At 63.8% G+C, this 57,671-nt stretch carries 50 protein-coding genes and 1 tRNA gene (1 of these 51 running past the window's edge); 12 read left to right on the forward strand and 39 right to left on the reverse strand.

What is annotated here, in order from left to right:
- On the forward strand, positions 1-140 hold a 140-nt coding region (locus tag IWX88_RS09330; protein ID WP_196829644.1), incomplete at its 5' end, for an integrase core domain-containing protein.
- Between the two features lie 30 nt (positions 141-170).
- Here the strand turns inward: IWX88_RS09330 and IWX88_RS09335 are convergent.
- From IWX88_RS09335 to IWX88_RS09350, 4 genes are all read right to left on the reverse strand, one after another.
- Complete coding sequence (locus IWX88_RS09335; protein ID WP_196829646.1) at positions 171-1,967, reverse strand: long-chain-fatty-acid--CoA ligase; 1,797 nt, start codon at positions 1,965-1,967, stop codon at positions 171-173.
- A gap of 83 nt (positions 1,968-2,050) precedes the next feature.
- The gene (locus IWX88_RS09340) at positions 2,051-3,028 is read right to left on the reverse strand and encodes a ribose-phosphate diphosphokinase (RefSeq protein ID WP_196829648.1); all 978 of its coding nucleotides are present in this window, start codon (positions 3,026-3,028) and stop codon (positions 2,051-2,053) included.
- Between the two features lie 40 nt (positions 3,029-3,068).
- Entirely contained in the window at positions 3,069-4,505 is a 1,437-nt protein-coding gene (glmU, locus tag IWX88_RS09345) for a bifunctional UDP-N-acetylglucosamine diphosphorylase/glucosamine-1-phosphate N-acetyltransferase GlmU (protein ID WP_196829650.1), read from the reverse strand.
- Positions 4,506-4,565: 60 nt separating this feature from the next.
- Positions 4,566-4,637, reverse strand: a tRNA-Gln gene (locus IWX88_RS09350).
- Between the two features lie 118 nt (positions 4,638-4,755).
- Here IWX88_RS09350 and IWX88_RS09355 point away from each other — a divergent pair.
- The gene (locus IWX88_RS09355) at positions 4,756-5,247 is read left to right on the forward strand and encodes a MarR family winged helix-turn-helix transcriptional regulator (RefSeq protein ID WP_196829652.1); all 492 of its coding nucleotides are present in this window, start codon (positions 4,756-4,758) and stop codon (positions 5,245-5,247) included.
- Positions 5,248-5,264: 17 nt separating this feature from the next.
- Here the strand turns inward: IWX88_RS09355 and IWX88_RS09360 are convergent, their stop codons facing one another.
- From IWX88_RS09360 to IWX88_RS09430, 15 genes are all read right to left on the reverse strand, one after another.
- A complete protein-coding gene (locus tag IWX88_RS09360; protein WP_231369129.1) occupies positions 5,265-6,062 on the reverse strand; it encodes a lytic transglycosylase domain-containing protein in 798 nt (265 codons plus the stop codon).
- Positions 6,063-6,067: 5 nt separating this feature from the next.
- A complete protein-coding gene (locus IWX88_RS09365) occupies positions 6,068-6,979 on the reverse strand; it encodes a phosphate ABC transporter ATP-binding protein (protein ID WP_196829654.1) in 912 nt (303 codons plus the stop codon).
- Positions 6,980-7,062: 83 nt separating this feature from the next.
- On the reverse strand, positions 7,063-8,043 hold the full coding sequence (locus IWX88_RS09370; RefSeq protein ID WP_370568283.1) for a sortase: 981 nt from the start codon (positions 8,041-8,043) through the stop codon (positions 7,063-7,065).
- On the reverse strand, positions 8,040-8,831 hold the full coding sequence (locus IWX88_RS09375) for a hypothetical protein (protein WP_231369130.1): 792 nt from the start codon (positions 8,829-8,831) through the stop codon (positions 8,040-8,042). Before IWX88_RS09375 ends, IWX88_RS09370 begins: the two co-directional genes overlap by 4 nt.
- 1 nt (position 8,832) lies before the next feature.
- A complete protein-coding gene (locus IWX88_RS09380; RefSeq protein WP_196829658.1) occupies positions 8,833-9,969 on the reverse strand; it encodes a hypothetical protein in 1,137 nt (378 codons plus the stop codon).
- Positions 9,970-10,180: 211 nt separating this feature from the next.
- Positions 10,181-11,248 carry a hypothetical protein gene (locus tag IWX88_RS09385; protein ID WP_196829660.1) on the reverse strand — a complete coding sequence of 356 codons (1,068 nt, stop codon included), beginning with the start codon at positions 11,246-11,248 and terminating at the stop codon, positions 10,181-10,183.
- Between the two features lie 40 nt (positions 11,249-11,288).
- Positions 11,289-12,386, reverse strand: coding sequence for a hypothetical protein (locus IWX88_RS09390; protein ID WP_196829662.1), 1,098 nt, complete (start codon positions 12,384-12,386; stop codon positions 11,289-11,291).
- Positions 12,387-12,500: 114 nt separating this feature from the next.
- Complete coding sequence (locus IWX88_RS09395; RefSeq protein ID WP_196829664.1) at positions 12,501-15,050, reverse strand: hypothetical protein; 2,550 nt, start codon at positions 15,048-15,050, stop codon at positions 12,501-12,503.
- Positions 15,051-15,273: 223 nt separating this feature from the next.
- Positions 15,274-16,860 carry a phosphate ABC transporter substrate-binding protein PstS gene (pstS, locus tag IWX88_RS09400; protein ID WP_196829666.1) on the reverse strand — a complete coding sequence of 529 codons (1,587 nt, stop codon included), beginning with the start codon at positions 16,858-16,860 and terminating at the stop codon, positions 15,274-15,276.
- Positions 16,857-18,239, reverse strand: a complete 1,383-nt coding sequence (gene pstA / locus IWX88_RS09405) for a phosphate ABC transporter permease PstA (protein ID WP_196829668.1) — start codon at positions 18,237-18,239, stop codon at positions 16,857-16,859. The genes pstS and pstA overlap by 4 nt, the downstream gene beginning before the upstream one ends.
- A 3-nt stretch (positions 18,240-18,242) precedes the next feature.
- Positions 18,243-19,232, reverse strand: coding sequence for a phosphate ABC transporter permease subunit PstC (gene pstC, locus IWX88_RS09410; protein ID WP_370568284.1), 990 nt, complete (start codon positions 19,230-19,232; stop codon positions 18,243-18,245).
- Between the two features lie 139 nt (positions 19,233-19,371).
- Positions 19,372-21,126, reverse strand: a complete 1,755-nt coding sequence (locus IWX88_RS14250; RefSeq protein WP_196829672.1) for a protein kinase — start codon at positions 21,124-21,126, stop codon at positions 19,372-19,374.
- 59 nt (positions 21,127-21,185) lie between these two features.
- Positions 21,186-21,674: a hypothetical protein gene (locus tag IWX88_RS09420; RefSeq protein WP_196829674.1), complete on the reverse strand. Its 489-nt coding sequence runs from the start codon at positions 21,672-21,674 to the stop codon at positions 21,186-21,188.
- Between the two features lie 247 nt (positions 21,675-21,921).
- A complete protein-coding gene (locus IWX88_RS09425; RefSeq protein WP_196829676.1) occupies positions 21,922-23,778 on the reverse strand; it encodes an ABC-F family ATP-binding cassette domain-containing protein in 1,857 nt (618 codons plus the stop codon).
- A gap of 137 nt (positions 23,779-23,915) precedes the next feature.
- On the reverse strand, positions 23,916-24,836 hold the full coding sequence (locus IWX88_RS09430; RefSeq protein ID WP_196829678.1) for a hypothetical protein: 921 nt from the start codon (positions 24,834-24,836) through the stop codon (positions 23,916-23,918).
- Between the two features lie 304 nt (positions 24,837-25,140).
- Here IWX88_RS09430 and IWX88_RS09435 point away from each other — a divergent pair, with 304 nt between their 5' ends.
- Together IWX88_RS09435 and IWX88_RS09440 are read left to right on the forward strand one after the other, a co-directional pair.
- Positions 25,141-26,085, forward strand: coding sequence for an MTAP family purine nucleoside phosphorylase (locus IWX88_RS09435; RefSeq protein WP_196829680.1), 945 nt, complete (start codon positions 25,141-25,143; stop codon positions 26,083-26,085).
- Positions 26,082-27,137, forward strand: a complete 1,056-nt coding sequence (locus tag IWX88_RS09440) for an NAD(P)-dependent oxidoreductase (protein ID WP_196829682.1) — start codon at positions 26,082-26,084, stop codon at positions 27,135-27,137. The genes IWX88_RS09435 and IWX88_RS09440 overlap by 4 nt, the downstream gene beginning before the upstream one ends.
- A 16-nt stretch (positions 27,138-27,153) precedes the next feature.
- On the opposite strand, the gene IWX88_RS09445 is transcribed toward IWX88_RS09440, so the two are convergent.
- Genes IWX88_RS09445 through IWX88_RS09455 form a run of 3 tightly spaced genes read right to left on the reverse strand, consistent with a single transcriptional unit; the run spans position 27,154 to position 30,634 of the window.
- Positions 27,154-28,755, reverse strand: coding sequence for a molybdopterin-dependent oxidoreductase (locus IWX88_RS09445; RefSeq protein ID WP_196829684.1), 1,602 nt, complete (start codon positions 28,753-28,755; stop codon positions 27,154-27,156).
- Positions 28,752-29,927 carry a cell wall metabolism sensor histidine kinase WalK gene (locus tag IWX88_RS09450; protein WP_196829686.1) on the reverse strand — a complete coding sequence of 392 codons (1,176 nt, stop codon included), beginning with the start codon at positions 29,925-29,927 and terminating at the stop codon, positions 28,752-28,754. The genes IWX88_RS09445 and IWX88_RS09450 overlap by 4 nt, the downstream gene beginning before the upstream one ends.
- Positions 29,924-30,634 carry a response regulator gene (locus IWX88_RS09455; protein ID WP_370568285.1) on the reverse strand — a complete coding sequence of 237 codons (711 nt, stop codon included), beginning with the start codon at positions 30,632-30,634 and terminating at the stop codon, positions 29,924-29,926. Before IWX88_RS09455 ends, IWX88_RS09450 begins: the two co-directional genes overlap by 4 nt.
- Positions 30,635-30,903: 269 nt before the next feature.
- On the opposite strand from IWX88_RS09455, the gene IWX88_RS09460 reads away from it, so the two are divergent.
- Genes IWX88_RS09460 through IWX88_RS09470 form a run of 3 tightly spaced genes read left to right on the forward strand, consistent with a single transcriptional unit; the run spans position 30,904 to position 32,929 of the window.
- Positions 30,904-31,572 (forward strand): glycosyltransferase family 2 protein, encoded by a 669-nt coding sequence (locus IWX88_RS09460; protein ID WP_196829690.1) that lies wholly within the window; start codon positions 30,904-30,906, stop codon positions 31,570-31,572.
- The gene (locus IWX88_RS09465) at positions 31,569-32,243 is read left to right on the forward strand and encodes a DUF2064 domain-containing protein (RefSeq protein ID WP_196829692.1); all 675 of its coding nucleotides are present in this window, start codon (positions 31,569-31,571) and stop codon (positions 32,241-32,243) included. The genes IWX88_RS09460 and IWX88_RS09465 overlap by 4 nt, the downstream gene beginning before the upstream one ends.
- Positions 32,240-32,929 carry a bifunctional 2-polyprenyl-6-hydroxyphenol methylase/3-demethylubiquinol 3-O-methyltransferase UbiG gene (locus IWX88_RS09470; RefSeq protein WP_196829694.1) on the forward strand — a complete coding sequence of 230 codons (690 nt, stop codon included), beginning with the start codon at positions 32,240-32,242 and terminating at the stop codon, positions 32,927-32,929. Before IWX88_RS09465 ends, IWX88_RS09470 begins: the two co-directional genes overlap by 4 nt.
- Here IWX88_RS09470 and IWX88_RS09475 read toward each other — a convergent pair.
- Together IWX88_RS09475 and IWX88_RS09480 are read right to left on the reverse strand one after the other, a co-directional pair.
- Positions 32,875-33,339, reverse strand: coding sequence for a hypothetical protein (locus IWX88_RS09475; protein ID WP_196829697.1), 465 nt, complete (start codon positions 33,337-33,339; stop codon positions 32,875-32,877). The genes IWX88_RS09470 and IWX88_RS09475 overlap by 55 nt on opposite strands.
- Positions 33,339-34,643, reverse strand: a complete 1,305-nt coding sequence (locus IWX88_RS09480; protein ID WP_196829699.1) for a molybdopterin-dependent oxidoreductase — start codon at positions 34,641-34,643, stop codon at positions 33,339-33,341. The genes IWX88_RS09475 and IWX88_RS09480 overlap by 1 nt, the downstream gene beginning before the upstream one ends.
- 148 nt (positions 34,644-34,791) lie before the next feature.
- Here IWX88_RS09480 and IWX88_RS09485 point away from each other — a divergent pair, with 148 nt between their 5' ends.
- A complete protein-coding gene (locus IWX88_RS09485) occupies positions 34,792-36,243 on the forward strand; it encodes a glycosyltransferase 87 family protein (RefSeq protein WP_231369131.1) in 1,452 nt (483 codons plus the stop codon).
- Positions 36,244-36,575: 332 nt separating this feature from the next.
- Positions 36,576-37,250, forward strand: coding sequence for a hypothetical protein (locus tag IWX88_RS09490; RefSeq protein WP_196829701.1), 675 nt, complete (start codon positions 36,576-36,578; stop codon positions 37,248-37,250).
- Between the two features lie 94 nt (positions 37,251-37,344).
- On the opposite strand, the gene IWX88_RS09495 is transcribed toward IWX88_RS09490, so the two are convergent.
- The 10 genes from IWX88_RS09495 to rsmI all read right to left on the reverse strand — a co-directional run bounded on the left by IWX88_RS09495 (position 37,345) and on the right by rsmI (position 49,309).
- Complete coding sequence (locus tag IWX88_RS09495) at positions 37,345-38,280, reverse strand: 4-(cytidine 5'-diphospho)-2-C-methyl-D-erythritol kinase (protein WP_196829703.1); 936 nt, start codon at positions 38,278-38,280, stop codon at positions 37,345-37,347.
- 33 nt (positions 38,281-38,313) lie between these two features.
- Positions 38,314-39,156, reverse strand: coding sequence for a 16S rRNA (adenine(1518)-N(6)/adenine(1519)-N(6))-dimethyltransferase RsmA (rsmA, locus tag IWX88_RS09500; RefSeq protein ID WP_196829705.1), 843 nt, complete (start codon positions 39,154-39,156; stop codon positions 38,314-38,316).
- Positions 39,153-40,121: a TatD family hydrolase gene (locus IWX88_RS09505; RefSeq protein WP_196829707.1), complete on the reverse strand. Its 969-nt coding sequence runs from the start codon at positions 40,119-40,121 to the stop codon at positions 39,153-39,155. The genes rsmA and IWX88_RS09505 overlap by 4 nt, the downstream gene beginning before the upstream one ends.
- Before the next feature lie 9 nt (positions 40,122-40,130).
- Positions 40,131-41,063 carry an NADP-dependent oxidoreductase gene (locus IWX88_RS09510; protein ID WP_196829709.1) on the reverse strand — a complete coding sequence of 311 codons (933 nt, stop codon included), beginning with the start codon at positions 41,061-41,063 and terminating at the stop codon, positions 40,131-40,133.
- 32 nt (positions 41,064-41,095) lie between these two features.
- Positions 41,096-42,691, reverse strand: coding sequence for a methionine--tRNA ligase (gene metG / locus IWX88_RS09515; protein WP_196829710.1), 1,596 nt, complete (start codon positions 42,689-42,691; stop codon positions 41,096-41,098).
- A gap of 138 nt (positions 42,692-42,829) precedes the next feature.
- Complete coding sequence (locus IWX88_RS09520) at positions 42,830-44,758, reverse strand: protease pro-enzyme activation domain-containing protein (protein ID WP_370568286.1); 1,929 nt, start codon at positions 44,756-44,758, stop codon at positions 42,830-42,832.
- A gap of 481 nt (positions 44,759-45,239) precedes the next feature.
- Positions 45,240-45,902, reverse strand: coding sequence for an MBL fold metallo-hydrolase (locus tag IWX88_RS09525; protein ID WP_196829712.1), 663 nt, complete (start codon positions 45,900-45,902; stop codon positions 45,240-45,242).
- Complete coding sequence (locus IWX88_RS09530; RefSeq protein ID WP_196829714.1) at positions 45,902-46,987, reverse strand: S-(hydroxymethyl)mycothiol dehydrogenase; 1,086 nt, start codon at positions 46,985-46,987, stop codon at positions 45,902-45,904. Before IWX88_RS09530 ends, IWX88_RS09525 begins: the two co-directional genes overlap by 1 nt.
- Positions 46,988-47,066: 79 nt before the next feature.
- Complete coding sequence (locus tag IWX88_RS14255; RefSeq protein ID WP_196829716.1) at positions 47,067-48,467, reverse strand: alpha/beta hydrolase-fold protein; 1,401 nt, start codon at positions 48,465-48,467, stop codon at positions 47,067-47,069.
- Positions 48,468-48,499: 32 nt separating this feature from the next.
- Positions 48,500-49,309 (reverse strand): 16S rRNA (cytidine(1402)-2'-O)-methyltransferase, encoded by an 810-nt coding sequence (gene rsmI / locus IWX88_RS09540; protein ID WP_196829718.1) that lies wholly within the window; start codon positions 49,307-49,309, stop codon positions 48,500-48,502.
- A 40-nt stretch (positions 49,310-49,349) separates the two neighbouring features.
- Between rsmI and IWX88_RS09545 the strand changes: the two genes are divergently transcribed.
- Positions 49,350-51,014 carry a dolichyl-phosphate-mannose--protein mannosyltransferase gene (locus tag IWX88_RS09545; RefSeq protein ID WP_370568287.1) on the forward strand — a complete coding sequence of 555 codons (1,665 nt, stop codon included), beginning with the start codon at positions 49,350-49,352 and terminating at the stop codon, positions 51,012-51,014.
- Here the strand turns inward: IWX88_RS09545 and IWX88_RS14260 are convergent.
- Positions 50,922-51,314, reverse strand: coding sequence for a hypothetical protein (locus tag IWX88_RS14260; RefSeq protein WP_370568288.1), 393 nt, complete (start codon positions 51,312-51,314; stop codon positions 50,922-50,924). The genes IWX88_RS09545 and IWX88_RS14260 overlap by 93 nt on opposite strands.
- Complete coding sequence (locus IWX88_RS13910) at positions 51,247-51,579, reverse strand: ATP-binding cassette domain-containing protein (RefSeq protein WP_231369134.1); 333 nt, start codon at positions 51,577-51,579, stop codon at positions 51,247-51,249. Before IWX88_RS13910 ends, IWX88_RS14260 begins: the two co-directional genes overlap by 68 nt.
- Positions 51,580-51,825: 246 nt before the next feature.
- Here IWX88_RS13910 and IWX88_RS09555 point away from each other — a divergent pair, with 246 nt between their 5' ends.
- Complete coding sequence (locus IWX88_RS09555) at positions 51,826-52,842, forward strand: LacI family DNA-binding transcriptional regulator (protein ID WP_196829722.1); 1,017 nt, start codon at positions 51,826-51,828, stop codon at positions 52,840-52,842.
- Positions 52,843-52,862: 20 nt separating this feature from the next.
- On the opposite strand, the gene IWX88_RS09560 is transcribed toward IWX88_RS09555, so the two are convergent.
- From IWX88_RS09560 to IWX88_RS09570, 3 genes are all read right to left on the reverse strand, one after another.
- Positions 52,863-53,786: a sugar ABC transporter permease gene (locus IWX88_RS09560; RefSeq protein WP_196829724.1), complete on the reverse strand. Its 924-nt coding sequence runs from the start codon at positions 53,784-53,786 to the stop codon at positions 52,863-52,865.
- Position 53,787: 1 nt separating this feature from the next.
- Entirely contained in the window at positions 53,788-55,434 is a 1,647-nt protein-coding gene (locus IWX88_RS09565; RefSeq protein ID WP_196829726.1) for an ABC transporter permease subunit, read from the reverse strand.
- Positions 55,435-55,542: 108 nt separating this feature from the next.
- Positions 55,543-56,799: a maltose ABC transporter substrate-binding protein gene (locus IWX88_RS09570; protein ID WP_196829728.1), complete on the reverse strand. Its 1,257-nt coding sequence runs from the start codon at positions 56,797-56,799 to the stop codon at positions 55,543-55,545.
- Between the two features lie 331 nt (positions 56,800-57,130).
- Between IWX88_RS09570 and IWX88_RS09575 the strand changes: the two genes are divergently transcribed.
- Positions 57,131-57,671, forward strand: the 5' portion of a protein-coding gene (locus IWX88_RS09575) for a hypothetical protein (protein ID WP_196829730.1). The gene runs 149 nt beyond the window's last position; only the first 541 of its 690 coding nucleotides appear in the window; its start codon is at positions 57,131-57,133; its stop codon lies off the right edge, out of view.

Here is a 57,671-nt window from a genome sequence, read left to right on the forward strand (position 1 = left end):
ACCACTACAGCTCCGACGCCGCCCGAGCTGCGACCTACGACGCGTGGGTGCATAGCTACAATCACCACAGACCCCATACCGGCATCGGCGGCAAAACACCCATCGACCGCGTACACAACGTCAATGGGAAGAACACCTAGGTTGGCCCGAAGGCTGGCCCCAGGGCTGGCTCACTGCAGGGCGTGACTCGACGCCTGCAGCACGTCTCGAACTTCGCGCCGAATCACCTTGCCGATGAGTGACCGCGGTAGCTCATCCACGGCAAAGACTCGCTTCGGAATCTTGTACCCGGCGAGGTTCGGGCGCAGGAAGTCGCGCAGCAACTGCTCGTGCAACTCGGCACCTGGCGCGAGCACAACGGCGGCCACCACCTCCTCGCCACTGCGGGTGCTCGGCAAACCGACTACCGCGACATCCGCAACAGACGGATGCGACCGCAGAGCGTCCTCGACCTCGCTCGGCGCCACATTGAACCCCCCGGTGATGATCAGTTCCTTGATGCGGTCGACGATGCTCACGAAGCCGTCGGCGTCGATAGTGGCGATGTCGCCCGTGCGAAACCACGGGCCGGCGTCGTCGCCGTGCACCGCGGGCACAAAGACCGCCGCCGTCTCCTCGGCTTTTCGCCAGTAGCCGGAGAAGACCTGCGGTCCGCGCACGATCAGCTCCCCCTCGTCACCGGCAGCCCGGTCGACCGTGGGGTTCTCCGGGTCGACGATTCGCACTTCGGTGTTGGGTAGCGGCAGCCCGACGGTGCCGGCGCGTCGGCTCTGGCCCACCGGGTTAGCTGTGAGCACCGGACTGGTCTCCGACAGTCCGTAGCCCTCCACGAGGTATCCGCCGGTGCGCTTCTCCCAGGGCTCGACGACGGATGCCGACAGCGGCATGGCTCCGGAGATCGCGATCTCGATACCCTCAAGCGACACTCCCGCTCGAGCGGCCGCAGCGGCGAGACGCTCATAAATCGGGGGAACCGCTGGGAGAAAAGTGGCCGGATGCTTCTTCACGACCGCGAGGACCAAGTCGGGATCGAACTTGGGGAAGAGCACCAGCCGCGATCCCATACTCATCGCAAAAGTGAGACAGAGCGTGAGTCCGTAGGCGTGGAACATGGGTAAAACGGCATAGACCACCGAGGTGCCGCGCTGAACTGTGGGCACCCAGGCCCGGGCCTGGGCGGCGTTACTCACCAGATTGAGGTGGGTGAGGGTGGCTCCCCTCGGCGAGCCCGTCGTGCCACTCGTGTATTGGATCAGCGCGACATCTGCCGTTGTGGGCCGGAAGATATGACCGTCAACGGTGGGATGATCAAGCAATTTATGCCAGTGCACGACGGTACTGTGCACGACGGTACTGTGCTCGGAGGTACTGTGCTCGGAGGTACTGGGCACAGCGCTATTAGACAGCGGCGCAGCGCGCACCATGGTGAGGGCGGCGCGGGCCTCCCGTGCCCTCGTGATCGGAAGCCGGAGAAGAGCCCGGGTGGCGAGAGGCATCGCGCGGGTGATGTCGATGGACACGATCGAGTCGACCGCGACATCCGCTGGAAACTGCTGCACCGTCTCCACGACCTTGTTCCAGAGGATCGCCACCTTTGCTCCGTGGTCCTCGAACTGATGCCGCAGCTCGCGCGGCGTGTAAAGCGGGTTGTGTTCGACGACAATACCCCCGAGACGAAGCACCGCGTAAAACGCGACGACGTGCTGTGGGCAGTTCGGCAGCACCAGAGCGACGGTGTCGCCTTTCTGTACGCCGAGGAGTCGCAGGCCCTCCGCCGCGCGAAGAATCTGCTCGCCGAGCTCGGCGTAGGTGGTGGTCGCACCGAAGAACTCGAGCGCGATGTTGTCGGCGAACTCGCTTACCGACGCCTCGACGAGGTCAAACAGCGACCCGGCAGGCAGGTCGATCTGGGGCGGAACACCCTCGGCATAGTTGGAGATCCACGGCCGCGGGGGAGAAAAAGTCATGCGTTAAGCCTACGAGAGCAGCGCGCGCCCCAGTGTTCAGCAGCGAACCAGTGTGCCGCAGCAGATCAGTGTGCCTCAGCGGATCAGGCGGCGCCGTCGAACATAGAGGTGACCGAACCGTCGCTGAAGACCTCCCGAATTGCGCTTGCAAGCAGCGGGGCGATCGGCAGGACGGTCAAAGTCGGGAACCGCTTCTCCGGCGGGATCGGCAGGGTGTCGGTGACGACCACGGAGTCGATGAAGTCGCTCTGCAGGATCTCACTCGCCGGATGGGAGAAGACAGCGTGGGTCGCAGCGACAACCACGTTGGTCGCTCCGGCCTCCTTGAGCGCCTCGGCGGCCTTCACGATCGTGCCACCGGTGTCGATCATGTCGTCCACGATCAGGCAGGTGCGGCCGTGCACCTCGCCGACGATTTCATGCACGGTGACCTTGTTGTGCACCCGCGGATCGCGACGCTTGTGGATGATGGCCAGCGGCGCACCGAGTTTGTCACTCCAGATATCGGCAACCCGCACGCGCCCCATGTCGGGCGAGACGACGGTGAGCATCGACGGATCGAGACGCTCCTTGAAGTATTTGAGCAGCACCGGCATGGCGAAGAGATGGTCGACCGGGCCATCGAAGAAGCCCTGGATCTGCGCGGCATGGAGGTCGACGCTCATGATGCGATCGGCTCCGGCGGCCTTGAACAGGTCGGCGACGAGGCGGGCAGAGATTGGCTCACGGCCACGCCCCTTCTTGTCCTGGCGCGCATATGGATAGAACGGCGCGACCACGGTGATCCGCTTGGCTGATGCCCGCTTGAGCGCGTCGACCATGATGAGCTGCTCCATGAGCCACTCGTTGATCGGATAGGTGTGGGACTGGATCACGAAGGCGTCGCATCCGCGCACACTCTCGTCGTAGCGGGCGTAGATCTCGCCATTGGCAAAGGTGCGGGCATCGGTATGGACGAGTTCGGTTTCGAGCGCCGACGCAACGTCGATGGCGAGCTGCGGATGAGCGCGACCCGTCACAATAACCAGTCGCTTCTTGCCGCTCGCGGTGATCTCGGCCACGTGTCCTGCTCTCTTGTCGGTGCGGTGTCGGTGCTCGAGTTCAGTCTGTGGTGTGCGCTGTTGTTGCTGCCACTGTTGCCGCTGTTGCCGCGGCGGTCCCGGCCCGGTTCTGCTCGACCCAGCCCTCGACGTTGCGCTGCGGAGCCACGGTCATCACGAGAGCTCCAGCCGGCACATCCTTGCGCACGATCGTTCCCGCGCCGGTCTTGGCTCCGTCACCGATTCTAACCGGGGCCACGAAGACGGTGTGCGAACCGGAATGCACGTGAGATCCGATCTCGGTGTGGTGTTTAGCGATGTCGTCATAGTTTGCGGTGATCGCCCCAGCTCCGAGGTTGGTGCCCTCGCCGATGGTGGCATCACCGATGTAGCTCAGGTGTGGCACCTTCGATCCGCGAGCGATCGTCGAATTCTTGATCTCGACGAAGGTGCCGATCTTGCCGTTCTCACCGAGATAAGTGCCGGGCCGCAGGTAGGCAAACGGGCCGACGGTGGCATACGCGCCGATGACGGCGAGCGTGGCATCCGTGCGCTTCACGACCGCATTATGACCGACCTCGCAGTCGACCAGGGTGGTGTCCGGTCCGATGATCGCCCCTCGTTCGATCGCGGTCGCACCTTTGAGTTGGGTGCCAGGCAGGATCTCGACGTCTTCGCCGATGCTTGTCGCGAGGTCGATCCAGGTGGTCGCCGGATCCTGGATCGTGACTCCGCTCAGCTGCCAGCCGCGCACGATACGAGCGTTCAACTCCGCGGCCGCGGCTCCGAGCTGGGCACGGTCGTTGATACCGGCGACGAGCCAGGTGTCCGTGACCGGCACAGCCTCGATGCGTCCCCCGGTGGCGCGGATACCCGAGGCGGCATCCGTCAGGTATCTCTCGTTTTGCGCGTTATCGGTTCCGACCCGCGCCAGCGCAGCCCGGAGCGCCGAGGCGTCGAAGACATAGACCCCGCTATTCACTTCGGTGATCTCGCGCTGCTCGTCGGTGGCGTCCTTCTGTTCCACGATGGATTCGAATGCACCACCGAGACCGCGCACGATTCGACCGGCGCCGGTGGGGTCGGCGAAATGGGCGCTGAGCAGCGTGAGTGCATTGCCGGCCAGCGCATGGGTCTCGATGAGGGCGCGAACGGTGGCTGCGTCGAGCAGCGGTACATCCGCGCTCAACACGACAACCGAGCCGGTGAAATCGGAGGGAAGTCCAGCGAGACCGAGCTCCACCGCACGGCCGGTGCCTGGGGCGTCATCCTGATCCACGATGATTGCGTGCGGAACATGCTCGGCGATCACGGCCGCAACGGCATCCCGTTCGTGACGCACCACGGCCACGATGTGGGCGGCGCCGATTTTCTCGGCCGTCGCGAGTACGTGCGACACCATGGGAATTCCGGCGAGGGGGTGCAGCACCTTCGGCAGGGCGGACTTCATGCGCGTGCCCTGTCCCGCAGCCAGGATGATGATTGCGATGTCAGACATGCTGAGGCTCCCTTGCTCGGTATCGCCGGCCGGGTAGCGCGCTCGCGCGTATCGACACCGCTCCGCCTCCAGGATTCGAACCTGGACCGAACAGCTCCAAAGGCTGTCGTGCTGCCGTTACACTAAGGCGGAATTCGTCGCCGACCCGCATGAAGGCTCGACCGCAACAATTGTGCCAGATGCTCCGCGGCTTCGTGTCGCCATGCTGCCCCCGCCCGTTCCTGGCGACACCTGCGACGATAATGGGGGAATGCCCACCCACGACGAAGTCGACCGGATCGTCGGCGCGTGGGTGCGTGAGCGTCCCGATCTCGACTTCGCTCCCCTGCAGGTGCTCTCCCGGGTCGGCCGCCTCGCGAGACACCTCGACCGGGCGCGCCGCACGGCCTTCACTGCATCAGGACTGGAGTCCTGGGAATTCGATGTGCTCTCGGCCCTTCGCCGTGCGGGATTCCCGTATCAGTTGAGCCCGAAGGCGCTTCTGCAGCAGACCCTGGTCTCGAGTGGCACCATGACGAATCGAATCGATCGCCTCGTCACACGCTCTCTCGTGGAGCGACACACCGACCCGAACGATGGTCGCGGTATCCTCGTGACGATGTCTGCGGATGGTCGTCAGCGTGTTGACACAGCAATCAGCACGCTGCTGGTGTCAGAGAACGAGCTGCTCGACGGACTCTCCGCGGCCGACCAGGAGCGACTGGCCGGGCTGCTGCGTAAGCTCAGCTTGGATTTCGACTGAGGCTTCAATTAGGAGCGCTACGAGTTGGCCACTTTCGCGACATCGTCCACGTAGCTGTCGAGGTGGTTGTAGGAGAAGACCGCCCGTCGCCAGCCCTCGACACTCGACAGGTCACCCGCGTGGCAGAGGTAGTTCGCGGCGGCGAGAGCAGCATCCTCAATCTGATTGGGGTCCGCTCGGCCGTCACCGCTGCCATCCGCACCCCAGATGCGCCAGGTCTGCGGGATAAACTGCAACGGACCGACCGCGTGATCCCAGACCGGGTCGCCATCCCACTGCCCTCGATCAGAATCACGGATGCCCGCGAACGCGCTGCCATCGAGCGCGGGACCGACGATCGGCGCGCTCGGGTACCCATCCACGCCGAGGACCGCACCGCCGTAACGCCCATCATCCGACTCGATATAGCCGATGGCCGCGAGCGTGTTCCAGCCGAGGTGACACTGCGGTGATTTCTCCGCAAGCACGGATGCCGCACCCGCATAGGCGGCGAGTGCGGTCCGCGGAATGCCGGTGCGAGCCGACATCGCGTCGAGCCAGGCCGGGTCGATTCGTGCGCTGATCGACTGCACGGGCGCAACGGGAAGTGCGGCCTGGGCGGCCGGCTCGGGGGAAACGCCGGGAGCTTTGGCGGGAGCGTCAGCCGACATCTTCACAAAGTCTGCGGCCGTACCTTGAGGCGCGGCCGCTCCCCGCGGCGCTGCCGATGCTGCCCAGGCTGACCAGCCCCACAGCATCAGCCCGATGACCACCACTGCGCAAAGTACGGGAACGACCGCGTGAGTCCGGCGCACCGGTCTGACCGATCCGTCCATTCCTGCTAGCCGAACCGACCGTGCACATAGTCGAAGGTGCGGGCGTCGATCGGCTCCGAGAACATCGCCTCGGTGTCGCCGTGCTCGACGATCGCGCCCGGGGTACCCTGCGCGGCGAGAAAGAATGCGCACCGGGTCGAGACACGCTGAGCCTGCTGCATATTGTGGGTCACAATCACAATTGTCACGTCATTGACAAGCTCGAGCATCGTCTCTTCGATCACACGTGTCGACGTGGGATCGAGCGCCGAGCACGGCTCATCCATCAGGAGAATGCGCGGTGTCACCGCAAGTGATCGGGCGATGCACAATCGCTGCTGCTGTCCACCGGAGAGTCCGCCACCCGGCGCGCGAAGACGATCCCGCACTTCTTTCCAGAGTCCCGCCTTGGTGAGGCAACTCTCCACCAAAAAGTCCCGGCGATCGCGGTCGGCTTTGAGCCCGGTCAGCTTGAGTCCGGCGAGCACGTTGTCGTAAATGGACATCGCCGGAAACGGGTTCGGCTTCTGGAAGACCATTCCGATGCTCTTGCGCGCGTCGACCAGCTTGCGGTCGGCATCGTAGATGTCCCGGTCGTCGATCAGTACCTCGCCGGCGAGGCTTGCTGACGGCACGAGCTCATGCATACGGTTGAGAATGCGGAGGAAGGTGGACTTTCCGCACCCGGACGGCCCGATGAGCGAGGTGATGACGCCAGCCGGCATGGTGAGTGACACCCTGTCGAGCACCTGGTGGTCGCCAAACCAGGCCGAGATATTGCGCGCTTCGAGCGCGGCCAGCGGTTCGGCCGGGAGCAGCGGCAACGGGAATTCTGGAGTGGGAGCCGAGACTGTGCGCTTGTCGAACGGGTTGAATCCGGCGATGCCCCGCTTCAACGCGGGAATCACCTGGGTGAGGTCATTACTTCTGATGGTCATTGTGTCTCTTCGGATAGTGACTCTTCGGATACCTGGCGATAGAGGCAGCGCTGCTGGGGCTGCCGGAGGGATAACTGCCGCAGCTAGAGCAGGTTGGGCAGCAGGATGGTCACCTGGTTAGCGGTGAACAGGACGGCGAGAAGGGTAACCGGCACAAAGACCACCCAGGTCTTCTGGGCTCCTATGCGCCGAAATGCCCACACGCTCGCGATTTCAGCGATGACGAGGAATTGGAGTGCGAATACGAGAGCCCAGATAGTGGATGTGTCGCTGGCCATCGCGAGATCCTGCGGGGGCAGTCCGATGTAGGTGGTCTGCCGCGCGCCCGCCGGCTTGGCCTGCTGCACGAGCTGAGCATCGACATACGCAAGTCCGGAGGGGATGAAAGCGGGACCGCGCGCGGTGACGAGGGTCAGCCGGCTCTGGGTAGGGGTCGGCGACACCAGTGTTGGATCCCCTGCGTAGCGCACTCCGATCACCGTGAAGACTTGCTTGCCCTGACCGGTCCGCACAGAAAACTGGTCACCTGGTGCAAGCTCCTGAATGCGGGCAAACGGTGCTCCGTATGCGGCAGCTCGCCCCATAATCACGCTGATTCCCGCTTGCCCGGGAAGCACTGTATCCCGGCGATGCCCCGGTCCAGACTTGAGCGAGTCAGCAGAGGTACCTTCGACGAAGATCTCCTTGATGCCGAGCGAGGGAATTGAGATCACCCCGAGCGGAGCTCCATCCGGCAGCAGAACATTATTGAAGTCGCCTTCGCTTACCGGGGCCGTGCCCGCTGCGAGCTGTTCACGGTAGGCGTCCGATAACTGTTGCTGAACGACCAAATGCTGAATCTGGCTCAGCACGGTCACGTTGAGCACAAATGCCAGCAACAGCGCCGCGAATACGATCAACACACTCCGCGCGACTATCTGGCCGGTGGTCAGCGCTGCACGCAGTATTGGTGCTCGCGGAGGTCGCCGCGGAGCACGGATGGGCTTAGGAATGCGCACCTTCGTCGTGCGAATTCCCGCCGGCGTGACACGGGCCGCCGCGGGCGGCATCAACTCCGTGGTCACAGGACCCCCCTGGCTCGCGCGGCAAGTCGAAGTGCCACGAGGGATTTCCCGAGGAAGAACGCTCCGACTCCGAAGACACCGATGCCACCGGCCAGCAGCGGTGGGATGAAGACGTACGAGTCGCGGGTAATCGGGGCGAGAGCCACTCCGTCGACCGTTGTCGGGGGCTTGATGGTGGCGTGGGCTTGCAGTACGGTCCATTGACCCAAACCGCCCAGTCTCGCCGTGACGACGCGGGTCTCATTCGGGCGCAACCCGTCGATCCGAAAGTTTGCGATCTCGCTGACGGTGTTTCCGAGGCTGGTGTCGATCCAGAACCGTGCTGTGGAGTCGAAGGTGGATTGTGAGACGTTGCGCAGGGTGATACGAAGTTCGACCACGCTCTCCGCAGGATTGACTGACCACACGTAGTTTGACCTGAGTCCGCTCAGGTAGAGAATCCCGCCAAGATCGGTCTCCCCGGGCTTCGGGGTTGCAGTCGGGGCCGGCGAGGCGCTCGCGGAGGGCGTTGCGTTCCTGGGCAGACCCGGGCCGGAGGACAGCGGTGTTCCCGGTGCGGGATTGGACCCGGTCGCGGGCTCGGATACGCCACCGGGAATCGAGACGCATCCCGAGCCCGGCTCATTCGTCGGAGTGTTCGCGTCGGGTGACCCGACGGTAATCGTGAGCACCGTTGAACTGCACCCCTCTGCCGAGGCCGGGGATGCACAGGCGACGCCACCGGCAACGCCCAGCGCAGTGAGCAGCATCAGCGAGGCGGCGACACGCCCTCTATCCCAGTGCATCACGCTAGCGCTTCGTGTCCGTAGACGGGGCAGGTGACGCATCGCTTGCGGTCACCGCGCCAGCACCGACGAGATCCTGCTCCGTGGTGCCGTACTTCAGCTTCGCCTCCGCCTCCATCTGCGCGATCCAGGCTGCGGCATTCGTGTCGTCACGTCGGCGCCTCAACACCAGGAACAGCCACACGGACGCAGCGATCAGGATGAGACCTATCAGCCACCACGGCGGAACAATCAGGGTGGTGTCACGATCGATCTGTCGAAACTGCCCCGGGTTGAGAGCATCCTTGTCGACGGTGGGGATGAGGTGGACGTAGGGGTTCAGGTAGCCGAGTTGAGCCACGCCGGAGACGGTCATTGTCACGACGCGAGTAGCTCCCGGCAGAAGCTCTTCGATCGAGGTGTGTTGGGGTTCGGTCACGCCGATACCCAGGAAGGTGTTCACTCCGACCACTGCGTTTGCGGCGAGGGCGACGTTGCCGCTGTTTTTCACCGTGAAGACCAGAGACGTAGTGCCGGCGAACGGATTCAACTGGCTCTGGTAGCTCGCCGCGATGTTTCCAATGGTGAGCGCGGCCTGTATCGCTCCGGAGACCCGAACGTACACCCGGGTTGCGACGCGCCGATCGACGATCACCTGGCCACTTGGCGACTTGACCGAGATGACGATGCCAGCGGCATGGTCCCCGGGAGATGCATCCGCCGGAACATTCACCGTGAAGCGGATGATCTGAGTCGCTCCGGCCGCAAGCGGCAGTGAGAGTTGCTTTGCACCGGCGGCAAATGACACCCACGAGCCTCCCCCGGTCGGGGCGACACCGGTGTCGAGAAGGCCGTAACCCCCGTCGGGCGTGTTGAAAGCATCGGTGGCGAAAACAGTCATAACCTGGGCGCTCGTGCCGGTATTGCGCACCTCGTATTCGTCGACCACCTGTTGGCCTGGCGCCACCTGGTAGCTGAATCGAGACCGCCCATCGGCGCCGGTCTCACTCGCGGGCCCCCCAGAAATCCCGTCGGTATCAGCGGCGTGGGCAGCGGAGACTGCCGCTCCGGTGGCAAGGAACACAGTGGCGAGTGCCAGTGCGAGCGCGCGAGAGAAGGGGCGGGAGACTTTCAGATGTTCGAACACACTGTAGTTAGCCAAACCGAGTTTGCGCAGAGGCTGCGTGTAGTTGAACGCCAACTTAACGGAATGCAGGCAATTGGATTTGACACGGCCACCCGATGGGACCCTACGATCTGACCACTGCGCCGCGACCGGTGTCGAACGAGAGGGTATTAACCTCAAAAAGAGGGAGGGATCGCACCTGAGTGCGATCCCTCCCTCTGTGCTTTTTACTGTTGTAGCTGCAGTGTTACTTCGACGCCAGGGTGATCGTGAGCGTCGAGGTGTAGGTGCCAACCGCGGCAGACGCCGGAGCGACGAATGTCAGGTCGGCGCCAAGCACGGTTGTTCCGACGGTCGCGTAGTTGACAGCGGATGCGAACGTCGATGGGTAGGTTGCCGAACCAGCGACCTGGGTTGTTCCCACGACCGCGCCAGCCCCGTTACCCGTAACGACCTTCGGGACCATTCCCAACTGAGCCTTGCTGATGGTGTTGCTACCGCTGACGAAGTCGGCAACGGTGCTGGTGAGGGTCCAGCCCGGGTGGGACACAATGCGGTCATCCTGCACCGAGAAGTTACCGAGCGTCGCAGTTGAAGTCGACAGCTTGGTCACGGAGTTGAGCACAGCGGTACCGAAGGTGGTGGTTGCGCTCGATGGCGAGACCAGGTTGAGCGCACCATCAACGGCCTGAGCCGTCGTCACCGACATGCCCTGGTTGAACGAGCCACTCGGGGGAGCAGGAGCGACATAGGGCGTCGGAGTAACGAAGGTCCAGTCTCCCGTTGAGGCGGTGACGCGGATCTGCGTGAAGCTCGTGTAGCCCGCGATGATGGTCACACCCGCGTTCTTCGTGAATGCGATGCCCAAGCTGTAGTCGCCGCCAGCGTTCTTCACGCCGGTGATGTTCCCGCTGATTTGGGCGTTCAAGGACATTGACGGGAGCCAGGTGTTCTTGGTTCCAGAAACAAAGCCGGTCTGGTTGTAGGCCGACCAGCTGCTCTTCGTGTTTTCCGATCCGAGCGGCGCTACGAACGTGAATACGCCCGTCGCGTCGGAGGGTCCGATGAAGAGCTCGTTTGTCCCGGTGACCGAACCGGATGAGCCCGCTGGGTTGGGTGATGCGACTACGGAGGTTGCGAAGTTCAGGGTGGACCCCGCAGTTTTGACACTGTTGTCATCGGGGTTCACGAGGTAAACAGGCTGGTTGCCACCGTTGGTCTCGGTTGCCGAGGCACCCGTCAGAGTTGCTCCGACGATCGTTGCGGCGAGGGCGCCGACGAGGCCGACGTACACCAACTTATTGATTTTCATCATTACTTGAGCCTTTCAGTCGTTACAGAAAGCTAGGGGTGATTTAGAGGGTCGCGTACGCGCGCTGCGCGACGTTCGTGGAGGGGGCGAGGAAGCCGAACTTCTTCTTCACCGCTCCCGACGTGGCCGCCCCAGAGCCGAAGCTGGTCAAGCTGGTCGCCCCGGAGCCGGTCGGATTGACCAACGCGGCCAAGACCGCGTCATAGGCTGGGTTGGTGGAGTCGACGCGGTTGTATTCGACGACGAGGTAGGTGTCCCGACCGAACGTGGTGTCAGAGTAGAAAGCAGAGTTCGGAACGAGTGACGGTGCAGTGCCCGTGAACGGGACCGTACCGGTGATGGGAGTTCCGAGCGCGGCAGTTGCACTGGTGGTGGTGTTCACCGCGGTCACGCCATTCGCCTGAGCAACCCAATTCGCAGCGGAGAACGGGATGATATCGCCAGCTACAAGCTGCGTTGCATCGTTCTCGGGGGTGACATTTCCCACGTCAGAAACGGCCGGAGCGGAAGTGCCACCACCCACGCCAATCGCAGTCAGGAAGAATTTGCGGGTTCCCGAAGCGGTCTGGGGCAGGCGCGGGCGGACCGCGACTCCGTCGATCGTCGTGAGCGTTCCGTTGTAGATCTGCGTGAGCTGGGCAGCGGTGATGTTCGCCCAAGCTGCGGTTCCGCCCTTGTAGGCGTAGGAAACAGCATCGCGAGCGTAAGGAACGTACACGAGCTTGCCAGCGGCGTCGGCGCTGGTGCCCGGTCCGCTGGACGAGCGGGCGATATCCACCTGGTCGCTGATGTTCACGCCACTAAGGAGGTTGCCGGTGATCGAGGCGCGAAGCGCGGTGACCCCCGCGCCAGAACCGGACGGACGGGTGAAGAATGGTCCACCCGTCTTCGTCTGAATCACTGCCGAGCCAAAAGCATCGAACGAACCGATGGTCGCGGCGCCACTGGTGACAACCCGCACGGTCGATGCCGTGACGCCTGTGCCGTTGAGAAGAGCGTTGGAAGAGTCCTGCAGTGTGTCGGAACCAACCAACACATAGCTGTTTGAAACGGGCTCGGCGGACGCCGGGCTTATGAATGCGATGCCAGCGATGGCAACGCCGATGACCGTGCTCAGAGCGACGACCTTCTTCATCTTCATTGTGATTCATTCCTTTTTTGGTGGGGGTTATCGGGTGGTTGCAGATGCGACCGCTCGGCTTGGCGCCAGCGCGTCAGAGACAAAACGCGCGGGCATGATCCAAGAATGTGGGCGTCACAGGCGTCGCCTGATCCGCGAGATTATCGGGACGAGAAGGGCACTCAGAATGCCAGCGAACAGGCTGAGCGGGATCGTCGAGCCGAGGCTGCCGATCCGAGGATCAGCAGGGGTAGCGTTGCCGGCGAGCGCCGCAACCGGATTCCCGGCGGCCTTCGGATCTACCGCAGCGCCGGGAGGGGTCACAGTAGAGCCGCTTCCGGCTGACGAGGTAACCCCAGCTGAGGTCGCGGCGGAACCAGCCAGTGGCTCGGGCGATTTCACGCCATCGGAAATTACGGGCACTCCCGCCTGGATCTTCTCCGCGGCCGCAAGCGCCTGCTCGCGCCATCCGGTCGGCAGCGGAGCGTAGCCGTCCGGGAGCTGCCCGATTTCGGCGCCTGGTACCTGACCGACCGACGCCGCGTATCGGATGAAGTCGGCGTAGCTCGTTCTGAGTGTCGCATCACCCATCGCGGGACTCACCGCCGCATAAATCGGCATGGTGAGGGGATACGCCGTTGGCGCGCCCTTCGCCGCCGAAGACGTCGGGTCGAACCCATAAACGCTGCTCGCAGTTTTCGACACCGTCATCGCTGCAGCCCCGGCACTGAGGGTCGCGGTGGACGGCGCAATGTATGCGCCCGTGGGGTTGAGTAACGATGCGGTGACGACCTGGTATCGGGCGGCGGACGCGGTGTCGGTCAGCCCGAGCACCCGCTGCAGCCCGGGAAGACTCCGAGTGGTCTTGGTGTACTTCGCCGGCACTGCGAGCGAATCCCACCCGCCGAGCACCTGCCCGTCGCCACGCAATGTTCGGTAGGCACTCGAATCGAGGTCATTGACGAACGGACGCCAGGTCACTGAGCTAATCGGGGCCACCGATCCGTCGGCGGGCTGCTCCACCGGATCCGCCTTCGGGAAGTCCGATCGCGGCACCTCTAGTGCAACTCCGGCCGGGTTAACCGTGGCGTTCGTCGAACTCCACGGGTTGACGATCATGCCCCACTTATCCGGGGTACCCGCGAGCCAGGCTGCCGCGGCAGCGTCGGTCGCGATGTAATTCCATAGTGTTGTTGCCGCGTCTGACCTCCCCTGTGGCACGAGGAGATCGGAGAGCGACGGGCTGACCAACGCCTGGTTAGCCCAGTCGGGGTTGATGGCGAGAAAGTCCGGGTCCAGTGTGATGTTCCGGGGGTTGCGTCCCGGATCCTTCGCGCTGATGTAATTGAGCTTCGACCGGTCGGCTCCGTAGGGAAGCGAATCGATATAGGAGCTGGTCAGCAGTTTTGCGACCAGCCTCGGCGTGAGCTTCATCTCGGTGAATGACGTACGAGCCCGTGCGAGGTCGTCTGCCGAGGCCCCTCCCGCAGCACTGGGCTCCCGGTCAACAGCGAAGCCGATCGCAAGTCCGCTGACTGCAATCGGGGCATAGGCCAGCGAATCGGTGACCCCAGCCGAGACGATCAGAGGCAGCGATGTCAGCGCCATCGGCGCCGCGACAGCCCTGTTCGCATTCATCGCAGCATCCGACTCGCTTCCAGTAAGGATCGAGTAGATCGACCCGCCCTGCGCATTGCAGAGAGTCGGCTGCCAGGAGCCGACGGCGCCCGCTACCAATTCGCTCCCCGCGATCTGGCGCTCGGCGGCTCCGACAGCGCAGCGCAGGCCAATGGGCCGAAAGTCGAGCTTGACTGCGAGGCGATGCTTCCAGGAGTCGAAGAAGAGGCCGGACTGGGTGATCTTCGCGTCACCGCCATCCGCGGTGCCGCGAGGGATGATGACGAGCCAGCATGGAGCACCGGTGACTGTGCCATCCGACGCCGTTACCGGAGCCCCGCAGCCCAGGCCAGGCGATTGCACTGCGGTCTGCATCTCGAACTTCGTCGATCCCGAGCCGGTGGCGCTCGAGCCGGCCCAGCTCACCTCGTTCGACGTGTTTTGGGTGAAAAACTGGTTGGTGTTGACGTTGACGCTCTCCACCTGTTTGTTGTTCACGACGGATGCGACGACCTCGCGCTTTCCGTCATCGCCGACGGTCGCCGAGGTGAATGGAATGGAGGTGTACGGTCCGTTGAACGGGCCGGTCGCAGGGGCGGTGTATTGGGCGTCTTCCGGTGCGACCACCTCGGCAGATGCGCGAGAGCTGTCGCGCTTCGCGCCGGGAGTGAGGAAGGCGCCGTACTGGCAGGTCGTCCGGTCGGGCTGACCGGGGTTTTCTGGGTCGTCCCCGCCACACTGGGCGATCTGCAGAAAGTTCTCGCCACCGGTCTGGCCCGAGGGGGTCGTGGACTTCTTGCCACCGGTCCAACTGACCACGATGCCCTGAGAGATGAGGTTCCTCGTCTGTGAGACCGTCACCGACAGACCGGGAAGAGGGGCGCTGGCGGAATATGCGTCGTGTGCCGCGGTGGTCACGGTCACCGCTGATGACATGTCGGCGCTCGCCGGAGCGGCGAACGCACCACCGACGATGCTCGCGGTTCCCATCAAAACCGCGACGAGGCATCCGGTCACGACGGAGGTCGCCCAGGTGTTTCGCGTTCGAATTCGCGGGGTGGAATGCACTGCAGGCTCCAAGCTGATATCCGGAGATGCCCGGAGGGGATGATCAGAAATTATTGGCCGTTGGTAGCCGGATGGTGAACGGATCGAGTACTACCGTTCCCGCATAAACGTCGCACTGGGGTGAGCGATCGGGGGTGAGCGATCGGGGCTGAGCGATCGGGGCTCAGCGATCGGGGCTCAGCGATCGGGGCTCAGAACGACCGCGCGATGGATTGCCGAACTCTCAGCGCTTGAGGCGCCGGGACAGCAGCGGCGGCAACAGGATCACAAGCACCAGAAGCAGCCCGGCGGCCAGCATGATCGCCTGTGACCCACCGAACTCGGAACTCGCAAGAGTGAACGGCGTCGAGACAGCGTTTGCCCGCGAGGTCGACCCGCCACTCACCAGCGCTCCATTTGCGTCGTAAACCGGGGTGTCACCGGTGGTCGCGGCAGTACCGACTGTCCCCGCCCCCGCGGCATCTGCTCCGGGAGTTTGGGCCGCTCCGGATGCGCTCCCTCCCGTTCCGGACCCGGTGACCGCCGTGCTGACCCCGGCAGCGCCGGCGGTGCCGGTGGTGCACTGGTTCGGGCCCTTCTGGTCACATGCTGCCGGTTGCGGAGCAGAGGATGCGAGCTTGTTGCTCCCCGGGTTTGCCGGATCGAAAGTCGGGTTATTGCACTTGGACAGGTCACCGCTCGTGGCTACGGATCCCGGTATGCGCGCAATCTGCTGGAAACCCGCGGTCACGAGGTTGAGCGGAAGGGGCGAATACCCCAGAGCAGCGGCCTGTTGCTGACCTTCGCACAGCATGTAGCTTGCGAAGGTACTGAGAGTGACGCCCTTCTTCGCCGTAAAGATACCGGCGACAGCGGTCGGCACGATCATGTAGGAGTAGCTCGAGAGTGGATACGTGCGCTTGTCGGGGTTGCTGTAGACACCGTCCAGAATCTGGGTGAGGTCGGTCGGGTTGATCGCCGCCTGCAGCAGCGCCACCGCAACGGACGGAGCCGTCGGTTCGATGTAGTAGCCAGCGGCGTTGAGCACTTTGGCCACCGGAAAGCCCGACTTGAGCGCATAGGAGTACTCGACGTAGGTGATGGCTCCCTCGCCGTAGTTCTGACTCACGTAACCGGCGACCCCGAGGGATCCGCTCTGCGCCTTCGCCGATCCTTTCACCGGGTACTGCGAGGTGAGCCCGGACCGGCCAGAAAAGGCACTCCACAATGCCGGGTACTGCTTTGACATCCACAGGGTGAACTGCGCGGTCGAGCCGGATCCATCGGAGCGCACCACCGGCACGATCGGCTTATTGGGCATCGCGAGGCCCGGGTTGTCGGCCTGAATCAACGGGTCGTTCCAGTTCGTGATCGTGTTGGTGAAGATCTTCGTGATCGTCTCGCCTCCGAGCCGGAGGTTCGACACTTGCTTTCCCCCGATTTTGAGGTTGTACATGAACGAGGTGCCACCGGCCACGATCGGCATATAGGCGTACCCGTTTGCCGGCTTTTCCGGAGCGGATCCGTCCTCTGGGGCGCTCTGAAACGGGATCTCGCTCACGGCAAAGTCGACGGTGCCGCCGATGAAGTCCTTCCGCCCGGCCGACGAACCGGTACCCGAGTAGTTGACCGTCATGCCGTAGTTCGAGGCGACGTTGCGTCGCCACTGGTCGAGCGCGTTCTGCGACCAGGTCGATCCCGTTCCGCTGATCGGGGTGTAGGTCGTGGCGGCCTCGGCCGCCTGGCCGGTACCGGTCGTGGCGGCCCCGGCGAAGATCGTGACCGCGAACAGGATGCTGATGAGACGGATGAGTCGGGTGCGCGGCGTCACGGTGACGTCTCCTCGGGGTGTGGCGGATCAATGGCGGGGAAAAGTTGGGTACCTTCGGGCGGTTCAGAACTCTCACGGTGCTCCGCAGCGTTTTCCGGGGCGGGCGGAGTGGCGATGACAGTGGCGGCAACAGGAGTCGTGACGTTCGTCAATCGCGCCATCCGCTTCAGATCGTCTGCGGACTGGCCAGCAACGCGACGGCGCTGGCGGTCGGTGAGTTGCCCGGGGCCACGCCCGCCGAACACCCGGGCGATCGTGAACAGGGTGAGCACGAGAAGCAGTAGCACCGCCGCCGTGCCGAAGCCACGGGCGATCATGTTCGGTTCTGGCGACTTGACGAAGTCGAACACCTGGAGTGGTAGCGAGATCATCGGGCCAGAGAAGGGGTTGACATTGAGCACCGAGGTGATCCCCGAGGTGAGGAGAACCGGGGAGGTCTCTCCGATCCCCCGCGCGGTGCCGAGAATGACGGCCGTCACGAGTCCGGACCGAGCAGTGGGAAGCACCACATGCCACACCGTGCTCCAGCGAGTTGAACCGAGCGCGTACGACGCCTCCCGCAGGTTTCCGGGCACGAGCCTCAGCACGACATCCGATGCCCGGATCACGATCGGAAGCATCATCACCGTGATCGCCATTGCCGCAGCGAAGCCCGACCGCTGATGGGTGATCAGCTGGATGATGGCCGCGTAGACGAACAGTCCGGCGACAATCGACGGGAGAGCCGTCATTGCGTCCGCGATCGTGCGAACGAACCGGGCGAACCGGCCGCCGATCTCGTTGAGGAAGACCGCTGTCGTGATTCCGAGTGGAATCGTGATGGCCAAAGCGATGCTGATCTGAATCAGTGAGCCGACAATCGCATGAAAGATTCCGCCAACCGACAGCGGGTCGAGCGGGCCGGCGAGCTGCATCGTCTCGGTGAAGAAATTGAGATTCGGCAGCGCATCTTTACCCCGGATGAGCGCAAACGCGACCACGAACACCAGCGCGCTGAACAGGATGATGCCCGCGCTCACCAGCAGGGCGGTCATGATCCGATCCTTCACCTCCTGTGCATCGGAGCGAAGAGAGACGAGCAGGATGTAGAACCCGATAAACGACAGGAAGGCGACGACGACCCATCCGACAATCCCGGTCAGCGGGGTGAACCAGCCGAACAGCAAAGCGGTGAGGGCGATGGATGCGACCGCGGCACCGAACAGATTGAACTTCTCGTCGAGAGTGGCCTTACGCAGGTTGCGTCGGGGGCCGGTCTCGACTCCCTCGACCGAGGGAATGCTCGTCGCGAGACCGCTCAAGTCGTCAGGTTCATCCGGAGCGTCGACCTCGCCCCCCACGCGCGGGTGGAGTGTCGTCTCGTCAGAAATGATCGACATGCGCTACCCGGTCTCGGCGCCGGAGCGCGATCGTGCGACGATTGACGACGCGGTGAAGTTCACGGCCAGGGTGATCAGAAACAGTACGAGGCCCGCCGCCATGAGCGCTGACAGGCCGAAATCGCTCGCTTCTCCATAGCGAAGAGCGATCAGGGCAGAGACCGAATTGGTTCCCGTCTTCAACACCTGCCAGTTGATCGTAAAGATCGGCGAAATGATCATGTACACCGCGATCGTCTCTCCGAGCGCACGACCAAGGCCGAGCATGGTGCCACCGATGATCCCGCCCTTCCCGAACGGGATGACCACTGTGCGGATCATTCCCCACCGGGTAGAGCCGAGCGCAAGAGCACCTTCGCGCTCTCCAATCGGTGCCTGTGAAAACGCTTCTTGCATCACGGAGGTCTGGGTCGGCACAACCATCAGCCCGACGACGATGCCGGCGATGAACGCGGATGAGGTGAATGCACTCGCTTCCGAGAGGGGAAGCCCCGCTGCATCCGATACCCGAAGGAACGGGATCCACCCGAAGTAGGTCGAGATCCATTGAGCGACCGGGATGACATTGGCCTGGAGGAAAAACAATCCCCAGAGTCCGTACACCACACTCGGCACCGCAGCCATCAGGTCGACAAGCGAGACCAGCGCCGACCGGAGGCGGCCGGTGACGACCTCGGAGATCAGCAGTGCGGTTCCGAGTGCGAGTGGCACAGCCACGCCCATCGCAACGATCGCAACGTTGAAGGTGCCGAAGAGAATGGCAGCTATCCCGAACACGTGGGTTTCCGGTGACCACTGCTGTTCAACCAGGAAGGAGAATTCAGAGACCTTCAGGGCATCACTTGCCCGAATGGACAGGAATAGACCGACGGCGAGCATGATGCCGACCGTCGTGGCACCTGCGGTGAGGGTCACCGCCGTGAATGCAGAATCGGACCGCGATGGAGCAGACACGAGCGAGCGTCTGACCGGCGGTGCGTCAGTACGGGTCACGTTCGTCCTCCTCTCAGCCCGACACAGCGATTCGCAGCTGCTGTTGCGCTGATCATCAGTCCCCCACATGAACGGAACAAATCTGCCGTGTGAAGTGGATCTGGACGGCGAGTGAGCCGCAACTCTCTAAATTTTTCGGTCATGGGCTGACCGGCCTCGACGTCGGCCCCGTACTGGGTGCCGGACTCGGTGCCGGACCCGGGCTCGGGCTCGCACTCGGGCTCGGCGTGAAAGCACGAGGGGTTGGCGGGAGGATTGAGACGGTGATGATGATGCCGGCCCCAATCGGCAGCGCGGTCGCCTCCGCCGGATCGCTGCCCAGTACCGTGCCGCTCGCGTGATCCGGATCCGGATCCTCCTGATCGTGCCGCACCGCAGAGAAGCCCGCGCTGCGCACCGCGTCGAGGGCGGCTGATGCGCTCAAGCCGACAACGCGAGGCACGATATTCACCCCGGAGGCCACGACCAGGTCGATACGAGCACCAAGAGCCACACCGGCACCCTCTCCATCGGGTACTGAGAGCACCGTCTGTGCTGCCGCGGGCGAATTTATCGAAGAGACCGTGCCGAGAGCCAGCCCCACTCTGCTGAGGGCCGTGCGCGCCTCATCGAGGCTGAGCGCCACGAGCCTCGGCACGGTGATGTTCGGAGCCGCCGCCGGTCGCACAGAACTTATTGCTGTGCTGGAGGGTTGCGGAGACGCGGCGGGGGTCATCGAGGGTGACCCGGCAGTAGATGAACCCGAAGCCCCGCTCGAGGCGAGCAGCACAGCGATGGCGAGCACCGATCCGATCGCCCCGGTGGCGATCAACACCGCTAACCCCCCACGTCGAACTGGCGTGAGGCTGTGCACCACCAACTCACGTTCCGAACGTTGGTTTTCACCGGCACGCTGCGCCCATCGGCGATCTGCGGCTGTCGCGACCCTCCCCGCGTGGTCGGCTCCTGGAACGTCGGCTGTGAGTCGGTCGGCTGTGCTGCGGTGGGCTTCGCGCACGTCGGCCTGCTGGCCGGGGAGCAACCGGGTGTGATCGGTGGCCGCACCCCGGGCGTTGGCACCACGAACGACCCGACGCATCTGCGTGGCAGAACCGTATCGATCGGCCTCAACGGAGCTCATTGCGGTGACGACGATGCGGTCGACCGCGGTCGGTATTCCCTGCGCCACAACGGAGGGCACCGGCGGCGGCGCCTCCAGATGGGCGCGCATCACGGCTTCCGGAGTGCTGCGCTGGTACGGCGCTTGCCCCGTCAGGGCGAAATACAGCGTCGCTCCCGTCTGATAGATGTCTCCCCGAACACCGACCGGCTGTCCCGAAGCCTGCTCAGGTGACATGTAGTTGACGCTGCCGAGCACACCCTTCGCCGCGCTTTCCGTTGTCGTGCTTCGAACGACATCTGACCCTGTGGTGGCCCGGCCGATCAGGTCGGCCAGACCGAAGTCCACCAGACAGACGTCAATCGCGCGTAACGAGCCAGGCCCGGCGGCGTAGTCGACCATGACGTTCGCTGGACTCACATCACGGTGAACCATGCCCTGCGCGTGCGCAGCTTCCAAAGCGGCTAACAGACCATCCGCAACGGTCAGCGCATCCTGCGGTCTCAGCGCACCGTTGAGTCGCACGTGTTCGGCGAGGCTGATGCCCGCTGCGCGTTCGAGTGCGATCCAGGCGACGCTGTCGTCGTCAGTTCCATGTATTCCGTAGCCGAGGACGAGGGCGATGTTGGGGTGTCGCACACTTTCAGCAGCGGATGCCTCCAGAAGAAACCCCTTCTTCATCTCCGCCGACGTGGAGAGGTGCGGGTGCAGGATCTTGAGCGCGATCATCCGCTCGGTCGTGAAGTCGCGCGCCTCGAAGACGGATACGGAACCTCCCGAACCGAGCAGCCTCACGATCTGGAAGCGGCCCGAGATGAGCCGGGGGTCGGCGCTGGGGACAGGCCCGACGTCGGTTATCGGATCGATGACCGCGCCGAGCTGCTGTTTTCCGGCTGCACGATTCTCGTGCCCGGGCGAAGGACCGCGACCGACAGGGATAGCTCCGCGTGCTCGATCGACGATCGGCGATCTCGTTCGGTGACATACCAGCGTGCGCAGGTGAGGGCAACAATCCCTTCGATAGAAGCGTACCACCCGTACAGTCCCCGATACTGATCGAAAACGAGCCTGAACTGCATCTCCCGAGCCACGGACTGGAGCCGCGAGGCGTCATCGATTGCACCGGTGAGAGCGCTATGGACGCGTGATCCCCGTGCCAACATTCGGTTGTTGGCGGAGATGAGATGCCACACATATGCACCGTCGTCTGGCGCGCCAACGACCGGGGCGACGAGGGCACCATCATTGCCGGCGACTCGCTCGAAATGATCAATCCACAGCTGCAGTTTCGGGCTCCGCGCCGTTGCAAAACGCATAAAAACTATGCGAGAACCGACCGTCATGGTTCGGCATCCTTCGTGCTCGGGTAAGCGCCCGAGATGGACACGATCGGAGTCAACTTTTCGTGGTTGAACGCCTGCCTTCAGGAAAGTTACCAAGAACCTTCACGCAGATGAACAACAGAAGCTAAGTCTTTAACACCGTGTACTTCTTCACGCACAAGCCTCGACCGGTCCAGTCTTTCTGCGCGCAGGCACCGTATAGCGGCATCGCCGGGCCCTGCCCGACCCACCACCGATGCCAGAAGCCTCAGGCCTCGAGCACCTCGCTGAGCTCGAGCCAGCGCAACTCGAGATCTACCCTCATTTCGTCCTGCGCTCCCAATTCCTTCTGCAGTGCTGCAAGCCCGGTAAAATCACCCTGATCGTGGCTGGCAAAACGACCATGAATTGAGGCGATCTGGGTGGTGACTTTCTCGAGCTTGCGCGTGACCGATCCGAGTTCTTTCTGAGCGTTCCGCAGCTCAGCGCCGGTCAGCTTCGTGCGGCCCTTCGAGTTGGTTATCGACTTCTTCTCGGGGGTAGCCGAGTCGGCCCTGTGGGTCTCGGTAACGGTGAGTCCCTTGGTGGTCTGCTGCGCCCGCAACTGCAGATACTGGTCTACCCCACCGGGCAGGTGCCGCATGCGCTTGTCGAGGATCGCGTACTGGTTGTCGGTGACGCGTTCGAGCAGGTACCGGTCGTGGCTCACCACGAGCAGCGTGCCAGGCCAGGAGTCGAGCAGATCTTCGATGGCGGCGAGAATATCGGTGTCGAGATCGTTGGTCGGCTCGTCGAGGATCAGCACATTGGGCTCCCCGAGCAGGATGAGCAGCAACTGCAGGCGTCGACGCTGGCCTCCGGAGAGGTCCTTGACCTTGGTGCTCAGCTGGGCTGACATGAATCCCATGCGCTCAAGCAGCTGGCCGGGGGTCAGTTCCTTGCCGCCGGTGACGTAGGAGCTCTTCTGGCGGGCGATGACATCCATCACTCGGTCCTCGAGAATGTCCGCGAGTTCCCCGAGTTGCTGGCTCAGGATGGCGACGCGGATGGTCTTGCCGCGCTTCACCCGGCCACTGGTCGGAAGCAGCGTGCCGGCGATGAGACCGAGCAGTGTGGACTTTCCCGCCCCATTCACCCCGAGGATGCCGGTGCGCTCGCCCGGTGCGACACGCCACTCGATGTCCTTGAGGATTTCGGCGCCGCCGGTGACGTTGCCGTCGGCATCCGCTGTGCCACCGTAGGTGACACCCACGTCGAGCAGGTCGACGACGTCCTTACCGAGACGGGCGGTGGCGAGTTGGCTGAGGGCCACGGTGTCGCGCGGCGGCGGTTCATTCGCAATGAGGTCGTAGGCGGCATCCATCCGGAACTTCGGCTTGGTACTGCGGGCCGGCGCACCGCGGCGCAGCCAGGCGAGCTCCTTGCGGGCCAGGTTCTGGCGCTTCGACTCCATGGTCGCCGCCATCTCGTCGCGCTCGACCCGCTGCAGGATGTAGGCGGCGTACCCGCCCTCGAATGGCTCGATGATCTGGTCGTGCACCTCCCAGGTATCGGTGGATACCTCGTCGAGGAACCACCGATCGTGGGTCACGACGATGAGCCCGCCCTGGGTCGGCGACCAGCGCTTGTTGAGATGGCCGGCAAGCCAGGCAATTCCTTCGACGTCGAGGTGGTTGGTCGGCTCATCGAGGAAGATGACATCCCAGTCGCCGACCAGGAGCTTGGCGAGGGCAACGCGACGGCGCTGGCCGCCCGAAAGCTCTCCGATCGTGGCTTCCCACGGCACATCCAGCAGCAGTCCGTCGATCACATCGCGGATGCGGGCGTCCCCGGCCCATTCGTACTCGTCTTTGTCGCCGACGATGGCGTCCTTGACAACAAGGTCTTCCGGCAGCAGGTCGGCCTGGTCAAGCATCCCGAGCGTGACGCCGTTGCGGCGGGTGACGCGGCCGGCGTCCGGCTCGATGCGCCCGCTCAGCAGGCGGAGGAGGGTCGACTTGCCGTCGCCGTTACGTCCGACTACGCCGATGCGATGGCCCTCGTCGAGGCCGATCGTGAGCCGGTCGAAGATGACACGGGTGGGATATTCGAGGTGAAGGGACTCGGCGCCCAGGAGATGTGCCACTGCTTTACTTTACCGGCTGTCAGTGTGTGCACCCTGCGGTGCCTCAGCCAATCGACTTGGTAGACGTTGCGGGTTCCGCGGCTGCCAGGTCGCAACGTCTACCGAGACGATTGGTGTGCGGCGGATGTCAGGCGGTGTTACGGAAGGGGCGGGAGATTTGCGCGATCCCGCAGAGCTTCGCGGATACGCTCCGCCGTCCAGTGCGGATTTGAAAAGATGTGCTTCGCAATGACGAGGATGACGACCCAACCGGCCCGCTCAAACAGGATTCGGCGCTCGATGTCATCCGCAAAGACAGCGGGATTCGTCCAGTGGTCGCTTCCCTGATACTCGATAGCGATCCGCTCCCGCACGTAAGCGAGGTCCGGCGTGCCGATGAAATCGCCGTTCTCGTCTCGCACCGTATGACCGATGACCGGCTCCGGTAGTTGTGCGCGCACGATCATCAGCCGGGTTCGCGTCTCCATCGGCGAATCCGTCCCCTGGCGTACCTCCGGCAGCGCGAGCCGTGCGGAGCGTGCTCCGCGTGCCGGCCCCATCGAGTTCACCGCCGCTGCCAATTCCTCCAGCGTGCACAGCGGAGCTTTTCGCTTCACCAGGAAGTCACCCGCAATAACGAGATCGTCATGGCTGAGCACTGCGGCAAGCTGCGTGAAGGTTCGTGCCGGCGAAACCATCCGAAATCCGTTGCGCGTTCGGGGGGCGATTGGTACAGACAGACGGTGGCCGGCGATACCGCGCACTCGTGGCGGGAAGGCCGGTTCGTGCACGCTGACATGGACAATCGGCATATTTTCGAGATGGCGCGGCAGCGGAATACCGTAGAGCTTCGCGGCGGTGACGTGGCTGAAGTATTCATCCTCAGCCATGTGAGCGGCATATCTGCCGATCTGCAGCTCGAACGAGTTTTCTGCGGTGCGAGGCTCGCGCACCCCACGGATCGGCACCCGGAGATCGGATGCGCGCAGCCGTGACGCGGAGATTCCGCAGTCTCGCGCGTCAGCTGCAGCAAATGGGATGCCGACAAATTGCGTCGGCAGGGGTTCGCGCTTCGGCATCCTGAATAGTCTCCCATTATGCGAGAGTCGCGCTCGAACAATCCACATGCCAAGCCACCTGCCAACCCGCATACCAATCGACTTGATAGACGTTGCGACTTGACTACCCCTATAAGTACCAACGTCTACCAAGTCGATTCGAGAGAGGTGAGGGGAACAGAGAGCGGAACGGGAGAGGAGAAAGAAGAGAAACTGGAGAGAGAAAGAGAAGAGCTGAGATGAGGAGCAAAAAGTAAGGGGCGAGAAAAGGCCCAGGGCCCAGGGGGCAGGGGGCAGGGGGCAGGGGGCAGGGGAGAATAGAGGAATGGATGCTGCAATCACCATCGCCGTCATCGGGGGTTCCGGCCTCTACTCGCTCTTCGACCCGGCCGAGAGCGAGACTCACCGCATCGAAACCCCCTACGGACCGACGGAGGTCACCGTCGGCCAACTCGGTGGGCGCCGCGCGGCCTTCCTCACCCGACATGGCGTCAGCCATTCGGTCGCCCCGCACCTCATCAACTATCGGGCGAATATCTGGGCGCTCGCGAGCCTCGGGGTGCGCGTCATCCTCTCCTCCTCTGCGGTGGGAGGCGTGACTGCCGAGTATGCGCCAGGCACTTTCGTGCTCACCGACCAGTTCATCGATCGAACGAGCGGTCGCCCAGACACCTTCTTCGACGAGGGTTCGGTGCAGCACCTGGCAGCCGCCGATCCCTTCGCGCCAGAGCTCCACCACATTGCCGCCCGCGCGCTCGCCGACGAGCCGATGTTGGCTGGCGAGACTGTCAAGACCTCGGGAACGGTTGTCGTGATCCAGGGTCCGCGGTTCTCCACCCGCGCAGAGTCGCTGTGGTTTGCCGCCGCGGGGGCACATACCGTGAACATGACGATGTATCCGGAGGTGCCACTCGCCGCCGAGCTCAACATCGACACGGTCAACCTGTCCTACGTCACCGACAGCGACGCGGGACTGGCCCCCCACGCAAGCGACGCGCACCCCAGCGACGAGAGCGCACGCAACGCGAGCCCCACCACACCGCACCCCAGCGACCCGGACCCGGATGCCGTGAGCCACCAGCTCGTGCTGCGACGCCTCGCAGCGGCCCAGCCCCGCATCGTCGCGGCGATCGCGGCCATCATTCGCGCACTGCCCGATGGATACAGCGCCAGTCAGAGCATCGATCCGGCCGAGGTCGAGGCAGTGCTGGCCAGACCGGTACGCGCTGCATTAACAGATCTGACAGGCGTGAAAGGGGTGACGCGATGACCACGGTATTGATTACTGGTGGTGCTGGCTTCATCGGCTCCGCGATCGTCGACGCGGCCCTCGAAAAGGGCTGGCGCGTGCGCGTGATCGACTCCCTTCGCCCGGACGTGCACGGCGGCGATTACCGTGCCGACCCGCGCGTCGAGTTCATCACGGCCGACGTGCGAGATCCGGATGCCCTCGCCGTCGCTCTTTTCGGGGTAGATGTCGTCTGCCACCAAGCCGCCAAGGTAGGCCTCGGGGTGTCATTCGAGGATGCTCCGGACTATGTCGCAAGCAATGACCTCGGCACGGCCGTGTTGCTTGCCGCCATGGCGCGGTCCGATGTCGAACGACTCGTCGCGGCATCCTCGATGGTGGTCTACGGCGAAGGTAACTACCGTGACAGCTCGGGACGCTCGAGGCGGCCAGCGGCCCGACGGGTCGAAGATCTCGACGCCGGACACTTCGATCCGTTGGATTCCGATGGCCGCCCCCTGCAGCCGGAACTCATCACTGAAGACGCCCCGCTCGATCCGCGCAACGTGTACGCCGCCTCGAAGCTCGCGCAGGAGTACCTCGCCGCCGCCTGGGCACGATCCACCGGTGGGCGGGCTATTGCCCTGAGGTACCACAATGTCTACGGACCGGGGATGCCTCAGAACACGCCCTATGCCGGAGTTGCCTCCCTGTTCCGCTCGGCGCTCGAACGCGGGGAGGCACCCCGAGTATTCGAGGACGGTGCGCAGCGGCGGGACTTCGTCCATGTTCGGGACGTTGCATCCGCGAATCTCAGCGCGATCGAGTCGCTAGCGGGGCCGGGCGAAGCGTTTCGTGCCTTCAACGTCGGCAGTGGAATCGTGCACACCATCGGGGATCTCGCGCATGCCCTCAGCCGCAATACCGGCGGGCCCGGGCCGGTGATCACTGGTGAATACCGTCTGGGTGACGTGCGGCACATCACCGCGTCATCCGAACGCCTGAAGTCAGAGCTCGGCTGGAGTCCGCTGGTGAGCTTCGACGCGGGGATGGCCGAGTTCGCGAGCGCCCCGCTGCGGGCGGCGGTCACCTGAGGCGCGGCCAGCGCCGTCAGCTGACGGAGACCGTGATCGAGTGCCAGCCCTCTGAGCCATTGGGGGCCGGCGCCCGGTAGGTCTGGCGCTGGGTTGTGCCCTCGGCATCCGTCGCCCGAACCTGGATCTTATGCGAACCCGGGCTGGCCGGCCAGCGGTAGACCCACTGACGCCAGGTGTCTGCGGAGATCGAGTCGGCGAGCACGGCTTCCACCCACGGACCGTCATCCACCTGCACCTCCACAGCCGTGACTCCCACGTGTTGATCCCAAGCCACGCCGGCGATCGCGATCGTTCCTGCAGCAATGGCATCCCCTGGGCGCGGTGTATCGATGCGGGAGGCAAGCTTGATCGGACCCTTGGCGTCCCAGCCGCGCGGGGTCCAGTAGCCCTGATCTTCCGAGAACTTCGTCACCTTGAGCTCGACCACCCACTTGGTCGCCGAGACGTAGCCGTACAGTCCGGGCACGACCATCCGCACCGGAAAGCCGTGTTCAAGCGGCAGCGCCTCACCATTCATACCGACCGCGAGCATGGCGTTCGTCCCCGCATCCTGCAGAACGGACAGCGGCGTACCCGCGGTGAAGCCGTCGATGCTGGTGGAGAGCACCATGTCCGCTCCCGCCTTCGGTACCGCCTGCGCGAGCAACTCGCGAAGCGGATAGCCCAGCCAGAGCGCATTCCCGATCAGATCGCCACCCACGTCGTTCGACACGCAGGTGAGGGTGGCGAGATGCTCCTCCAGCGGCTTCGCCAGCAGTTCAGCGAAGCTCAGGGAGATCTCGTTCTCCACCATTCCGGTGACCTTCAGCCTCCACTTATCGGGGTCGATCGATGGCACCTGCAGCGCCGTGTCGATTCGGTAGAAGTCCGCGGTCGGTGTGATGAACGGGGTGATCCCTGGCACGTCGAGCATGACGCCCGCGGGCACTGGCTCCGCGGCGACGGCGGCCTTCGGCAGCGCAATCTTCGTGCGGATGGCGGCCACCCGGTTCGACGTCGCGTTCATCAGCCGCGCCCCGGTGCCGACGACGACGGATGCCGCACCCGCGACGACCGCGAAGGTCAGGAAGCCGCGCCGCTCGAGCTGTGGCCCGGCAACGGATGCCACCTGATCCGGAGCATCCCCGATACGCAGAGCCCGACGTTCAGCTGCACGCACCCACAGGCCGAGGCGTTCGATCGCGAGCCGCAGCACCACGACTCCCGCGACGGCTCCGACGACGGTGGCGATCCCGCTGAACCCGGTCGCACCGGCGCGGGTGACCACCGCGATGAGTGCGACGACACCGCCGATGCCGATCACGATCATCCCGAACGGGGGACGCCGCAATTCGAGCACGCCGGCTCCTGCCGAGATCACGACAATGAGCACACCCATCAGCGTGAGAAGCGCCGCCTTATCCCCGGTGCCGAAGAGCGCGATCACGAACTCCTTGACACCGGCCGGCGCCAGGTCGATCACGAGAGATCCGACCGCGAACAGCGGGCTGCCCGCGGCACCGACGAACAGTGATCCGAATTCGGCGACCCCGAGCACGACCGCGGCGGCCATCACCCCGGTGAACGCCGCCCACGCGGCAGCTGTTCGGGGCGCTAGCCCGGTGTCGACGCTCATGCGGTCACCGGCTGAGGCGTTGACAACCCATCCCCCGATCCAATCGGCGGAAGGAACACGTCAAAGCGACATCCGCCCGGCACGTTCTGTACGACGACGCGGCCGCGATGGGCCTGCACGATCCCCTGCACGATCGCAAGCCCGAGACCCGCACCACCGGAGCGGGAGGTCGCCGCCTCGGGGGTGCGCGAGTTGCTCGCGCGCCAGCCGGCCTCGAAGACGCGTCCGAGATCCTTCTCTGGGATCCCGCCCGCAGCATCGATCACTGAGATTACGGCGAGTCCGTCATCACTCTGCCTGGCACTCACCGTAATCGGACTGCCAGCAGGCGAGTGCTGGATCGAGTTCATCACCAGGTTGCCGACGACACGGGAGAGCTCCCTCGGATCGGCGAGGATCATGAGCTCCCGCGCACCGTCCCCAACGAGCGAAATAGATCGGGACTCGGCGAACGGACCGAGCTCGGCCACCACGTCGCTGATGAGGTCGTAGAGCGACACTTTCTGCATCGACAGGCGCAGAGACCCCGAGTGGATGCGGGACAGCTCGTTCAAGTCGTCGACCATTCCACTCATGCGGTCGACCTGGTTACGCATCTTCACGTAGTACCGATTCGGCTCATCGACCATGCCGTCTTCGAGTGCTTCGGCCATGGCACGGATGCCGGCAAGCGGACTGCGCAGGTCGTGCGATATCCATGCCACGAGTTCGCGCCGCGAGTTCTCTGCGAGCGCCTCGCGCGCACGGGACTCGGCGAGCCGAGTGTTGGTCGCGATCAACTCGAGGGCGAGTGCGGCAAACTCGTTGCTCGAGTGCCGCACCTGCTCGACCATCCCCTCGTCGGTGCCGATGAGCCGAGTCGCAGCGATCAGCTGGCGGCTGTTTCGCACGAGCGAACGGCCGAGCACCACGGCGAGCGCGAGCGAGACAATTCCGGCGATCGCCGCAACAGACACCTGCACAAACAGGTCTTCGGCTGTGACGAGCATCGCCGAGGCCGCGAGCCACACACCCCCGGTGATCGAGAGCACCGCGGCGAGCACCACGACGCACAGCTGCAGCACGAGCGAAGTGCGGGTCATGAACCGAAGCACCACGAGCGTGACCGCTCCGACCGCGCCCGCGCAGGCGAGGGCGAGGAGCGACACCGTCAGCAGGTCAGTCGCACTCATCTGCTCACCGCCGGGGCGCTATCAAAGCGATACCCAACGCCCCAGACGGTGCAGATCACGGTCGGATGCGCGGCATCCACCTCGATCTTCTCCCGCAGCCGACGCACGTGAACGGTCACGGTGGAAAGGTCACCGAACTCCCATCCCCAGACAGCACGGAGCAGTTCTTCGCGACCGAATACCTGGTGCGGATGCTTCAGCAGGAAGGCGATCAGGTCGAACTCGCGAATGGTGAGGGCGATCGGCTGCCCCCGGAGTGCCAACTGGCGGGAGGACACGTCCAGGCGGAAGTCACCCACATCGAGGATCGACTCCGGCGAGAACTCTGGCAGGCTGCGGCGCAACACGGACTGCACTCTCAGCACCAGTTCCCGCGGCGAAAAAGGCTTGGCAAGATAGTCGTCAGCGCCAGCCTCAAGGCCGTCGATTCGATCCTCCTCCTCGCGCAACGCCGTCAGCATAATCACCGGCACCGCGCGTTCGGCCCGAATGCGGCGACACACCTCGACCCCGTCGATGCCCGGCAACATCCGATCAAGCACCACCAGATCCGGGCGGATGCGGGCGGCCGTCTCGACGGCGCTGAGGCCGTCGGCCACGCTCTCCACGATGAAGCCGGCCGAGCGCAGATAGCTGCAGACGACCTCGGAGACAGTGACGTCGTCATCCACCACCAGAATGCGGCGATCTCGAAGTTGGTCGGGCACAGGGGTGGTAGCGGGCACAGGGGTGGTAGCGGGCACAGGGGTGGTAGCGGGCACAGGGGTGGTAGCGGGCACAGGGGTGGTAGCGGGCACAGGGGTGGCAGCAGGCACAGGGGCCCTTGTCGGCGCTGCGGTGGATAGCGAGCTCACTTGCTCAGGATAGGCGGGTAACCCGCCGAATCCAGCGCCGGACAGCCTGCACCAGCGATCGGTCAGCATTTCGTAAGAGTTGGAGGTCACTCCAGTGCTCGGCGCCTCATACGCTTAGTCGCGTGACCATCGCGCTCGTCGATATTGTGCTGCCGTGCCTGAACGAGGAGGGCGCACTGCCCTGGGTGCTCGCGCGACTGCCGGACGGGTATCGCGCAATCGTCGTCGATAACGGATCGACAGACCGTTCGGCCCAAATCGCCGAAGCTGCCGGAGCCCTGGTCGTGCGTGAACCGCGACGGGGGTTCGGTGCGGCCGCCCACGCCGGATTACTCGCGGCAACGGCTCCGATCGTCACGTTCTGCGATGCTGATGCCTCGATGGATCCCCAGGATCTGGTGCCGCTCGTCGCACTCGTGGAAAGCGGCACAGCGGACCTCGCCCTCGGCCGCCGTCGGCCCACCACCGGTAAGGCGTGGCCGGTCCACGCCCGATTCGCGAACTTCGCCCTGGCGTGGCTCATGCGCCGGGCGACCGGGGTGCCGCTGCACGACCTCGGACCGATGCGGGCGGCTCACCGGGACGCACTTCTCGCCCTCAACCTCACCGATCGTCGCAGCGGCTATCCGCTCGAAATGGTGCTGAAGGCCTCGCGGGCGGGCTGGACGATCGTCGAGAAAACCACCCCGTACTCTCCCCGCATCGGTCGCTCCAAGGTGACCGGCACCATCCGCGGCACCATCGTGGCCATCACCGACATGTCCCGACTGCTGAGGGCAAAGTCCCAGTGACCACGCTCATCATCATCGCCAAGGAGTGCATTCCCGGGCGGGTGAAAACACGATTGCACCCCCCGCTCACTCTCCAACAGGCGGCCACTCTCGCGTCTGCGAGCCTGTCCGATACCTTCCGCGCGGTGAGCGAGCTTGAGGCTTCCCAACGAATTCTGCTGTTCGATGGCAACCTTTTGCCCCTCGGCTCCGAACGCTATGACGTGATACATCAAGTGAGCGGGGATCTGGATATGCGTCTCGGAGCGATTTTCGACGAGTGTGAGGGGCCGACAGTGCTGATCGGCATGGATACGCCTCAGCTGGATGCCGCGATTCTTGCACCGCTTTTCGTTGAGTGGCCCACCGATATCGACGCGTTTCTCGGCCTCGCAAGCGATGGCGGCTACTGGACGATCGCGATGGCCGAGCCCGACGGTTCGCTCATTCGCGGTGTTCCGATGTCTCGCGATGACACCGGTCAGTTGCAGCTCGCGCGCCTGACCGAGGCGGGACTGCGCGTGCGGATGCTTCCCGAACTGCTCGACGTCGACACCATCGACGATGCTGACCGGGTAGCCGCCCTCGCCCCGCACACCGAGTTCGCCCACACCCTCGCGTCGTTCAGAGCAGACTCTGCCATTGTGGAAATCGCCCCGACAACTGCGGCAGATCCGGAATCGAATCGATGAGCGACGCGATGACCGACCCGGCCTTCGCGACCTTCGGATCCGGCGGCGCTGAACCCTACGCCCGCGCCCTGCGTCGTGACGACCAGATGCTCTACCTGCGCGATGTCGATTCCGATTCGCTCACCCCGTCGCGGGCCATGGATGTCTCGCGCTGGAATGACGAGGCGGATGCGGCGGATCTGGGCCTCCTCGAGGGCATCCACGGTGCCGTGCTGGACATCGGCTGCGGACCGGGGCGAATGGTGCGCGCGGCGATGCACCGCGGACTCACCGCGCTCGGCATCGATGTATCGGAGACGGCAGTGGAGATCGCCCGCGAATCCGGCCTGATGGTGCTCAATCGCTCGGTCTTCGAACGGCTCCCCCGCGAGGGCCTCTGGGGTGCTGCGCTACTGGTCGACGGCAATATCGGCATCGGCGGAGATCCGTCTGTCCTGCTCGAACGCTGCGGCGAACTGATCGCTGTCGATGGCGTGATTGTCGTTGAGGTGCACGCGGAGCCGCTGCGCGACCACATGTATGACGGCACTGTTGTCAACATCAGCGGGCACCAGAGCGACGCCTTTCCGTGGGCGGAAATCGGTGAGACCGCCCTGATTCATCGCGCAATGCGGATCGGGCTGCGGCTCGTTCAGTCCTGGGAAATCGACGGCCGGTTCTTCTGCCGTCTCGCAAGAGCGACATAGCCAACCACGGCGAGAGCCGTGATCACCACGATGACCACCCAGGCCAGCACGAGCGCCGGGCCATAATCGAGCGGCAACACCGTGGGGTTTTTCGTGCCGATCGACTTCTTGTAGACCGCCGGCAGCACGATGATCGCGAGGATCGACATCACTACGAGACCAGCTTGCACAATCGCGAGCACCACGATCGGCACCGTGCGCCCGGCCTTGCGAAGCAAGAACGCCACGCCGAAAGTCACCAGCGCGATGATGCCGTCATGCACAATCAGCGCGAGCACGAACCACAGCGCGATGCCGGCGATCTTGATCGGCTTGACGGTGTCAACCAGAACATAGGCGCCGAGCAGCAGCAGCAGCACGCCAATCACCACCAGAGCGGTACGCCACGCCTTTACTGCGTCGATACGCATCAGATCACCTCGAGTTTCGAGAGCCACTTGGTCTGCAGCACCCCTGGCCGTCCCGGCGCGATCATTCGTGCCGGGAAGCCGTGGTCGATGTCGAGTGGCTTACCGTTGACCTCGAGGGCCACCAGCGTCAGGTCATCCTGCGCATACTCGTGTCCCATTTCGGTGACCCGGTAGCCGCCCGCTGACTCCAGGCTGGTGAGACGAAGGTCTTCGTCCGGATGCGCCCCCACGGCGTCCAGCAGGTCTCGCAGGCGCACGCCGCGCCATGTCGCCATCTGGCTCCAGCCCTCGACGCAAGCGATCGGCAGGTCGACGGTGTGCAGGGTCATCGCCTCGAGGTCGGCGCGAGAGTAGGTCGTGACGACCGCGCCGCGGCTCACGGCGAGCTGCCAATCGGCGTCGGTGAGGGCATCCGTGACTTGCGCCGCCCGAGCGGTGCGGTTGACCGGCAGATCGTTCGGACCGACAAAGTTCTTCCGCGGGCCGAAGACGTTGATCCCGTCGAGCACCCGGAACGACTGGCCCGCCGTGAGCGCGACGACTGCCGCCGCCGACACTCCGATGGTCGCCACGAAGCCACGGCGAGAGACCCGTGCCTGCTTCGGGCTGTCAGTTCGGGGACGTGCGCTGTCGATCCAGTCGAAAAGGCGGCCGGTGAGACCGTCGACGCGGCGAGAGATCGGGCCGACGGGCTCGCGGGTCGTCTCGGCGAGTTCGACAGCGACATCCGCTCTGGTGAGAGGCAGATCTTCGTCATCGAGCAGCAGATTTCCCTCGGCGTCGAAACTGCGGGAGCGTGTCCAATAGCGCGAGATCACCGGCAGTTTGACAGCGATGTGGATGGCGAGCGAGCCGATGATGACGAAGGAGAGCGCCCAGTGCGTCTGCTTGAACGGGAAGGGGAACGGATACCACTGGTAAGTGTTGAGCAGCCCTGTCACGATCTGCACCAGCGATGCCGCCACGAAGATCGCAATCGACGCACGTTCGAGGAACCCGACGAAATTCTTGATCGGTGGCGTCTGGAACAGCCCGGGGTAAACCACGTACAGCTTGCCGAGGATGAGCGGGAAGCAGACGATACCGGTGGTGATGTGGAGGCCCTGGCTCACCTGATAGAGCGTCTGGGGCCGGGTGGGGAAGACCATCCAGGGCAGTGGCTCCTGCAAAAAGTGGCTGTATAGCCCGGTGCCGAAGCAGACCAGGAAGGCGATGCCGAGCAGGCGTCCGAGCACGACGGCCATGCGCGGATGCCGCGACGGAGTCGAAAGCACCCGTCGCGTTTCAAGCAGCAGGCGACGCATGACTCAATCAGAGCACCCGGATGCCCTCCGCCGTGCCGCCGAAATCTTACGATTCAGAAACGCCAGTGGCTGCGCCGATCGCTGCGCCGAGTGCGTCGGGACACCAGACGCGCACTGTTCCGGCGGTATTCCGGCAGTATGAGGACCGATGACACTCCCAGCGCCCCACCGTTCTCCCCTCGACTCGACCGTCGTGCCGACCGTCGTGCCAACCGTCGCGGCCGCGGTGCTTGCCGCAGCCATGGCGGGGCTCACCGCATATTCGGTGATCGCGCTCGGCTATTTCGACCGGGCGCATCCCACCGCCTTCATCGCCTGCACGGTGGGGCTGTGGGCTTTATTCATCCTGGCGATCCTCGCCCTTCGTCGCATGAAGACGCGGCCGGCGATCGCGCTCGTACTCATCGGCTCTGCGCTGATCGGTGGTGCGGCCATGGCTGGTCCACCGAACACGAGCACCGATTCGGCGAGATATGCCTGGGACGGCATCGTTCAAAACGCCGGCATCTCACCCTATAAATACCTGCCGGTGGCCGATGCGCTCGCACCTTTGCGCCCCGACTGGCTATTCGCCGCTCCACTTGCGAATGCGGACGGAAGCTACCGGTGCGCCGATCCACGTGCCGACCCGACCTTCTCCCTACCGAGCCACGAGCCGCTGTGTAGCGCTCTTAACCGCCCGAAGGTCCCCACGATCTATCCGGCAGCTGCAGAGATATTCTTCGCCGGAGTTCGCCTGATCACTGGCCCCTCGGCCGAGTATTGGCCGCTGCAGCTCACCGGCCTACTGATGAGCCTCGCCATCACCGCGATGCTCATTGTGGCGCTGAGGCGTCGCAACCTCGATCCGCGCTGGGCCGCACTCTGGGGGTGGAGCCCGATCGTCGCGACGGAGGCGATCACCAACTCGCACATCGACATCCTCGGCACGCTGCTCGCCCTCGTTGCGACGCTGCTGGTCTCCCGCGGCCTGCGCTTTCGCGGGGGTATTGCGCTTGGTGCAGCGATCGCCGTCAAGCTGGTGCCGGTGATCGCGGCTCCCGCACTCCTGCGTCGACAGCCGTGGAAGGTGATCGTGGCCTCGATCGTCGCCTTCGCGGTGCTCTACGTCCCCTATGTCATCACCACCGGCATCGCCGTGCTCGGCTACCTGCCGGGGTACCTCTCCGAGGAGGGCTACAACGACGGCAGCCGTTTCGCCCTGCTCGCGCTGTTCGTTCCGGCATCGGCCTCACTCGTGGTGGCCGCCGTGTTGCTGCTGATCACGGCGATTCTGGTGTGGTGGAAAACGAATCCGGATGCGCCGTGGCTCGGGCAGCTCGTCATGATCGGCACCACGCTGCTCATCGTGTCGCCGCGCTACCCCTGGTACGCACTGCTGCTCGTGCCGTTCATCGCGCTCAGTGGCCGATGGGAGTGGTTCGCCGTGCCACTCGCCCTCACTGTTCGCCTGTTCACTTCGAACCAGGGCGTGTACCAGGCGGCCATCGCGGCGGCCATCGTTGTGATCATTGCCATGGCGCTGTGGCGTACCGGCCCGGATGGACGCGCGCGACTGCGGCATCCGCTGGCCATGCTGCGCGGGGTGTCGCGCACCTAGTCCCCGCCTGCGGCCCACAGCGGAGTTTCCGGATTCGTTCGGCGTGTCGCCCGCAACACGCCGCTGGCGAGCCGCGGCATCCGCCCTCGGCCCCACAGAGTGACCGGATGCCGCTACCGCGCTGGCCGGCGCGCCACGGCCCGGGCACCTCATCCCTGCGCCACGGTCGGTAAAAAGCCCCGTAATTCCGGCGATTTTTGCTGGATGTTTGCTGGGAAACATAACGGAACGGTAACAGCTCGGGCTAAACCCAAACCGTTTGGCGAGGGAGGCCGAACCAATATCCAGAACCGCTTGTCACCACGGACTGGCGAAAACCTAAGGATCACATCATGCGCAAATTCCACAAGGCAACAGTCGGCATCATCACCGCTGGACTTCTCGTTGCAGGCCTCGCCGCCTGCTCAAGCCCCGCAAGCACCGGCGCCTCCTCCGACACGAAGGCCTCGTCGGCTCCCGCGATGCAGAAGCCGCTTGCCTCCATCCCGGCTCTCACCGGTGTCGACACCGCGGTGCTGCTCGACGCGGGCTTCGCTGCCGCGCTCACCTCCCTCGGCCTCACCCCCGGCACCGTCGGCACCGCAACTCTCACCGACGGCAGCCTGCACTTCCCCATCACCGGTGGAAACGTCGACTACTACGACCCGGCCATGAAGCTCCGCCCGTATGTGCAGGGCACAATCAAGCACGAGGGATCCGGCTTCTCGCTGACCGCCAGTGGAACCAAGGTTGAACTGACCAACTTCACCATCGACCCGGGCAAGTCCATCCTGTACGGTGACGTCTCGGTCAATGGCACCTCCGCCGCCACCCAGGTCGACCTGTTCAACCTGTACGGTGGAACCCTCAAGCCGCTCCAGATGGACGGCAACAACGCCATCCTCGAGGGCACCACCGTGCACATCTCGGCTGATGCTGCCGGCCTCCTCAACAAGACGTTCAAGACCGAAGCCGTCAAGTCGCAGCTGCTCGTCGGTATCGCCAAGATCACGGTCATCGCCAAGTAGTAGCGCTGATTCATCGAAGGGCCCGCTGCGCACTGCGCAGCGGGCCCTTCGCCGTGCGGTGTGCACACTGTGCGCAGGGCGGAACCCCGGCAGCTCAGGAGCCGATGAGCCTCGCGCCGTGCACCGGACCGGTCGCCCGCACTACCGTGAGCCGGGCTGCGCTGAGGGCGATCTGCAACTCGAGGGCGGCATCGGGGTCCGCCGCGAGGAAGGCGACAGTCGGCCCGGAGCCCGAGATGATGCCCGCGAGCGCACCGTTCTCCTCCCCGAGCTCGATCACTGCTCCGAGCCGCGATTCGAGATGCAGAGCGGGAGCCTGCAGGTCGTTGTGCAGCACTTCGGCGAGCATGTGCGGATCCCCCGCGCGCAGGGCCTGAAGCACGCTGGCATCCACCTGCGGCTGCATCGAGGCGGGGAAGATGTCCTGTGCATGCCGGTCACGGTGGCGATCGAGTTCGGTGTAGACACGGGGTGTGCTCATGCCGAAGTCAGCGAGCGCAAGCACCCACTGGAAGCTGCCAGCGGCGAGTGCGGGGCTCAACTGGTCGCCGCGACCCGTGCCGATCGCCGTGCCGCCGGTTAAGGCGAAGGGCACATCGGAGCCGAGCTGGGTCGCGAGATCGAGCAGGTCTTCGCGGCTGAGATCGGTACCCCAGAGGCTGTCGCAGGCGAGAAGAGTGGCCGCGGCATCCGCAGATCCGCCGCCCATGCCTCCCGCTATCGGTACGTGCTTCTCGATCTCCAGATGCACGCCCCGGCGATAGCCCGCGCGGTGCGCCAGCATCGTCGCCGCCTTGATCGCGAGATTCGACCCGTCGGTCGCGAGCGCAGAGGTGTCGATCGATCCGGTGAAGGTCACCGAGAAATCGTGCGCGGCTCTCGCCCAGACGTCTTCGTAGAGCGATACCGCCTGATACGCGGTGGCGACGTCGTGGTAGCCATCTTCGAGCAGTGCGCCGACTTTGAGAAACACGTTGATCTTGCCCGGTGCCCGTGCGTGCACCATCTTCGGGGCGGCCGCGGAGGTCATTAGACCAACCTAGCCGAACCCTCGAAGCCTGTTTTACGCCCCGGAGGGGGCACCGGCACGAGCCACGGCGAGGAAGTCCGCGACCGTCAGTTCTTCCCCACGCGCCGTCGGTGCCACTCCGGCCGCTTCGAGGCGAGCGGATGCCGCGGAGCTGTCCCCGAGCAGCACCGAGAGCGACTGCCGCAGCATTTTGCGTCGCTGCTGGAACGCGGCATCCACGAGCGCGAAGGTCGAGAGCCGCTCGGTCTCGGTGCCCGGCAGTTCTCCCCGATCGAACCGCACGAGAATCGAGTCGACGTTCGGCACCGGCCAGAACACCTGGCGGCTGACCTGCCCGGCGGTGCGCCACTTTCCGTACCAGGCCGCCTTGATGCTCGGGCTGCCATAGATCTTGGAGCCCGGATCCGCCGCGATGCGCTGACCGACCTCGGCCTGCACCATCACCAGAGCAGTCTGCAGGCTCGCAAAGTGTTCGAGAAAGTGCAGAAGTACCGGCACCGAGATGTTGTACGGCAGGTTGGCGACGAGGCTCGTCGGGTCGCCGGGAAGCTCGGTGATTGTCATTGCGTCCTGCGTGATCACCGTGAGCGGTGCGCCAGCCTGGAACAGCTCGACAGTGATGGGAAGCTGCGCCGCGAGGCGGGTATCGATCTCGACCGCGACAACGGATGCCCCGGTCTCGAGCAACCCGAGGGTGAGGGAGCCGAGTCCGGGGCCGACCTCCACCACACTCTGGCCGGAGACGATTCCCGCCGCTTTGACGATGCGGCGCACGGTATTTGCGTCGATGACGAAGTTCTGCCCGAGCTTTTTGGTCGGCTGGATACCGAGCAGGTCGGCGAGGTCGCGGATCTCCGCTGGCCCGAGCAGGCTCATGCGAGGTCGGACGAGTCGATGGCCTCGTCGTAGGGTGAACCGAGTTCCGGGGTCACCGGCTCGGCATCCCAGCTCCCGTAGACCAGCTCTGTATTCGAGGTGATCTGGGCGGCCAGCAGCGCGACATCGGTGCCAAGGTGGTCGGCCATGAATCGCAGGGTGGTGGGGATCAGATACGGTGCGTTCGGGCGACCCCGATACGGCACGGGGGTGAGGAACGGAGCATCCGTCTCAATGAGGATCTGGCTGCGCGGCACAGCGCTCAGCGCCTCGCGCAGTGCACCGGCGTTCGTGAATGTCACGGTGCCGGCGAAGGAGAGATACCACCCGTTATCGGCGCAGAGCCTGGCCATGTCGACGTCGCCAGAGAAGCAGTGGAACACCGTCTTCTCGGGCGCTCCGTTGCGTCGCAGGGTCGAGATCACCTCGGCGTGGGCATCCCGGTCGTGAATCTGCATCGCGAGTTGGTGCTTCTTGGCAATGGCGATATGCGCCTCGAAGGAGCGGTATTGGGCGCCCCACCCGCTCTCATCGGTGCGGAAGAAGTCGAGTCCGGTCTCCCCGACTGCCCGCACTCGCGGGCGTGACGCGAGTTGGTCGATCTCGGCGAGAGCGGCATCGAGCTCTCCGGCTGCCTCGTAGCGCGGAGCCTCGTTCGGATGGATGGCGACGGCCGCGAGCATCCGCGGTTCGCGTGCCGCCATCTCGGCTGACCAGCGGGAGGTCTCGAGGTCGCCACCCACCTGCACAACGCCGCGCACGCCGACGCTCGATGCCCGGTCGAGCTGCTCGCGATAGTCCAGAAAATCATCGCCGTCGCCGATTTCGAGGTGGGTGTGGTTGTCGTAAACCCCCACCGTCAGCGGTGACGGGAGCGGCGGATAGCTCAGGTCGCGGATCTTCCCCTGCTGAGACGAGCTGTCGCGGCGCCGGATCGGACCTTGAGATTTCTCCGGTACGGGCATGCCCAAATTCTATCCGGCAGGCCGAACCTCAAGAACGATCTTGCCGAGCCCGTGCCTCAATCCGAGACGTTCGTAGGCGGCCCGCACCCGATCAAGGGGATAGGTCGCGTAGATCGGGATCTCAAGATCGCCGTTTGCGACCAGCCGGGCGAGCTCGGTGAGCACCTCGCGCGGCTCGACCGTCGACATCCCAGCGCCCTTCACCCGAAATTTATTCTTCGCGGCGTAGTCGGTGATGGTGTTGATCCGGTCTTTCGGCACACCGAGCTCGACCGCGACCTTTACGTTGTCGGCGCCGTGCGTGTCGATGAAGGCATCCACGCCATCCGGGACGATTTTTCGGATGCGCTCGGCCAGGCCCGGGCCATAGGCCACCGGAATGGCACCGAGGCTGCGAAGGTAGGCGTGGTTCTCTTCGCTCGCGGTTGCGACGACGGCGGCTCCCGCGAGCACGGCGAGCTGGGTTGCAATGATACCGACCCCTCCCGCTGCGCCGGCGACCACCACGGTGTCCCCGGGCCGCACGTCGACCGCGATGATGCAGGCGCGTGCGGTGGTTCCCGCAACGAATAGGCAGGCGGCCACGTTCCAGTCGACCGCGTGAGGCTTGGGGATCACCCGGCTTGCGTCGATCGTCACGAATTCCGCCTGCGCGTCTCGACTGTCCGAGAAGCCGATGACCTCATCACCGACGCGGGGAAAGTCGACGCCCTCACCGACCTTGGTGACCACGCCGGCAAAATCACTGCCCTGCCCCTCCGGGAAATGGGCGGGGAACGCGTCGTGAAACTGCCCCTGGCGCACCTGAATCTCCCCCGGGTTGATTGCAACGCTCACCACGGAGACCTGCACTTCACGCCGGCCGGGCTCCCGGGCATCCACCTCGACCACGTCGAGCACCTCACTGCCGCCGTACCTGCTGAATCGAACGGCTTTCGGCATAGTGGATTCCTCCCTGTGCTAGCGGGCTGCGGTTAGGTGGAGGCGACAGCGATGTCCGGCTGTTCGATGCGGGGGAAGAGCGAATTGGCGAGCGGCTCGACCGCCGGCCCACCCGTCCACTCGGGGGCGGCACGCACGTCTTGGTCGGTAACCGCTCCGGTGCCGCCGAGGGCCGTCCATAGCGTGGCCGTCGCATCCGGAATCACCGGAGAGAGCAGCACCGCGAGGGTTCCGAGACCGCGCACAATCGTGAACAGCACGGCATCGAGGCGCCCGGCGTTGGCTGGGTCCTTGGCCAGCGTCCACGGCTCCTGGATGGTGATGTAGCCGTTCAGCTCGTCGACGAGAGTCCAGATCGCGGCGAGGGCCTCATGGATGGCCAGACGCTCGATCGCGGCATCCGCCAGCGCCGTGACGCGCAGTCCGGTCGCGAAGATGGCCTGATCGGGACCGGTGAGTTCGACGTCGGTCGGGATGACGCCCCCGCGGTAGCGCGTGACCATCGCGATCACTCGCGAGGCCAGGTTGCCAAAGCCGTTGGCGAGCTCAGCCTGGTAGCGCGCGGAGAGATCCTCCCAGCTGAAGGAGCCGTCCTGCCCGAAGCTGATGGCGCGCATGAAGTAATAGCGGAAGGCATCCACACCGAAGGTATCCGTGATCTCAGACGGCGCGATGCCGGTGAGCTTTGACTTCGACATCTTCTCGCCGCCGACGAGAAGCCAGCCGTGGCCGAAGACTCGACGCGGCACCGGCAGCCCGGCAGCCATCAGCATCGCCGGCCAGATCACCGCGTGGAAGCGGGCGATGTCTTTACCGACCAGCTGCACGGCCGGCCAGCGCCGTTCGAAGTTCTCGGTGTCGGTGCCATAGCCGATCGCGGAGATGTAGTTGAGCAGCGCGTCGAACCAGACGTAGACCACATGGCTGTGGTCCCACGGGATCTGGATGCCCCAGTCGAAGCTCGAGCGGGAGATGGACAGGTCGTCGAGCCCCTGTTTCACGAACGAGATGATCTCGTTGCGCACGCTGTCCGGCTGGATGAAGTCGGGCTGCGATTCATACAGGTCGAGCAGTTTCTGCTGAAAATCGCTCATGCGGAAGAAGTAGTTCTTCTCCTTGAGGATCTCGACCGGACGCCCGTGGATCTTGCACACCAGCTGTTCGGCGAACTCGCCATCCGCACTCTGGATGAGGTCATCGAGCTGCTTGTACTCCTCGCAGCCCACGCAGTAGTACCCCTCGTACTCGCCAGAGTAGATGTAACCATCGTCGTAGAGCTTCTGCAGGAAGATCGTGACGGCCTTCTCGTGCCGCTCGTCGGTGGTGCGGATGAAGTCGTCATTGGCGATGTTGATCGTCTTCAGAAGTGGCAGCCAGGCGTCGGTGACCAACCTGTCGGCCCACTCCTGCGGTGTGGTGTCATTGGCGACCGCCGTGCGCAGGATCTTCTGGCCGTGCTCATCGGTGCCGGTGAGTAGCCAGCTGTCGTCGCCGGCCTGACGGTGCCAGCGGGCCAGCACGTCGGCAGCGACCTCGGTGTACGCGTGGCCGATGTGCGGCACATCGTTCACGTAGAAGATGGGGGTCGCGATGTAGAAAGAGTCGGCAGAGGGCTTAGCGGCGGGCATTGGATAATCCTAATTGGCAGCGGATGCCGGGCGGGTCAGAGTTAAGCGACGTCGTGACTGTTCCTCTGCGGCTAGTGACGCCCCAGGGCTGCGGCCCCCGGCATGACGCGCGGGGGCCGGAGTCCTGTTCCTCTGCGGCTAGTGACGCCCTGCCGCCAGCAGTGACACCGACCCGAAGGTCACGCCTCCCATGCCGGTCACGGTGTCGTACCCCTTCGTGGTCGTGAGCGACGTGTCCTGGTCGAGGCTGATCAGGTAGCTGTTTCCACTCGTCGCACTCGTGTAGACCAGTGCCCCGGTGGGATGCTGCGGAAGCACATCCCGGAACGCTGATGGCAGGATCCGGTCGATCCCATACAGCGTCGGGTTGGCAAACCCGATCGAGGTATTGGTCGCCTGCTGCACGATCGCGATCTGCGCCGCGGTGAGCGGCGAGGCGAGCGAGGTGCCACCGTAGGTTTCACGCTGGAATGACCCCACCGCGAGTGTTGTGTCATCAATAATCGGGCGGATGCCGACCGAGAATCCGGTGTATGGATCCGCGAGCGCCGCAATATCCGGTGAGACACGGAAGCCGTGGGAGAGCGAGGGCGAAACGACGCCGCGCTGGTATTCCGGAGCGGGGAAGACGGCACTGGTGCCACCACCTGCACCCCCGAAGAATGCTCCGGGCAGCGGCGAGAGATACGCGGTTCCGGTCGGATTAATCTTGTCACCCGCGGTTCCCCATCCGGTCTCGTAGGCAATGTGCCCGGCCTGGGTGATGCCGAGGCTCGTGCCACCCACTGACGTGACATACGGGGAGGATGCCGGGAAGTCGGGCGACGCATAGCCGAGGTTTGCGACCTCGTCACCACTGTCTCCACTGGAAAAATACAGTCCGATACCCTCGCCGGCGGCTTGGATGTGCAGGTTTTGTGCCCCCTTCAGCGAATCAGTGGGGATGGCTTCTCCGAGGTTGCCGTAGCTATTAGTGACGATGTTCGCGAGTTTGTTGTCGAGGATCGTGGAGAGCGCGACATCCAGCCCACCACCGCAGTTGAACCCGCCAACATAGAGGATCTTCGCCCCGGTCGCGATCCCGTGCACTGCTTCGACGTCGAGAGTCTGCTCTCCCTGCCATCCGCTCGGAAAGCCGCACGCCGCCTGGTCGACAAACTTGTCGGGGGCCGGCACGATCTGCGAGTAGTTTGCGGACGTGAGCTTCGGCTCACCGAGTGCCGCCGAATAGGTATTCACGTCGTCCAGAATGGACGGCGAGGCGTAAGCGTCGATGATCGCGACAGTTTGACCCGCACCATTCACACCCGACTTGGCAAGTGCGTCGACCCCGTAGGCAGAGCGCAGCTGTGAGGGGACATAGCCGCAGTTATACGTACCGAAGGTGGTCTGACCGTAGGCAACCGGGACGGTCACGGTGTTCTCTCCGGTATAGGTAGAGCACTTTGCAGCGATAGCCGAGGGTGTCGGAGCCTGGCGGCCGAGCACTTCGGCACCACCCAACTTCCCACCCTGCTTGATGGAGTCGATGTGGGTCAGAAGCTTCGACTGGTCGATGTTGACTCCCGAGACCTTCCCCGCGAGAGGCGCGGGCACAGAGGGAGCGCTTGACGGAGCTGCGAGTACGTGCCCCGAGTAGTTGTAGTCGTGCAGGGTAGTGGCGAAGAGTGATCCAAGCTGGGCGGCCGTACCTCGAAACACCACATATTGGTGACTGTCCGGTACCGCACTGATGGTGAGGCCCTGCGCGGTGAGTGAAGCAACCACAGCGTCGCTGTCCGCTTTCGTCGGTGAAAATCGCTGGATCCATGCCTTCGGCGGGAGAAACTGGCGATATCCGCTGGCACCCGGAGTGGATGCTGCGGTTGCGAACGCCTCAGCTCCTGCTTGGTCCCGAAGCGGGAGATAGATTTCCCCTTCGACTGTCGTATCGGTGGCGGTGGCGCCGACGTCGTTGGAGGCCGTTGCCCAGCGGGGTACCGAGTCGGGAAAGGACTCACGGCCGGCAGCCGACGCAGCCGACGCGCCGGAGAGAGACAGTGCGATTACGGTAGTGGCTGTTGCCACGAACCCCAGTGTCCTGCTAGTAACCAGACTTTTGCGCGAACCGAATATTCCGCGAGAACCTTGCCGTTTGCCCGTGCAATTGTTCACGTTGTGAAACCTTCCCCGATGAAGAATGACCGCGCCAGAAACAGGCACAAATGCGACAGTAACCCCGCTCGGCTACCCGCACTAAAGGGATTTACGTGGAATTTACACACAACGCAAAAATCCTGCGTCTGCAATCATTTTCGAGCGCAGGATCTGGCCGAATCGCACAAAATACCGCAGGATCAACCGCGCTAAATTAGAGCTGTCGCCCACATTCTCGGCGGCAGCAGATCCTCTCGCTGCGCGAACTGCTGTGTGACCCCGGTGCGCTCACTAATTGACGCTGATCGGCCACCACTGAGTAGCCACCACTGATCGGCCACCACTGAGTAGCCACCACTGATCGGCCACCGCTGAGTAGCCCCACTCAGTAGCCACCACTGAGTAGCCCCACTCAGTAGCCGCGCGTAACCCATTCCGCGAGATGGGGTGCCTCGGCGCCGATCGTGGTCGAGTCACCGTGTCCGGTCAGTACCCGCACCTCTGCCGGTAGCGGCAACAGCCGCTCGGTGATGGAGGCGATGATCGTGGGGAAGTCACTAAACGTGCGACCGGTGGCTCCCGGGCCCCCGTTGAACAGGGTGTCACCCGAAAACAGGGTGAGTTCACTCTCGAGGTAGAGGCAGGTGGAGCCCGGAGTGTGACCCGGGGTGTGGATTGCTCGCAGTGATACTCCCGCGACCTCGAACCGGTCGCCATCGTTCAGTTCAGCATCCGGAGCGTCGTTCGGGAACACAGCGTCCCATAGCATCCGGTCGAGAAGGTTCAAAAAGATGCGCGGGGAACCAACCAGAGACGCGAATTCTCGGGATGCGCTGATGTGATCGTTGTGACCGTGAGTGAGCAGCACTGCAACGACTGCGCGGCCCGCTACCGCCTCGGCGACCTGCACAGCGTTGTGGGCGGGGTCGATCACGATCACCTCGCGGTCGTCGCCCAGAATCCAGACGTTGTTCTCGAGCTCCCAGGTGCCGCCGTCGAGCGAGAAGGTGCCCGCTGTAATCAGGTTTTCGATGCGGAAGTGGCCGGTGCCAGAGCCGCTCGCGGTGTCGCCCATCAGAGCACCACCACCGAGCGCAACACCGTGCCGCTGTGCATTTTCTCGAACGCCTGCTCCACATCGCCGAGGCCGATGCGCTCGGTCACGAACGCGTCGAGATCGAGGTTGCCCTGCTTGTAGTGACTCACCAGCATCGGGAAGTCGCGGGATGGAAGACAGTCGCCATACCAGGATGATTTGAGGGCTCCACCGCGGCCGAAGACATCGAGCAGCGGCAGCGTGATCACCATGTCGGGGGTTGGAACGCCGACAAGCACTACCGTTCCGGCCAGGTCGCGGGCGTAAAAGGCCTGAGTAAATGTCTCGGGGCGTCCAACGGCGTCGATCACGACATCCGCTCCATTACCACCTGTGAGGGCACGGATAGCCTCGATCGGATCGTCCTCGCGAGAGTTCACCCCGTGAGTTGCGCCAAGGGTGCGGGCCAGTTCCACTTTACGGGGATCGATGTCAACGGCAATGATCGTGGTCGCACCAGCAAGTTTTGCCCCCTGAATCGCCGCGATACCCACCCCGCCGCAGCCGATCACGGCCACCGAGTCTCCGCGGCCGATGTTTCCGGTGTTGATGGCGGCGCCGATACCGGCCATGATTCCACAGCCGAGCAAGCCGACCGCAGCCGGATCGACATCCTCATCAACCTTCGTGCACTGCCCCGCCGCGACGAGGGTCTTCTCGGCGAAGGCGCCAATGCCGAGCGCGGGCGAGAGCTCCGTGCCGTCTTCGAGCGTCATTTTCTGGGTGGCGTTGAAGGTGTTGAAACAGCACTGCGCCTGACCTCGACGGCAAGCCCGGCAGTCGCCGCAGACGGCCCGCCAGTTGAGGATGACCCGATTCCCCACCACCACGTTGGTGACGTCGGGGCCGATCGCGGCAACGATTCCGGTGGCTTCATGGCCGAGCAGGAATGGATAGCTGTCGCTGATGCCGCCCTGCTGGTAGTGCAGATCGGTGTGGCAGACGCCACAGGTGAGGATGTCGACGAGGGCTTCCCCCGGTCCCGGATCGGGCACGAGAATCGTCTCGAGGGTGAGGGGCGCATTCTGTGCGCGGACAACGACGCCCTTGACACTGTGGATCATGGATCGCCACACTTTCTGAATCGAGTGGTTACGAGTCAAGCAGATTTCTCAGACCGAAACGGCAATCCTCACACCGACGCTATCCCGCTGGCGCCGACAGCTCCCACCGCGGATATAGTTCGGCGAGTCCAACCGGCACCCCGTAGACGATCGCGTCGGAGCGATGCCCGACACCCGGTCCGATGAATCGACGGGTGGTCATCCCCGCAGCTGTCGCGGCAGCCTGTGCCCGGTCGGCCTCTGCGCCGTAATAGTGATCGTTCGCTCCGCTGGTGAAGATCGCCAGCATGTCGGAGTATCGGGTGCGCGCCATGATGTTGAGCGGCTGTTCTGCGTCGAAACGGCTCTGATCACCTCCGAAACCGGATTTCAGGGTGTTCTCCGGTGAACCGAGAGACGGACCGATCTCTCCCGAGACATCGAGAATCGAGCCGAAGGTACCTGGATATTGAGCCCCGAACGACAGCGCACACTCCCCACCGTTTGAGTACCCGCCAATCGCCCAGTTCGTGCGTCCCACAGCCACATGGAGGGAATTGCGCACGTAGTTGAGCACGTCGTTCATTATGTAGGTGTGCACGTTGCCCTGTGCCGAGTCGATGCACAGCGGGTTTTGCGTTGGGCTTCCGATCTGGTCGATTGTGAGCACGATCGCGCCAAGTCCCCGGTTGACCGCAGCCATGGAATTGAGGGTTGGCAAAAACTTGCTGCTGTAGTCCGGGCCACCCGGCTGCCCCATCATCATGATCAGGATGGGCAGAGCGGGAGGATTCGTGACCAGGGCGGCCGGTGGCAAATATAAATAGGCGGGTCTGGCCACGAAGCCCGACGCGGTGTTCGGAATCACAACCGTTCCGAACTTGCCGGTGGCCGGCATGCCAGCCGGGGCAACCCAGCTCTGCCAGAGGGGCTTGGGCGGCGCGGGCGGAGTAGTGCTGGTCGCTATCGGATCCGGAGTTGGAAGCGGAGTTCGGCTCGGTAAAGCGAGCGGATGCCCGGTCTCGATGTTGAGCAGGGACGCCACGGTGGTGTTGAGACCGTAACTCGCGTTGATGCCGAGGGAAGCGGTAACGAGAAAGAGCACTACTGCGACGCTGGCGATGACCTTGCGCCACCATCGTGATTTCCAGATGTTGAAAACCGCGATGCCAGCGGCCGCAAACGCCGCGGTGACCCAGACGTGCGTGTCGAGCTCAATCGGCGTCCCAAACAGGTTGAGCACCACTTCACAGATGACGATTGTCACGATCGCTGCTATCGCGCCACCCAGCGCCGACAGGCCGAGGCCGCCGATCCACCGACGCAACAACGGTTGGTTGCGTGGCACGTCGCCGTCTGGAAGCCGAGGCGGCATTCGACGTGACACCAGGTAGACCAGCATGGCGAGGCTGGCAACGACGAGAACCGTGACGACGGTCCCGTCAACGATGTTTAGCAGAAGTATCGTATTGATGGTGCGGTGGCTTTCCCTCGGCCCCACAATTCGGGCAATCGCAAGATAGCGTATGAAACTCAGCGTGCCTTGAGCGCGCCCTCGTAGAGATCCCGTTTGCCGAGGCCCGTGGCATCCGCCACCTCGGATGAGGCGTCCTTGAGCTTCGCCCCGCCCGCCACCAGTGCCTGCACTTGGGCGATCCCGGAGTCGAGGTCGATCTCCTGTACGGCACCACCCTCGATAACGATGCAGATCTCACCCTTCACCCCCGTTGCCGCCCATTCGGCCAGCTCGGCTGCGGTGCCCCGGCGCACCTCCTCATAGAGCTTGGTCAGTTCGCGGCAGACGGCAACGCGGCGATCGGGCCCGAAAGCCGTCACGATATCGCCGAGAGCATCCGCCAGGCGATTCGGCGACTCGAAGAACACCATGGTTCGCGGTTCCCGTGCCAGTTGGCGCAGCGAAGTGAGTCGACCCTTGCGCGGCAAAAAGCCCTCAAAGCTGAAGCGGTCGGTGGGCAATCCGGAGAGCGCGAGGGCGGTGATCACCGCCGACGGACCGGGAAGCGCCGTCACGGTAACGCCGGCGGCCGCAGCGGCGGTCACGATGGCGAATCCCGGGTCGCTGATCGCCGGCATTCCGGCATCGGTAAGCACGAGTACATCCGTGTCGCGAGCGAGTTCGGCGATCTCCGCCGCCTTCTCCACCTCGTTGTGTTCGTGCAGGGCAATCAGCCGCGGACGGTTCTCGATGCCGAGGGCTCGCATGAGGTGAATGGTGACGCGGGTGTCCTCGGAGGCGATCACTTCGGCATTACCGAGCGCCTCCACGAGTCGTCTGGATGCGTCGCCGAGGTTTCCGATCGGTGTCGCGGCGAGGATAATCACCCGCCAATCATTGCAGCGAACTCTCGTTACCATTGCACCTGTGACCAGACTCGATGCAGACGGTAACGCCGAGGTCGGCACCGCTGTTGGCGTTGCAACCGGCACCCCGACAGCCACGGCGCCATCAGCGAACCGCGTCGAACCGAGCGGCACCCGGCTCGACGCCTGGTGGGGCCGACTCCTCACCATTCCCGGCGCGCAGCGATTTTGGTACTGGGGCGGGCCGATCGCTGTCACTCTGCTGGCCGCGGTGCTCCGACTCGTGCGCCTGGGGGACCCGCGTTCGCTGGTGTTCGATGAAACTTTCTACGTCAAGGATGCCTGGACACTTCTCAACCTCGGCTACGAGGGGTCCTGGCCCGATAACGCCGACCGGGCTTTCAACGCCGGCGACGTCAGCGCCTTCACCACGAGCGGATCGTATGTCGCGCATCCGCCTCTCGGCAAGTGGATGATCGCCCTTGGTCTGCGCGTGTTCGGTGCCCAAGACACGGTCGGCTGGCGGATCAGCACGGCGATCGTCGGCATCCTGGCCGTATTCCTGCTGGTGATTATCGCGCGTGCGCTGTTCCACTCGACACTGCTCGCCACCATCGCCGGCGGGCTATTCGCGATCGATGGACACGCAATCGTTATGTCACGAACTGCGCTGCTCGACAATTTCGTGATGATCTTCACCCTCCTTGGTTTCGGGGCGATTCTGCTCGACCGTTCACAGAGCGCAACACGCCTGTCGCTCTGGCTCGCACGCCGAGCGGACGCCGGCCGCGGCATCGACTGGGGCCCGGCAATCTGGTGGCGGCCCTGGCTGCTCAGCGCGGGCATCCTGTTCGGAGCGGCCAGCGCCGTCAAGTGGAGCGGGCTCTACTTTCTCGCAGCCTTTGCCGTCTACTCGCTGGTCGTGGATGCTTTGGCCAGGCGCGCAGCGGGCATCCCATTCTTCATCACCGGCACGATCGTTAAACAGGGGCCGATCACCTTCCTGCTCACCATCCCCCTCGCGCTTGCCACTTATCTCGCCAGCTGGACCGGGTGGTTTGTCACGAAAGGCGGCTATTTCCGCAACTTTGCAGATACACCGGGCAACGCTGCGACCGGGGTTTTCTCCTGGGTGCCGCACTCGGTGCAGAGCTTTTTCCACTACCAGTCCAGCGTGTACGACTTCAACGTCAACGAAAATAGCGCGCATCCGTACTCGGCCAACCCGTTCGGCTGGCTCTTCCTGCTGCGCCCCACGGCCTTCTACTACGTCGGCCAACCCGAGGGACAGGGTGGATGCAGCTACGCGAGTTGCGCGCAATACGTCACGTCCATCGCCAACCCGATTCTGTGGTGGGCGGCGACCGCAGCCCTGTTCTACCTCGTTTACCGGCTCGTACGCTATCGGGAGTGGCGGGTCGGGCTCATTCTCATGGGGATGGTCGCTGGCTACCTCCCGTGGCTCCTCTACTCCAACCGCACCATTTTCCAGTTTTATGCGATCATTTTCGAGCCGTATCTGATCCTCGGGCTCGTCTTCGTGATCGGGTTGATCCTCGGCAGACCGGATGACTCCACCTACCGCCGAACCCGCGGGATGGCTCTGGTGGCGGTGTTCCTGTTCTTCGTCGTGCTACTCAGCGCCTTCTTCTATCCGGTCTGGACCGGCATGCAAGTGCCGGAGCTCTTCGCTCGACTGCACTACTGGCTGCCCGGCTGGCGGTGACCCCGCTGCGCTGACGGCGTCGGCGAGAGCGAGCAGTTTTTCGAGGGTTCCGGATCGACGATCGCGCAGGGTAGAAATGCTCGTGATCAGGAACATGATGATGAACGGGAACAGGGCGAGCATTGCCGGCCCGACCCAGTTGAAGACCGGGGTGTTCGAAAACAGCCGAGCCATCAGACCGATGAGAAGACTTGGTACCACGAGCAGGAGCACGAAGAAGGCTGCCTCTGCGCTAGTGGTGCCAGTCTTTTCCAGGAGTCCGTCCGGTGTTTCGTCGGCGAGGATCACCCCGCGCCGCATGAGTATGAACCGGTCGCAGCGGGTCGCTTCGTCCGTGATGTGGCTGGAGATCAGAAGGGTAGTTCCTCACAGTGATCGTGCCAGAGGCGACCTTCTGCACACCGACTATCGCCCGCATGAGGGTGCTCTTGCCGCATCCACTTGGTCCGAGTATTCCGATCAGGGCACCGGCGGGAACCGAGAGTGTGACCGAGTTGACCACTTCGCGCGACCCGCGGGTGACATGCAGATCCACGATCCGGATCGCCGCGCCGGGATAAGACATTCCTAGACCGCGGAAATCACCATCTGGGTATGCACTCCATCATGTGATGAACTATCAACCGGCGATTGCCCGCCTGTCAATAGCCCCGACTGTCAAGAGCCCCGAACCAGTGAGATACCGCTGGATAATCGGTCTGATACCTAGGACGGTCTCTTCGATGGGTCCGGGGAATATATAGCCGCCCGCACTATAAGCGGCCTGGTTGGCGGAGCCCCCGACGCGCGCAATGTCCAGTAGCGTAAGTCCATGGTCGGCATTAATGAGGTCGCGCGCCGGGCGGGAGTTTCCGCGGCAACAGTCTCCCGCGCGCTCAGCGGCAACGGAGCGGTTTCGGCTGGCGCGCGCGCGCGGGTCGAGTCTGCAGCCAACGATCTGCGCTATGTCGTGTCGTCCAATGCGTCAAGCCTCGCCTCCGGTCGAACACGCAATGTCGGTGTGGTGGTGCCCCACCTTAACCGGTGGTTCTTCTCCTCAGTCGTCGAGGGGGCCGAGCGCGCGCTTCTGCGCAATGGCTACGACCTCACTCTGTATAACCTCAGTGGAGGTGGTGATGAGCGCCGCAGTGTGTTCGAACACTTCCTTCGTCGTCGGCGAGTGGATGCCGTGATCGCAGTCGCCCTGGAACTCACCGAAGTCGAAATCTCCGGTCTTCTCGCTCTCAACAAGCCGCTGGTGGGTGTTGGAGGGCCGCTGGCCGGGGTGCCATCTCTTGAAATCGACGAGGTGGCAATCGCTCGACTCGCGACTGAACACTTGATCATGCTCGGTCACACCACAATCCTTCACATCGGCGGCTCATCCCAGGAAGACACCAACTTCCATATCGGAAGTCACCGCCGTACTGGCTTCGCGCAGGCGATGACCACCGCGGGGCTCCCCGTGCCCGCACGATCGATGATCTCCTCGAACTTCACCGTCGCCGGTGGCTACGCTCATGCTAAACAGGCGCTGGGTCATCCGCACCATCGTCCCACCGCCATTTTCGCCGCATCCGACGAGATGGCAATCGGAGCCCATCTTGCCGCGCGTGACCTCGGGCTCACCGTGCCGCAGGACCTCTCGATCATTGGGATCGACGATCACGAACTCGCGGAGTTCTTCCAGCTCACCACTGTCGCCCAGTTCCCAAAGGGCCAGGGCGAACTGGCTGCCGAGATTCTCATCGCCCAGCTCGAGCCGTCACGACGTGAGGAACCGGCGTTGCGTGTGACGTTGCCGTTCGAGCTCATCGTGCGGTCGAGTACTGCGCGACCGCGCGACTGACTCGCCAGTTACGCGTATTCCTACTTTACCGAGCCGGAAATCAGCCCGCCGACGATGTATTTCTGTAACAGGAGGAACACGATCATCACGGGAACCGCGGCGAGCACCGCGCCGGCAGCGAAGATGCTCCAGTTGTTGGAGAGGGCCTGCGAGACAAAACTGTAAAGGCCAACCGCGAGCGTCTGCGTGGTCGGGTCGGTGAGCATGATGCTGGCGAGTACGTATTCCCCCGTCGTAGCGATGAATGACAGCAGCCCGACGACCGCGAGTATCGGGGCGACGAGACGCAGGATGATCGTGAAGAAGATTTGCGCGTGACTTGCGCCGTCGATCTTCGCTGCCTCGTCGATCGAGATCGGGACGGTGCTGAAGAACCCGTACATCAGGTACGTGTTCACCCCGAGGGCGCCACCGAGATAGACGAAGATCAGCCCGAGCTGAGTGCCGAGGCCGAGCGCTGGAATCACAGTTCCGATCGACGACAGGAGCAGGAACAGGGCGACCACCGCGAGGAACTGCGGGAACATCTGGATGAGAATGAGCGAGAGCAGTCCGACACGACGCCCGCGGAACCGCATCCGCGAGAAGGCATAGGCAGCCATCGCGCCGAGGAACACCGTCATGCCCGACGTGATGAAGGAGATTGCCAGGCTGTTGAGGAACCAGTATGCATATGGCTGGTCGGGATTGGTGAACAGAGTGATGTAGTTGGAGAAGTCGATGGTGCCGAACAGCTGGTTCGAGCCGGCGAGAGTTCCGGCTGGGTTGAGGGATGCCGAGAGCACATAGAGCAGCGGGAACACGGCGAACACAACGGCGAAAAGCGCGATGAGATGCCGCCAACCGGTGTCACGGGCCCAGCGAGAAAAGGTGAACGGCCGCTTCGTGTGCACGTACACCCGCTCGGGTTTTGCGGCAACGGGCTGCTCTGTTTTGATCGTCATGTCAGTTGATGTCCTCCAGTGCCTTGGTGCGGCGGAATGCGATGATGGAGATGGCCCCGACGAGCAGGAAGATCAGGATGGATAGCGCGCTCGCAAGGCCGTAGTCCCGCGCACCACCCTGACCGAATGCCACTTTGTAGACCATCGTGATGAGCAGGTCAGTCGAACCGATGTCGAACGTGGTGTCGGAAAATCGCGGCCACCCCCGCGTGAGCATGTAAATCACGTTGAAGTTGTTGAAGTTAAACGCGAACGAAGCGATAAGCAATGGCGCGATCGAGACCAGGAGCAGCGGAAGCTTGATCGAGCGGAAGGCCCGCCAGGGCCCCGCTCCGTCCACCCGCGCCGCCTCGTTAAGTTCTTCCGGCAGCGACTGGAGTGCGCCGGTGCAGACCAGGAACATGTAGGGGTAGCCAAGCCAGACGTTCACGAGAATCACGCTGAACTGCGCGAGCAGCGGAGCCGTGAGCCACGGGATCTGCGCCCCACCGAACAGCACTTGGTTCACGAAGCCGAACTCGGGGTTCAGCAGGCCGGCCCAGACCAGTCCGGAAAGATAAACCGGGAAGGCATAGGGAAGGATCACCAGCACGCGATACAACTTCTTGCCGCGCAGCGTCGGATGGTTCAACACCATGGCGAGGAACAGCCCGAGCGCGAAGGTGAGCAGCACCGACATGATAGAAAACACGGAGGTCCAGATGGTCACCCGCAGCAGTGGGCCGCTCAGCTGAGTGTTGGTGAAGGCCTCGGTGAAGTTCTTAAACCCGACCTCGATCTTCCACCCCGGGGTGAGCTGCTGCCCGCCGGATGTCACGAACTCGCCCTTCCCGTCATCGAGGTATACCGCTCCCGAGCCGTCGGTGAAGGTGTCCGTCTTCTGGTCGTAAGCGAGGTCCGACTTGTACAGGTAGGCGCTGCTCGCGTCATCCGTGCGAAGTGAACCGCCGCCCGGGTCGGACGAGACAGGCACGGATATTGCGGTGATCTTCTCCTGGTCGGAAAGAACCTGGGAAAGGGTGAGCGTCTCGTAGCCGGCCAGCCCGGTGCCGGCTCCTGTGTCGTCACGGGTTGGATTCCTCGCCTCCGTCAGAGGCTGGGTGTCCGATCCGATCGAAACGACACCCTTTGGATCGGTGGCGATGAAGTAAAACTGGCCGTCTTTGCGCAGGATGTTGACCGCGTAGGTGGGCGAATCGGGTACGCGCTTCTGTGCGGCGCCCTGGATGGCGGAAATGGCATCCGCCTTAGTGCTGTTGTGGCCGTCGCTGTAGTTAGTGAAGGCGATGTAGCCGCTGAAGAAGATGACGAAGATCTGGAAGATCACGAGGAAGACCACGCCGGGCGTGAGGTACTTACCCGGCAGTCGTTTGCCCTTGCCGAGATAGATCCAGTTGATCAGCCCGGCGATGACCACCGTGACGGCGAGCGGAATCCACATCTGCAGCGCTGACATGGCGAAGACAAGCCAGACTGCGAAGGCGTCGAACAATCCGAGGAGAATAATCTTGATCACGAGGCCGAGGGTCCCCCGGTTGCCCCCGACGAATCCGGCGGCAGTGCGGCGGGATGCGGCGGTGGATGCTCGACCGCTTTGCCGTGGTTTGTCGGGGGTGGGAGGCTTCGGCACTGAAGCTGTTTTCGCCATGGTTTTCGGATACCTCGGTTGTGGGACGGTGCAGTTCAGACGGGGATGAAAAGCTGTGCCGGAGGCCGGAACGCTCGCAAGAGCATCCCGGCCTGCCGTGGAGTGTGCCTAACCGGCGATCTTCGCCTTCACGTTGGCCACTGCGGTCTTCCACACTGTGGCGGGATCACCCTGGCCCTTGATAAGCGCGAGCTCGGCAGATCCCCAGTCCGCCCAAACGGACCCCATCTGCGGGATCGATGGCATCGGAACGCCGTTGAGGCCGACCTTGCCGAACGCCTGGACGTCCGGGTTGGATGCCGAGATCTTCCTGAACGCGCTGGTCAGCGCCGGAGCGCGGTCGCCCACCTCGTAGAGCTTTTCCTGCACTGCATCGGTGCCGAGGTAGTTCACCAGGAACTTGGTCGCGGCAACCTTGTTCTTGCTCTTGGCACTGACGAAGAACGCGTTGATGCCGAGGAACGGTTGTGCAGGCTCTCCTCCGGCGCTAGGCAACGGGTCGATAGCGTACTTGATGCCGGCCTTCTTGATCGCTCCGATATTCCATGGGCCGGTCAGGAGGTAGGGAGCTTCGCCGTTCTCGAACGACGTCGCGGCGATTTCAGCGGTGATATTCGGGTTGAGGATTCCTTCCGCGCCCCAGGTCTTTAGCGCCGCGGCAAACTTCACTCCAGCGGGGTCACCAAGAGTCAGATTTGATGCGTCGTAAGAGCCATCGGAGTTCTGCGCGAACACCGACGAACCGAAGGAGGTCTGCAGCGGGTATAGGTGATAGGGGTCGCCCTGCTTCGGATCAAGACCAAGCAGGAACGGGTACTTCGCGCTCCCCGCGGCAACAGACGCCTTGCCGGTGCTGATCAGGTCGTCAAAGGTCTTTGCCGCGGTCGGTGCCAGCGCGGTGTTACGTACCATCGCAATATTTTCGATCGAGTACGGGAGGCCGTAGACGTTCCCGTCATAGGTGACAGCCTGGATGGCGACCTTCGCGTATTTGCTCGCAGAATCTCCGAGCTGGATTGGTGCGACGACGCCGTTCTGCACGTATGCGCCGAGCTTGTCATGTGGGCTCACGATGATGTCAGGGCCTTTGCCGGTGGGCACCTGGCTGATGAAGTCCTGGTCGACAGTCGCAAAGTCCTTAATGACAAACTTCACTGTCACGCCGGTGTCCTTTTTGAACTGTGTGGCAACCGCTTTGAGGGCCGGTGCGCGAAGAGCATCAGTCCACAGCGTGAGCGTCGAGGATCCCGTCGAGGTGCCGCTCGTCGTGCTTGACGAGGCCGAGCATCCGGTGAGTGCGGCAGAGCTGAGCGCGGTAATAAGGAGCGCCGCTGCGGCTATTCGGGCCTTGGGGGTCACCTTCATTGGTGGGCCTTCCTGTTCGATGTGATGGGAATTGCGCCCACCCCAAAGCAGAGGCGAGGGAAGGGGACAATCTCCCGAATTATTGCAAGCGCTTCCAGTTATAGCAAGGTGGTGAGGGAAAGGCAAGAACCCTGTTATGTCCGCTACCTTCAGGAGCCTGAACCAGCAAAAAGAACGATGGCGACCCCCAAAAGTTATCATCGGTCTACCCCCGGCTTGAAAACGCTTGCATAAAGTTCAGGCATGCTGCGACGTGCCTTTCTCCACGGCCGACAGGCGCAGCGCTCTCGCAAAGCGAGAGCCGTACAGCCCGCTCACGTAGCATGACGACATGTCAGCGCGCCCCGCTCTCGCCTATCTGGCCATTGCCCTCCCCCCGCTGATTCTTGCCGCGGTCGGCGTCACACACCCGACGCAGCTCTCCGCGTCGTCAGCTCAATACTGGCGAGACCTGCACATCGCGATCCTGCCGGGTTTCCCCCTGCTGGCCCTCGCGCCGTGGCTGGTGGCGCGCGGTGCGGGCGCCGTGTTCGCCTGGGTCGTCGGCGTTCTCGCCTTTTTCTACGCCGCGTTCTACACCGCGCTCGATGTGCTGGCAGGAATCGGGGCGGGCGCGCTGAGAGTCGACGGCATGGGGATGGCCACCGGCACGGTCTTCTCCCTCGGCGGCCGCATCGGCGAGGTGGGGAGTATTGCCTTCATCGCGGCATCCGCCATCGCGTGCGCCACGGCGATCGTGCGATCGCGCGCTGCTGCTATTGCACCGTCGCTGCTCCTGCTTGTGGGGGCGGTGCTCTTTCTTCGGGCCCACATCTTTTTTCCAGTCGGGGTAATCGGCCAACTCTGTCTCGCACTCGGCGGGGTGTGGCTGT

The organism is Frigoribacterium sp. CG_9.8 (assembly GCF_015751965.1).
Lineage (GTDB): Bacteria > Actinomycetota > Actinomycetes > Actinomycetales > Microbacteriaceae > Lacisediminihabitans.

Bases quoted from the DNA above. Each gene is read 5' to 3' on its own strand.
- IWX88_RS09335 (WP_196829646.1), bottom strand. From the start codon at position 1,967: ATGACTTTTTCTCCCCCGCGGCCGTGGATCTCCAACTATGCCGAGGGT.
- glmU (WP_196829650.1), bottom strand. From the start codon at position 4,505: ATGTCTGACATCGCAATCATCATCCTGGCTGCGGGACAGGGCACGCGC.
- IWX88_RS09355 (WP_196829652.1), top strand. From the start codon at position 4,756: ATGCCCACCCACGACGAAGTCGACCGGATCGTCGGCGCGTGGGTGCGT.
- IWX88_RS09360 (WP_231369129.1), bottom strand. From the start codon at position 6,062: ATGGACGGATCGGTCAGACCGGTGCGCCGGACTCACGCGGTCGTTCCC.
- IWX88_RS09365 (WP_196829654.1), bottom strand. From the start codon at position 6,979: ATGACCATCAGAAGTAATGACCTCACCCAGGTGATTCCCGCGTTGAAG.
- IWX88_RS09385 (WP_196829660.1), bottom strand. From the start codon at position 11,248: ATGATGAAAATCAATAAGTTGGTGTACGTCGGCCTCGTCGGCGCCCTC.
- IWX88_RS09390 (WP_196829662.1), bottom strand. From the start codon at position 12,386: ATGAAGATGAAGAAGGTCGTCGCTCTGAGCACGGTCATCGGCGTTGCC.
- pstA (WP_196829668.1), bottom strand. From the start codon at position 18,239: ATGTCGATCATTTCTGACGAGACGACACTCCACCCGCGCGTGGGGGGC.
- IWX88_RS09420 (WP_196829674.1), bottom strand. From the start codon at position 21,674: ATGACGGTCGGTTCTCGCATAGTTTTTATGCGTTTTGCAACGGCGCGG.
- IWX88_RS09430 (WP_196829678.1), bottom strand. From the start codon at position 24,836: ATGCCGAAGCGCGAACCCCTGCCGACGCAATTTGTCGGCATCCCATTT.
- IWX88_RS09435 (WP_196829680.1), top strand. From the start codon at position 25,141: ATGGATGCTGCAATCACCATCGCCGTCATCGGGGGTTCCGGCCTCTAC.
- IWX88_RS09440 (WP_196829682.1), top strand. From the start codon at position 26,082: ATGACCACGGTATTGATTACTGGTGGTGCTGGCTTCATCGGCTCCGCG.
- IWX88_RS09445 (WP_196829684.1), bottom strand. From the start codon at position 28,755: ATGAGCGTCGACACCGGGCTAGCGCCCCGAACAGCTGCCGCGTGGGCG.
- IWX88_RS09450 (WP_196829686.1), bottom strand. From the start codon at position 29,927: ATGAGTGCGACTGACCTGCTGACGGTGTCGCTCCTCGCCCTCGCCTGC.
- IWX88_RS09470 (WP_196829694.1), top strand. From the start codon at position 32,240: ATGAGCGACGCGATGACCGACCCGGCCTTCGCGACCTTCGGATCCGGC.
- IWX88_RS09475 (WP_196829697.1), bottom strand. From the start codon at position 33,339: ATGCGTATCGACGCAGTAAAGGCGTGGCGTACCGCTCTGGTGGTGATT.
- IWX88_RS09480 (WP_196829699.1), bottom strand. From the start codon at position 34,643: ATGCGTCGCCTGCTGCTTGAAACGCGACGGGTGCTTTCGACTCCGTCG.
- IWX88_RS09485 (WP_231369131.1), top strand. From the start codon at position 34,792: ATGACACTCCCAGCGCCCCACCGTTCTCCCCTCGACTCGACCGTCGTG.
- IWX88_RS09490 (WP_196829701.1), top strand. From the start codon at position 36,576: ATGCGCAAATTCCACAAGGCAACAGTCGGCATCATCACCGCTGGACTT.
- IWX88_RS09495 (WP_196829703.1), bottom strand. From the start codon at position 38,280: ATGACCTCCGCGGCCGCCCCGAAGATGGTGCACGCACGGGCACCGGGC.
- rsmA (WP_196829705.1), bottom strand. From the start codon at position 39,156: ATGAGCCTGCTCGGGCCAGCGGAGATCCGCGACCTCGCCGACCTGCTC.
- IWX88_RS09505 (WP_196829707.1), bottom strand. From the start codon at position 40,121: ATGCCCGTACCGGAGAAATCTCAAGGTCCGATCCGGCGCCGCGACAGC.
- IWX88_RS09510 (WP_196829709.1), bottom strand. From the start codon at position 41,063: ATGCCGAAAGCCGTTCGATTCAGCAGGTACGGCGGCAGTGAGGTGCTC.
- metG (WP_196829710.1), bottom strand. From the start codon at position 42,691: ATGCCCGCCGCTAAGCCCTCTGCCGACTCTTTCTACATCGCGACCCCC.
- IWX88_RS09525 (WP_196829712.1), bottom strand. From the start codon at position 45,902: ATGGGCGACACCGCGAGCGGCTCTGGCACCGGCCACTTCCGCATCGAA.
- IWX88_RS09530 (WP_196829714.1), bottom strand. From the start codon at position 46,987: ATGATCCACAGTGTCAAGGGCGTCGTTGTCCGCGCACAGAATGCGCCC.
- IWX88_RS14260 (WP_370568288.1), bottom strand. From the start codon at position 51,314: ATGCGGCGCGGGGTGATCCTCGCCGACGAAACACCGGACGGACTCCTG.
- IWX88_RS13910 (WP_231369134.1), bottom strand. From the start codon at position 51,579: ATGTCTTATCCCGGCGCGGCGATCCGGATCGTGGATCTGCATGTCACC.
- IWX88_RS09555 (WP_196829722.1), top strand. From the start codon at position 51,826: ATGGTCGGCATTAATGAGGTCGCGCGCCGGGCGGGAGTTTCCGCGGCA.
- IWX88_RS09560 (WP_196829724.1), bottom strand. From the start codon at position 53,786: ATGACGATCAAAACAGAGCAGCCCGTTGCCGCAAAACCCGAGCGGGTG.
- IWX88_RS09565 (WP_196829726.1), bottom strand. From the start codon at position 55,434: ATGGCGAAAACAGCTTCAGTGCCGAAGCCTCCCACCCCCGACAAACCA.
- IWX88_RS09570 (WP_196829728.1), bottom strand. From the start codon at position 56,799: ATGAAGGTGACCCCCAAGGCCCGAATAGCCGCAGCGGCGCTCCTTATT.